Source organism: Deltaproteobacteria bacterium (genome assembly GCA_016874755.1).
In the GTDB taxonomy this organism is placed as follows: domain Bacteria; phylum Desulfobacterota; class Binatia; order UBA9968; family UBA9968; genus DP-20.
On the sequence record VGTH01000047.1, the window covers coordinates 1 to 42,644 of the forward strand.

A 42,644-nucleotide genomic window follows, 5' to 3' on the forward strand; every position below is an offset into this window, starting at 1 on the left:
GCTGACCAGTCGCCGGGTCACCCGCTCGATTATACCGCCCCAAACTGCCGCCCAGCATCCGCGTCTACGTATGTGCCGTTGACCGTCGGTGCGGAACCTTAGAGCGGAGTTATGGACGATGCCAACGTGTATGGCTTGGCCTCGATGAGTATGCTAAGAAACTCCGACTCTTGGTCTGTGTTAGGAGTGTGGGAATGCTAAAGCTCGTTGTTATCGGCTTACTATTTCTGTGCCTTTCATCGGTAGACGCGACGGCCCAAACCAAGCGCATCGCCGTCGCCTACAGCGCGGTCAGCGCGACACAATCTTCGTTCTTCGTCACCAAAGAGGCTGGCCTGTTTGAAAAGCATGGCCTCTACGTCGATCCGGTTTACGTCGCCAGCGGCACCAAGGTCGCCCAAGCGGTCATCGCCGGTGAGTTTCCCGTCGCTCTGGCCGGCGGCACCGTGGTCAACGCGACGTTAGCGGGCGGTGATATCGTCATCATCGGCGGCTTGGTCAACGTGCCGTCGTTCTACGTTTACGTTCATCCGTCGATCAAACGCCCTGAAGATCTCAAAGGCAAAGCCATCGGCATCACCACCTACGGTTCGTCCACGGATTTCTCAATCCGCTATTTGATCAAGAAATGGGGCATGGAGCCCGAACGAGATATCAAAGTCTTGCAAATGGGTGGGCAGCCGCAGATCGTCGCCGCCATGATCGGCGGCAGCGTGCAAGGCGGCGTGTTGTCATCGCCGTCCAACTACCGCGCTGCGAAGGCGGGATTTAGCCTGCTAACGGATTTCAAAAAAGTTGGCCTCGACTACCCAACGGTCAGCATCGTCTCGACGCGCTCGTTCATCAAGAAAGATCCGCAAACGGTGCGCCGCTTCATGATGGCCTACAGCGAAGGCGTCGAGCGGCTCTATCGCGACAAAGAGTTCACCATGAAAGTCATCGGCAAATACACCAAGACCGATGACCGTGAAGGCTTGGAGTCCGGCTACGCGTTTGCGACCACGTTCATCGAACGCCCGCCGCGCCTGCCCTACAAAGCCGTCGAAACCATCCTGGCGCAAATCGGCGAAAAGGATCCCAAAGCCCGCGAAGCGAAACCGGAAGAATTCATCGACGCGACTTTTTACAACGAAATGGAAAAAAGCGGCTTCTTCAAGAGCATCGCTCGCTAAGTTTAGGTCACAGGAGTACGAAGTGAGATTAATTATTTTGACTATTACTTTTGCGTTTTTTGCGTCTTTTGCGGCCACTCCTCCGACTCCACTCTACGCCGGCGAAGCCGGCCTGACCACCATTCGCTACGCCGTCAGCGGCCGCACCGCCGCCGACTGGCCGGTGCAGGCAGCGAAAGAGAAGAAGTTTTTCCACAAACACGGGCTTTTCCTAGAGGAGATCATCATTCCCGGAGGGCCGAACACTGTCCGCGCCGTCATTAGCGGCACTGTGCCGTTGGGCCGGATTAATCCGGACCGGATCATCGAAGCCGCCGAAAAAGGCGCCAAGGCCAAAGTCATCTCCGGCGATCTGCAAAAGCTGCCCTACGATTTTATGGCGCGCAGCGAAATCAAAACCGGCGCAGAGCTGAAAGGCAAAGTGATCGGCGTCGACTCCCTCACTGGCGGCACGACGTTCATGCTCACCGAGGTGGCGCAAAAAGCGTTCAACCTTTCTGAAAAAGACTACAAGCTGCTCGTCGTCGGCACATCGCCAGAGCGCTACGCCGCGCTCAAGGGCGGCTCGGTGCACGCCTCCTTCATGGGGCCGCCATTTAACATCCGCGCGATCAAAGATGGCTTTACCAAGCTGACCAACTTTCACGACTACCTCGGGCCCATTCAATTCGTCGGCACCTTCGCCCACGAAGACTTTCTAAAGGCCAACCGCGGCGACGCCGTACGGTTTGTCCGCGCCATCATCGAAGGCACGCGCTGGCTCTACGATCCGCGCAACAAAGAAGACGCCCTGGCGCTGCACATGCAAGCGCTGAAATCGAACCGCGAAGGTGCCGAGGCCGACTACAAATACATGGTCGAGGAGTTCAAACCGTGGCCAACAGACGGCGCGATCAATAAACAAGCGATCGCGAAAACCATGGAGCTGCGCGTCAAAGCCAACAAGTACGAGCCCGGCAAAGTGCCGCCCTACACGAACTATGTCGATCTGTCGATCGCCGAGGAAGCGGTGAAGGGGCTCAGATAAGTTTTGAGTTCCGGGTTTCGCGTTTCGGGTCATTCAAAAAAGCCACGACGCAACCTCAACAAGAACAAGGAGACTTCTGATGAGGAGCAATCAAACTAGTTTGACTGCGCGCGCGGCGCGCGCCTTTGCGCTCTTTGCGTTCTTTGCGGTTAACCATCCGAATCTTCTCTCCGCCGGTGAAGCCAACCTGGCCACCGTGCGCTACGCGGTCACTGGGCGCACCTCCACCGACTGGCCGTGGTTCATCGCCAAAGAGAAGCGGCTCTATCAGAAACACGGAATTTTTCTTGAAGACATCATCATCCAAGGCGCGGCCAACACCACCCGCGCCGTGATCAGCAACACGCTGCCCGTGGGCCGCATCGCGCCGGATTTCGTCATGGAAGCGGTCGACCGGGGCGCCAAAACCAAAATCATCGCCGGCGACATGAATAAAATTCCCTACGACCTCTACGCCCGCGCCGATATCAAAACCGGCCAAGAGCTGCGCGGCAAGACTCTCGGGGTAAGCGCCCTCTCGGGCGGCACGACAGCGATGCTCGAAGAAGTTTTGGAAAAAGCCTTCGGCCTGACGCGCAAAGACTACCAGGTGCTCGTCGTCGGCACCTCGCCGGACCGCTACGCCGCGCTCAAAGGCGGCTCGGTTGCGGCGACCATCATGGCGCCGCCGTTCACCTTCCGCTCTCAAAAAGATGGTTTTCGCCGGCTGGTGCAATTTCACGACGTGCTTGGCCCCATCGATTTCGTCGTCTCGTTTGCCCACGACGACTACGTCAAAAACAACCGCGCCGAGTTGGTGAAATTCACCAAGGCAATGATCGAAGCGGCGCGCTGGCTCTATGATCCAAAGAATCGAGAAGAGGCGCTGGCCATTCACATCAAGTATCTCAAAGGCAACCGCGAAGGCGCTGAGAACGATTACAAATATCTGGTCGAGGAATTCAAACCCTGGCCCCTCGACGGCACCACCAGTAAACAGGGCATGGACAAAACCATGGAGCTGAGAGTCAAAGGCGGCAAATACGAAGGCAAAAAAGTCCCGCCGCTCGGCCACTACATCGACTACACCATCGCCGAAGACGCCAAAAAGGAGCTGGGAATAAAATAGCTCGGATTATCTCGCGCAGAGGCGCAGAGCGCGCTGAGGAAATAAGTTTTCCGAACTCTGCGCCCCCTGCGCCTCTGCGCGAGACATTTTCCGATTCCGAAAACCTCGAATGAAAGCTATCGTTTTACGCCAACACGGCGACCCCGACGTTCTTAAACTCGAAAACGTCCCCGAACCTAAAGCCGCTCCCGGCGAGATCGTCATCAAAGTCCACTCCGTCTCGGTCAACCGCACCCTCGACTGCGCCGTGCGCGCTGGCGAATATCCGGTGAAGATTCAAATGCCGCATGTGCTGGGCGTCGATCCGGCTGGCGAAGTCGTCGCGGTCGGCAGCGGCGTGAATAAATTTAAAGTCGGCGACCGCGCCGCGACGATTTCGATCATCCGCTGCGGTAAGTGCAAGCAATGCGCCCGCGGGCTCGAAGCCAATTGCCTCGCCAGCCAACATATCGGCCTGCACCGCTGGGGCGGCTACGCCGAGTACGTCGCCGTACCGGAATACAACGCTTTTCACATCGCTGATAATTTGTCCTACGCCGAAGGCACGGTGATCACACGCCATTACCCAATGGCATTCAACCTGCTCACGAGGAAGACTCAGGTCAGACCCGGCGAATGGGTTTTAGTCATGGGCGCCACCGGGGCGCTAGGGACCTGCTGCGTGCAAGTGGCGAAGATGTTCGGCGCCAAAGTGATCGCTGGCGCTGGAGCGGACGGGCGCGTTGAGCTAGCCAAGCAAAACGGCGCCGACTACGGCATCAATTATCGTACGCAGGATCTCGCCGCCGAGGTGATGAAGATCACCGATGGCGACGGTGTCGACATCGTCTGCGAAAACATCGCCGACCCAACGCTCTGGCCCGGCGCCTTCAACAGCATGGCGATCGGCGCCCGCATGGTCACCGCCGGCGCCCACGGCGGCGGCAACGTGACCCTCGACGTCAAACGCATGTACCTGCGCCGCCAAAGCATCCACGGCGCGGCAGGAACCAATCCGCCCGATGTCGAGAAGGCGTTAGAAGCGGCGCGCAGCGAAAAGATAAGGGCTATTCCCTACCAGACAATGCCACTTCGCGAAGCCTCTGAAGCACATCGGCTTGTCGAAGCGAATCAGGTGATCGGGAAAATTGTGCTCGAACCGTGAGGGAGATTCTCATTTTGCCTCGCGCAGAGGCGCAAAGGACGCAAAGAGAAGAATTTTGATGACTGAGAACGAGATCAGTAAGGTTGTCATCGGCTGCGCAATCGCGATTCATCGCGAACTTGGCCCTGGCCTTCTAGAAAGCGTCTACGAAGTCGTTTTAACCCGTGAGCTAAAAGAGCGACGCCTTGACGCGGAGCGGCAAGCGCCTGTCCACATCCAGTACCTGGATTGCAGTTTGACGCAGCGTTTAGAGCAGACATGGTGGTTGAAAACAAAGTCATCCTGGAACTCAAGTCCATTGAAAAGGTCAATCCGGCACACAAGAAGCAATTGCAAACATACGTCAAACTAACGGCTTCAAGCTCGGATTGTTGCTAAACTTCGGCGAGTCGTTGATGAAGCACGGTATTACGCGAATCGTCAACGGCCTCGATGAATCCTAACCTTTGCGCCTTTGCGCGAGGCAATCTCTTCCATCCATTTACACGCACAAATCCCGCGTGCTACAAAATCTGTAACGCCACAGCGGAGGTAACCCATGGCCCAGATCGTTTCGATCATCGGCATTACGCACAATCCGTTCATGCCGCGGCTCTTCCAACAGCCGCAGCAGCCGCCTGGCGCGGCCAAGGTCAAAGAGCGCATCGCGATGATGCGGCAAAAGCTTGCCGAGGCCAAAGTCGACGTGCTGGTCTGCATTGGCAACGATCATCTGCATCAGTTTTTCATGGACAACATGCCGGCCTTCATGATCGGCAAGATGGATCAATACGACGGCACGTTCCACGACGAAGAGCGCGAGTTTGGCATACCGAAGTGTAAGCTCATTGGCGATCTGGACACCTCCGACGCGATCATGGAAGGCGCCTTCGACCGCGGCGTCGACTTTTCCTATTCCAACGAGCTCACCATCGACCATTCCATTGTGGTCCCAATGATGTTTGTTCGTCCTGAGATGGACATTCCCATCGTGCCGATCCTCACCAACTGCATCGCGCCGCCGATGCCGCGCCCGCGGCGCTACTATGAAGTCGGCAAAGCGCTGCGCGCCGCCATCGACAGCCTGCCGACCAACAAGAGAATCGGCGTGCTGGTGAGCGGCCATCTGTCATTGGAAATCGGCGGCCCGAAAATGTTCGAGCCAAAATTTACTGATCCAAATTTCGACGCCAACGCCGTGGGTTGGATCGTCAACGGCAACATTGACGCGGCGGCGGATGCTTGCGCTCCAGATAAAGTGATCCAGTACGGCAATATGACCACCGGTTATCTCAATTTCATCATGATGATGGGCCTCGCCAACAGCACAAAGCCCTCCTATGCCGAAGGCCTCGACGCCGGCTGGCCGGCGATACCGTTTTTTAGCTATGAGAATCCCAAGTAGGTGGGTATGGATTTCAAAGTACTGACAACTGTCTTTACCTCGGTCTTCATCGCCGAGCTCGGCGACAAGACCCAGCTGGCAACCATGCTGTTCGCCTCTGACAAAGACATCAGCAAGCTAACCGTCTTTCTCGGCGCCGCCGCCGCACTGATTTTGACCTCCGCCATCGGCGTCGCAGCGGGCTCGGTTGTTTCGCAATATGTCAGCGAGAAGACATTGCAATATGTAGCCGGTATAGGATTTATCGCGATTGGCATCTGGACGCTGTTCAAAGCCTAGCCAAGGAGCCCCCATGAGCAAATACCTGATGAACAAACTGATCCACCTTGTCAACATGGACGAGAAAGCCGAAGAAAAATATTGCGCCAACCCACGCGCGTTTGTTGAAGAGTGGGAGAAAACCCAGAAACTAAAATTGACAGACGATGAGCGCGAAGCGTTGGCGACCAAAGACTACGGCAAGCTCTATGCCCTAGGCGCGCATCCGTTCACGCTCTGGAGCTTCACTGAAGCCGTCTGGGTGCATCAAATCCCGAGGCCGGAGCTCGTCGCCGACTACAAAGCCAAGGCGGCCAAGGCGGGATATCCGGATTTTAAAACCTAACAAGCAGGCAATAGGCACTGGGCAATAGGCAATAGTTTGGAAGTTCCGAATCCGGGTTCTTACTATTGCCTACTGCCTCTTGCCTATTGCCGTCCCCCAGCCTGTTGCCTCGTGTATTCTTTACAATCGCCGACGTTCTCGACCAAATCCGAAATCACCAGCAAGTGCCCGAGTCGGTTCTGTTCCACGTTGCGAATGACGTGCGGCGGTTCGCGGCCTTCTTGAATATCTTTGATGCCCTTTTCCATCAGCTTGCGCGCAGCGATAATCGCGATATCCGACGACACGACATTTTCCTGGGTGCGGTCTTGCACCACCCCTTGGCTGCCCGTTGCAAAGACATCGTGGGTTTGAAAGCCGTTGCCCATGCCAGTGTAGGTCTGCGTCTTCATCTGCTCGCGGTTCTGCATGAATTTGTTGCCCTCGTTGCGCACGGGGCGATAGTGTTCGTCGATCTCAGCGCGGGCGCGGTCGATAACGACTTGCGATAACGGCGCTTCGCGATTGAAGAAGAAGCAAAATTTCCAGTGGTGCGTGTCATCGATGGGCACATGCCAGTTGACACCGTAGCCATGCCCGCCGGTTTGCCCAGGGAAAGTGCTTAGATTGGGCATGACGAAATTGGACACGCGCAGATAGCTCTTGTTCTCGCCCATGTCACGGACAGAATAAATCCGCACACCGAAGTCGGTGATTTCAACGTCGAGTTTCGGCAGCAGGCTTCGACCAATCAAATTGTAGTGAGATTCATTGGCGCCGCGTACGCCAGTGTAAGGCTCATCTTTATGTTCCAGGAACCGGTGCAAAAACGACAGATGCACCGGATCGATATTGCCTTCATTCGACTGCAAGTAGTTGCACTCGTGATAAATCTTGTAGACGCAAGCATGGCCTGCAGGCTGGTTGATAAATTCATAGTTCGGCAGCAGCGGCGGATCGCCAGGGCCCATGTAAGTAAAAATGACTCCGCCCTTTTCCTGGCAAGGATAAGCAAGGTGTTTGATCGCGTCGCGATTGGAGCCGCCGCCAGGTTCGCCAGGTTGTTCCAAACAGCGGCCGTGAATGTCGTAGAGCCAGCCGTGATAGAGGCAGCGCAACCCGCCGTCTTCGACGCGGCCGTAGCTCAAGTCGGTGCCGCGGTGCGCGCAATGAATGCCGAGCAAGCCGATCCTGCCCCTGTCATCGCGGAACAACGCCAGCTCGTCACCCATGATCCGCACGGGAATCGGCGCGCCGCCCGGCGGCAATTCCTCTGACAAAGCCACCGGCTGCCAATAGCGGCGTAAAAGCTGGCCCGCCGGTTTGCCGCGGTTGGTTTGGGTTAGCAGTTGGTTCTCTTCGTCACTGATCATAATGTGCCTCTGTGCTCGGTCTGGAGCTAGCCCATGCGCGGGCAGGTTTTAAACCCGCCCTACGAACTACTTTAATAATTTGTTGGCCAGAGCGACGGCGGGGCCTCTGATTTTTTTCACCGACGATTCGAGATGCGTTTCCAAACGGAGATAATCATCGACGGTCATCACGTCCTTGCATCCCTGGATGCCGGCCTCTTTCAACCAAGTTGTGTTAACGTCGAGGCGGCGCGTGCCTTGGGTCATGGCCTTGCCGTAAAGCTCTTGCCCTTCTTTGCTCAATAACCAATTGACGAAAATTTTTGCCGCATTGGGATGGGGCGGATTTTTCACCACCGTTACGACGCCGCTGCCATTGTTGGCATGTGCGCCTTCTTTAATGCGCGACACCGGCTTCACCGGCAGGCCCGCTTTGATAAACGGCACATAGGTATAGTGGCTCAAGCCCAGCGTGAACGCGAGCTTGCCCTTTGCCAACCCGTCGGCAAGCTGCCTGAGGTTTTGATTGATCAGCAAATCCTGCTGCGCCAGCTTGGCGAGATATTCTTCGCCCTTGACCTTCCAGATAAATGACCAAGTATTCTGTCCCGAGCCAGGGTTGCGCGGATCGAGCAAACCGATGCGCCCTTTCCATTTGGGATTGAGCAAATCGTCGTAGGTGCGGGCCTCGTTCATGTCCGCTTGGCTTGAGTTATACCACCAGGTTTCACTGGTGTAGCAGAGGAAGGCATAACTATAGCGTTCGGTACTGACGTTATCTTCCCAGATATGGCCGCCCCACCAGTATTTGGGATCTTTCACTTCCGGGAGAATCATATACTGCGTGAAATCCTCTGCCGCACCCGCCGCTATCATTGGCAGTGGCGTCGCGCCGCCGGCGACAAGCACGTCGTAGTAGCGCACGCCGGCACTGTACTCGGTCAAAATGCGCGTGACGTTTTCAGGTCCGCGCGCGGCAAGCAGCTCGATCGAGATGCCAAATTTGTTTTTGAACTTTTCGCCGATCAGCGTGCGCAGCTCGGTGCTGGCGGGAATGCCGACGACCACGATGCCTTCTTTTCGTGCGGCGGCGAGAGTTTGTTCCCATTCGGTGGGAGACTGGGCGGCGAGCGTGAGCTGTGTAAAGAAAACAAAGCTGAGCGCGAGCACGACAACAAAAACCTTGTTCCTTCGGTTATCCGATCCGACCGACTTTCTTACTTCCTCTCCCTCTGGGAGAGGACTGAGGTGAGGGCACGCTTTGGCTGTGAATTTTCCGCTTCGAACAGCCCTCACCCTTACCCTCTCCCAGGGGGCGAGGGAATCGAATCGGAAGTTCTGTATAAACTTCAAAACCATTTTCTTTGTATGGACCGGTTAAACTCCCGGAAACGGAATCACGCCGCGAAATTTCTTGATCACTTGCTCGCGCAGCTCGCGGCTAGAGCGGCTGACCTTCGGAAACCTATCTTTCCACTCAAATGGCCGCACCGCATAAACGATCGCCCGGCTGTTGGTGTGATCCTTCGACTCGCGTTTGCTTGGCGGCATGCGCGGGTCGAGCGGCGTGCTCCAGGCGCCGTCGATCAGATCGATATTGGTCTTGGGATCGACCCGGGTCATCATCGCCCAGAGCACTTCTTTCATGTTGGTGACGTCGATGTCTTCGTCGACGATGACGACGTAGCGGCCGTTGCGTGCCGCGGCAGCGCAGCTCACCGCCGACAGGCCCGCTTGCTTGGCATGGCCGGCATATTTCTGTTCGATGGCAACCACGGTCATGTAAGGTGAATGATTGTAGACACCGACGACGTTTTGAACGCCGGCGGCTTCCAACTGATCCCAAAGTATCCCCGCCGTCGGATTGCCGTCGATCTTCATCGCGCCGGTCCACAGCGGCGCCTCCTCTTCAAGGATCGGATCGTTGCGGTGATAAATCGCTTGAACGCGGATCACAGGCTGCGCTTCGCCTGTACCGATGGTACCGCCGGAGTAGTAGCCAGGCCACTCGCCAAAGGGCCCTTCTGCCGCCGCCTGTTCGCTCGGCGGCGGGATTTCGCCTTCAAGCGCGATCTCCGCGCCAGCGGGAATCGGTAAGCCCGTCAGCGGCCCGCGAACATATTCCAGCGGCCTGCCTATGAGCCCGCCAGCAAGTTCCAGCTCGGATTTGCCGAAGGGAACTTTCGTGTGCGCCAGCGTGAACAACATCGGATCGGTGCTAAACGTGACAACGACAGGGCAGCTCTTGCCCTGGGACCAATACTTGGCGCAAATCAGCCGCCCATCTTGACCCGGGCTCATCCAAAGCCCGAGAAGATTTTTGCTGTGCAGTTGAATCCGGTAGGTGCCGGCATTGATAAATCCACTGTCGGGATCGGCGTTGATCACGCAATCGCCGGTGCCGATGTAGCGCCCGCCGTCGCCGTGGTGGAAATGCGGGGCTGGGAATTTTAGAAGGTTAACCTTGTCACCTTGCATGACGTTTTCCATCAGCGGCGCGGACTTGATTTCTTTGGGCGCGATGGCTTTGCCCGATTTCATTTTGCGCGCCAACAAACGCACCACTTCAAGCTTGGTCTTGTCTGGAGGGATCCCGAAGGCCAGCGCCGTACGCTTGTAGTTGGCGAAGGCAAGGCTGACCAATCTGAACCCCGCGGGATAATCTTTGATCTTGTCAAAGATCAGCATCGGGCGCTCGTCGAGTTCCGCGGTCGCCTCGATCAGCGCGCCGATCTCGTTGCCCCAGTCGGCGTTTTCGATCAGGCGCCATTCAGCGACTTTCTTGGCTTCTTCGATGAAGCTGCGAAAGTCGGGGTAGGGAAGAGTTTCCATGGCAGTGGTCCTACTTCATGGGGCTAATTCTTATCTCCACCCCCGCCTTGGCGGAGGACTAAGTTGGGGGCAACGTGGCGGCGTTGCATTGACGGCCCCCATCCCAACCTTTCCCCGAGGCGGGGGAAGGAGGCAATAGCACATTATTGCAAAACACTCGCCGCAAATTTCTGCGCTTTCATCCGCACGTCGACACACTTGTCTTCGAGATAATTCCGTTTCCGCTCATTATCCGCGACGCTCAGATAGTCCTTCGAGGCCTCGACCCCCTGTTTGGCCATCCATTTGGTGTCGACGTCTAAACGCCGCGTGCCGTGCAAGAGCACTCGGCTATAGATTTCCTGACCTTCTTTGCTGAGCAGCCAATTGACGAAAACTTTTGTCGCGTTTGGGTGGGGCGGATTCTTAACAATGGCGAGCGTGCCATAGCCATTGCTCGACGGGTTGCCTTCCACGGGATCAGGCAAATCTTTCAGGGGCAAACCCGATTTCACGAACGGTTCGACTTGCGCCAAGCCAATGCCAAGTGTAATGGCGAGCTTTCCTTTCGCGAGCGACTCAGCGAGCTGGCGCAAGTTCTGAGTGACGAACAACTCCTGCGCCACGAGCTTCTTCAAAAACTCTTCACCTTTGCTCTCCCAGAGATAAGACCAAACAGATAAACCTGACCCTGCCACGCGCGGATCACTCAAACCAATCTTGCCCTTCCATTTGGGATTCAAAAGGTCTTCCAGTGAACGGAACTCCTCCGGCTTCGCCAGGGTCGTGTTGATCCAATAGCCCTCCGTGCTTTTCGTCGCGATGAACGAGTAGAACAATTTCGAATTCGTCACATTGTCCATCCACACATGCCCGCCCCACCAATTCTTCGCGTCCTTCACCTCGGGTAGAATCATGTAAGGCTCGATCGGATCGAAGTGGCCCGACTTGATCAGCGGCACACCTGTGCACGAGCCGAAGATAAAAGAATCGAAGTAGCGCACCCCAGCCTTCGCTTCCGTCACGATACGATTAGCGATCTGCGGCCCGGTTGCCTGGAAGATTTCCATCTCGAAGCCGAAGCGATTCTTAAACGCCGGCTCTAGTTCTCTTCTCAGTTCTGCGCTCGGCGGCAAGCCAACGACGACTTTGCCTTCTTTCTTAGCCGCAGCGATGGTTTTGTCCCATTCCTGCTGCCAGTTGGATTGCGTCTGGGCCGACGAATGTCCGCCACAAAGGGCAGAAACAATGATCAGGCAAACCACCGCGATCCGCTTCCCCCTTTGAAAAAGGGGGATTGAGGGGGATTTGAACTCTGCGCACAGGGGGAAATCCCCCCTTCCCCCCTTTTTCAAAGGGGCGACAGATAAAACTCCATGCAACATACTTCGCATCCTACTCGAGCCTCGCGCCTATTTAAACACCGCCTGCTTGTTTAAATAAAACTTGGTCATCGCGGCGCGATACTTGTCCGTGATGTCCTTGTAAAGGTTGACCGGCGCTTTGGCATCTTCTGGCAGCAGTGAAAAATATTTCGTGTCGCCGGTATCCTGTTCGAACTGTTTTTTGGCGGAGGCCAACAGCTCGCTAGACGTCAGCAAATCGAGCACCGACGCGGCGATCACTTTCGCGCCGACAACCGCGTCTTTGTGGCCGATGGACATGGCAGGCGTGACGCCCGCCGACCAATGATGCGCCTGGATGCCTGGCACCACTGAGGGGAAGCGCACCGTCGCAGAGGGCACCACCCAGGTGATGTCGCCGATGTCGTTGGACGAAGAGTTCTGCCGGCCCGCCACTCACGCGGTGAAAAAAGCGATGGAGCAGTTCAAGCTCCCAGGCACCGTATTCCGGCGCTGGGGCAAAAAACATCGACGTTGTCGGCATGCCGAAGTGGACCGATGACGAACAGAAGTTTGCCAAGGATCTGCAGAAGTCGATGATCCAAAAAGAAGTGGGCCTGTCGGCCAAAGTGCTGCCGCTAGAGCCGCGCCGACAGCGGCAGCCGCCATCAAGTTGTGCCCTTCCATGTGACCCGGCGCGCCGTCAACGAGCGGCTTGCGCGGAATCGACCCGGGCGTTTGCGAGCCTTCCGGCAGCGCGTCCATTTCCGTCCCGATCGCAATCACCGGCTTGCCGGAGCCCCAGGTCGCCCAAACATTTCCTTTCGATAAGAGACTGCTTCTACATAAAGAACCCGAGCTGCGCTTGTCAACCGGCGCCACCGCTCGCGCACGGATGGAAGTTCGTATGGGTCGATAGGTTCGCCGGCTTTGCTCCGGCTGCCATCAATCGCACTCTGTGTTTGGCCCGCCGGTCCACCAAAGAATCTGTGCTTCCATCTCATCTTGTGAGGAGAAACGCGAAGCATCGTAGCAGCCCAGCGGATGGACGGCGGTGGCAATAGAGCAGCGGTTGCAGTGAGTGCAGGGTCGCTCGGGCTTGTCGAAATTCTGTTCAAAGAGCCGCAGCAGATTTGGGTTGGCGAGCAGCGGGCGCGCCATCGCGACGAGATCGCACTGGCCATTGGCCAGTGCATGCTCGATGGTTGCCTTGTCTTGAAAGCCGCCATTGCCGATCACCGGCAATTTGAGCGTGTGCTTAAAGATCCGCGCATGCTCGGCGTTCACAGCCGGCACGTAGTCCCAACCGATGCTGAAGATCCGTTGCAACAACCAGCGCGGCAGAACATTCGCCATGATCGCGCGGAGATTTGCCTTGGTGCTCAAGTGCCGCGTCGAGTTGACATAGTGGCGCATCTCGTCGATGGGCCAACCTCCAGGGCTTTCTTTGGGATTGATGAACCCGAAACCGTTGCTGATGTGCAAGTAGTCGACGCCAAGCTGCGCCAACTCTTCACCGTAGTAAAGCGTCTCGTCGAGGGTGTTGCCCATCCAGTAGTCACGCAGCGGCCAAACCACCGGCAGCCGGATATTCACCGGCAAATAGTTGTAGTCCAGCGCCGACAAACGCACACCGAAGAGAAAATCGTTGCCCACCGTGCGCCGCACGGCGTGCACGATCTCCCGCAAAAACTGAAATCGCCTGGCCACCGAACCACCATATCTATCGGTGCGGCGATTGGTCGCTGGATTCAAGAACTGGTGAATGATGTAGCCTTTGGACGCGGTGATCTCGACGCCGTCGCAGCCGGCCTCGCGCACGCGCCGCGCCGCATCGGCAAAGTTCCGCACCGTCCGTTCGATCTCTTCGGTCGTCATGGCGATACTGCGATTGCCGTAGCCGAAAAGAAAATCAAAGCCGCTCGATGCGGACTGGCAATCTTCCGCCTGCGGAAACAGGCTCGTCTGCGTATGGTAACCGGCATCGCCCAATTGCAGGATATAGCGGCAGTCGAGCGCCTGCACAGCGCGCACGACTTCGCCGATCGGCTTGATAAAACGGTCGTGCGAAAGCTTGGGATACTCCAACGGCGACCAGCGTTTGTCATCGACCGTAACGGTTGCAGAAATAATGCCGCCGACACCGCCTTCAGCGAAACGGGTCTCGAAACGCTTCCATGCCGGGTTCACCGTGCCATCATAGTAGCTGGTGCGACCGCCAATGGAGGAACGTAAGATACGATTTTTGAACGTGACGTTCTTGATCGTGAAAGGTTGGAAAATCATTCGGCCGCCCTACGGCTGGGTCTATGCTTCTTGATACCAGAAGTCGTTGAACTTACAATCCGTCGATGATTTTCGAATGGATGAAAAAAGCCGGAGCCGCCAAGTCGATCGTTTTCGTCGCCTGCCTGACCGCCTACCTGATTGCGGCCTTTGTCTGGACAACGGTTCCGGTTCCTGACTACTCGCCCAGCACCCAGGTTTTGTTGGTTGCGCTGCTTTCAACCTTTTTTAATTTTTTCGTCGTTTTCTACCACTACACCCGTCCCGCCCATCCGAAATTCTTGATGCTGCCGCGACGGCGTCTCTCGCTGGTGTTGCACCTCATCGGTGGCAGCGTAGAGCTGGTCGCCGCCATCGCTGCCTACGCCACCGGCAGCCATGTGCTCGGGTTGATTGCCGCGTTGGCCGCGTTGTTGTTGCACACGCCGACCGCTATTTACCAGACGCCGATCGTCTTCGGTTCCAAAGCAGTGATGACACCGAGCTATATTTTCGTCACGGCGCTGCATGCCTACTGCGCGTTTCATCTGCTCCAAAGTCCGAGCTCAACCTATTGGCTGATGAACACATACCTCGCGCTCAACACCTATGTGTGGTGCCGAGTGTTTTTCGTCGCGCTGCGCCATCTTGGCTTGTTTCGCGATTCACTCTACACCGCGGCGATCACGCTCGCTCCCTTCGTGACCTACCCGGCGATCATGGGTCCCATCGGCCCGCTGCTGCATATAGGTTTCGTTTTGTTATTCACAGTGCTGGCACGTTGGCTGTTTCGCCCCAGCTCAGAACAATACCGCAATCTTGCGCGCGAATACGGCCGCGCGACGGTGATCGATCCCGGAGCCAAATCGCTCTGGATGTCGAAGCGGCTTTACGCCGCGGGCGTGGCAGATCCGACGCGCGTTGACCCGTGCGAAGAGACCTACGTCAGAAAGATTTTCGACCAGCTCGACACAGACCACGATGGCGTCCTCAGCGGCGAAGAAATCAAGAGCATCCTTGCCGACTGGGACATGCCCATCGACTCGGTGCAAGCTTTCTTACGTCAGTACTGCGACAACGGGCGCATCGACTTTAACACCTGCTACAAGAAACTCTGGCGCATCGAGTCGATCCAGGATCGCCTGACCCAACCGCTCCAACCGGGCAAGAAATACTCGGAGCGCGAGCAAGCCGATTTTGTCTTCGATCAGGTCGACATCGATCGCAGCGGCTACCTGGAGGCGTTTGAGATTCGCATGCTCTTGATCGAATGGGGTCTACCCGAAAAAGAAGTTACCGGCTACGTGCGCCTCTTCGACATCAATCACGACAACCGCTTCTCCCGCGACGAGTTTTACCAACACTTTCGTGCCATCTGGCGCCACTGCTTTCACCAGATTCAAACCGGCCAGACGACGATGTGACGCTTGACAGGGCGGCGCCGAGCGATTGACGCGCTAGTTAATCTTTTGACGGAAGTCCGGTGCCGCGAGCTTGAGGGGAGGGGGTGTCCCCCGGGGAAGGGACACCCACGGGAAGTCGCAAGCTGGACAGAGGAGGTAAGCCCGGCTTGCGCTGGGGAAACACGGTCGGAAACGTTAACGCATTCTACCCATTGCGTATTGCAGTCTTTTCAACTCGCCTTCTAGGTACAAGTCCTTCAGTTGATGACGATCCAGATGTGCTTCGAGCGAATGAGCCGGGTAAATTTTGGTGCCGCACCGATGACAGACTGCCGCTGCAAAAATCTCGTTGTCAAAGTGAATGTCGCTGACCTGAAAATTGGTCGGCATCTCTAAATTGGTGGATACTTCTGCTTCCATTTTGTCCCTCTCTGTCGAGAATTAACTACTCGTTTCCGAATAGCTAGCAACGGCAGTGCCAACGGCGCGCAGAATGCGCAAGTAGCTGTTATTACAAGGGATACGTCCGGCAACCCGAAAGTGAGCAAAACCCCATTGGCGCGCCCCTACGCGGAAAATTTGACGCCCCCTCACAGATTTGTACGTTCAGCCTCCCTCTTTTCGGCTCCGAATCGAGCCGTTGTTTCCAGGCAAAAGCTAGTGTCTAATGCGCGCTATGAGTGAGCCATTGCAGCAGCAAAACGTGGGCATACAGTTTACCGAGCGGCGAGCGGGAAAGTCGTCAATCGGCATCATCACCCTCGACAATCCGCGCGCGCTCAACGCGCTCAACCTCGCCATGTTTGCGGCCATGGAACGCCAGCTGCTCGATTGGCGAGCGCGCGATGAGATGGCTTGCCTTATCTTGCACGCCGACTCGGAGAAAGCCTTCTGCGCCGGCGGCGATGTCAAGGCACTGGTGCTCGGGCTGCAAACCGGCCCCGGCATCCAGATCGGCGTCGACTACTTCACCGCCGAATATTTCGTCGATTACTTGATCCACACTTATCCTAAACCGATTCTTTGCTGGGCTGACGGCATTACGATGGGCGGCGGCATCGGCATTATGAACGGCGCGTCCTGCCGCGTGGTCACCGAGCGCACCATGCTAGCAATGCCGGAGATCGGCATCGGCCTTTATCCGGACGTCGGCGGCACGGCATTTTTAAACCACATGCCGGATGGCACCGGTCTGTTTCTTGGCCTCACCGCCGCACGCTTCGGCGGCGCCGACGCGGTGGCCATCGGCATGGCTGATTTCTTGATGCACGCCGACGGCAAGCAGCAAGCGTTAGCCGGCTTAGAAGCGCTCCCGTGGACCAGTGATGGCGCCGCCAACAAGAAAATGCTGCGCGACTATCTGGTGAAGACCGCTGCCCAAGCCGGCCCATCCGACGTGATCGAACGCCACGCGCAGATCAAACAACTCACGCTGCACCCGACGATGGATGCCGTCGATAGCGCCCTGCGCCATTGGCAAGGTGACGATGTTTGGATGAAAAACGCCATTCACGGATACCTCAGCGGCTCGCCAACGTCTGCCAAAGCCATCTTCGAGCAAGTGCGCGGCGGCAAGAATCTTTCATTAAGAGAAGTCTTCCTGCGCGAGTGGGACATGTCGCTTAACTTCTGCGCCAAGTCCGACTTTCGCGAGGGCGTGCGCGCGAGATTGATCGACAAAGATCAAAAGCCGCAATGGAACCCGCCGACGCTAGCCGCAGTGGACGACAACGAGATCGCCAGGGTGTTTTCCAAGCAGCACGGCCAGCCGGATTTGCTGGCGGCAAAATTCAGCCGGCAAGTTTGAACGGGAGTGCCATGAGCCAACCCATCGAAGTCGAGTTCCCCGTGATGCGCTACGACATCACGATGCCGCTGCTCGAAGGGCGAGTGCCCATCGACGGGGTCACGCTAAAACCGGTTAAGTCGTCATCGATGATCAACAAGGAAGACCCCAAGCTCAAGGCCGGCGATTTCGGCCTGATGGATTTGAACATTGGCTATTTTCTGCCGGCCATCGAGGCGGGCTGGGAAATCATCGGCCTGCCGGTCTTCTCCAAGCGCAAGCCGGTTTATCAGCTAGTTTTTTGCCACGTCGACTCGGGCATCCGCGCGCCGAAAGATCTCGCCGGCAAAAAGATCGGCTCGCGCACTTATCGCACCGCGCTGACGGTTTGGGCGCGCGGACTCTTGAAAGAACGCTACGGCGTCGATTTCTCGCAAGTCCAATGGGTGCTGCAAGCCAAAGAAGTTTTTCCCGTGCATGACGACAAAGTGAAGATCGACTACGTCGACGAGAGCAAGAATATGTCACAGCGGCTGATTGCCGGCGAGCTGGACGCGCTGATCACCGACATCTCCGACACCAAGATGTTCGAGAATTTAGAGAACAATCCCAAGATCAAGCGGCTGTTTCCCGACTACGTGGAGGAAGATCTCGACCTCTACAACGACACCGGCATTTTCACGCCGGTGCATATGATCGTCATGAGCCGCGAGCTCGACCGCGAGCGGCCAGAATTGGCGGCGAAATTCTGCGCCGCCTTTGAGAAAGCCAAGGCGCTCGCTTACGACGATAGTCTAAGCGACCGCGGCGGTTTCTCCGTGGTATACCTGCGCGAGCAGCTAAAAGAACAACTGGCAAAGTGGGGCGACCCCTGGAAGTACGGCATCAACGCCAACAAGAGCACGATTGACGCGTTTGTAAGATACAACGTCGAGCAAGGAATGGTTCGTAAGGCGATGTCGTATGCCGAGATGTTTGCAGCAGGAACCCTGGAGACCTGAAACAGCTGAAACGCGGAAAGCTGAAAATGAGAAATTTTCGATCCGACCAATCCGTCGGATCCGACCGATTAGGCTGAACCAGGAGTAGTCCATGTTATCGCGCGAAGACAACGAACTAATCACCCAAACCAACGCCGGCACGCCGGCCGGCAACTTGATGCGCCGCTACCGGATCCCGGCGCTCTTAGATGTCCTACTGGGCGCGCAAGAAGGCCGTTTCCCAAATCATTCACTGAGCCCAAGATGAAAACCAACAACCCCAAAACCAGCCGCGCTCAAGTCAAAGTCGCCGAACAAGAGCTCGCCATCGCCTGCAAGATTCTCGAATGGGAGATCGGCGACATCTGGGGCCACGTCGGCGTGCGCCTCCCCGACAACAAAGGCATCGCGGTGCAAATGTTTCGCCCCGCCGATGAAGACAAAAAGCCTTGGGTCGTCCACTTCGACTATAATATCAGGAAGCTTGCCGGGGTCGGTACGCCGCCCCGCGAAGCCGTTATCTACACGGAAATCTTCAAAGCGCGCCCCGACGTCAAGGCCGCGGTGCATTGCCACGCCTCCACCTGCGTTGCCATGAGTCTTGCCGACAAACCGGTTTCCTGTGTGCACATGCAATCGGGACGTTTCGGCACCGGGGTGCCGATCTACCCGCGGCCGATCTATATTCTAGACGAGGACGAGGGCGCCGATCTGGCGCGCACCTTGGGCGATGCCAAGGGCATGATGATCAAAGGCCACGGCATCGTCACCGTTGGGACATCGATCGACGAAGCCTGCTTCAACGCGGTCTACATGGAGCGTACGGCGAAAATCATGACCACCGCCAACTCCTTCGGCTTCCGCGCGGTTCCGGCGGATTTCATCGACACTTTGGCCGGCAGCAAAGAGAAACTTCTCCCCCGTGGCAAGCCCATGTCCCATTCGGCGGAGTGGAAATACTACGCCGCCAAAGTCAGGAAGGGAGAGACCTGGAATCGCGGCGGATTATGAGAATCGTTTCGAGTTCCGGGTTTCGCGTTTCGGGTTGAGAATGCATTCAACGCCAAGTAGACGTATCCGACGTATGGGCGCGATTCATCGCGCCCTTCTTTTTGTGACCACAAAATGAGGGGAACACATGTTCAAAAGATTCTTCGCCGTCGCGTTCCTGATTTTCGCACTCCCTATTATTGTCCGCGCCCAGGAAACCAACCTGGTCGCCTACGCCGGCTTCGCCGGCTTCCAAGCGCCGGTCTGGGCGCCCAAAGATTTAGGATTGTTCAACAAATACGGCTTCAACGGCGATCTGGTTTTTATCTCCGGCTCGGTGCGCCAGCTCCAAGCGCTGCTCGCCAACAGCATACAATTCGGCCAGGTTGACGCCGCGACAGCGCTCAACGCGATCAATAACGGCGCCGAACTGGTAATCATATCGGGCTCGCTGAATAGCTTTCCATACAGCTTCGTAACGACAAAAGAGATTCGCCGACAGGAAGATTTGGTTGGCAAAAAAATCGGCATCCTCGCCGTCGGCGGTGCCACCGAAACCGCGACGTTCCTCATGCTCAAAGCATGGAACATCCCGCGCACCGCGGTGACAATTTTTCCCGCCGGCGATTCCGCTTCGCGCATCATCGGCATTTCCACCAAAGCCATCGACGGCACCATGCTCTCCTACCCTGATATTAATGAAGCGCTACGGTTGGGCATGCACGAGCTCGCCAAAATGAATGAAGTCAAAGGCACTTCATTCCCGATGAACGTCATGGTGGCGCGCCGTTCTTTCGTCGAAAAAAATCGCGAGACTGTAAAACGCTTTCAACAGGCCCATGCCGAAGGTGTCTACCAGTTCATGAACAACAAAGAGCGCGGCTTGGCCGTGCTGTCGAAGTGGCTCCGTTTCAAAAACCCGAAAGCGATCGAAGAGACCTACCAGTATTTCGCCAAGAGCTTTGCCTTCCCCACCCGCGTCTCCCACGAAGGCCTGCGCAACACGCTGGAGATCATCGCTCAACGTACGCCGTCCAGCAAAGTCGACATGACCATCAGTAAGTATCTCGATGAAAGCACCCTCGACGAGCTCGAGCGCGAGGGCTTCTTCAAACGGCTGGCGGGGAAATAAGAACTCACCACGAAGTGATTCATGTGCTCACGCGCGCCCAAAACTTCTTTTTTTCCGAACTTCGTGCCCTTCGCGTCTTCGTGGTGAAAAGATCCCTTTCTCCTTGACTGCTCAAGTCACGCGAGATAAAGCCTGTCGCATAGACGTTATGCCCGGAGGCAACTCATGCGAACATTCTTTGCTCTCGCAATTGGCTGTTTGGTATTCGCCCAAGGGTCGGCGGTTTTCGGCCAATCGGCGCAAACCGTCGCCGCCGCCAAGAAAGACGGCGGCAAGGTGATCGTTTACACGTCCATGGAAACCTTCACCGCCGATGCGCTCAAGGCCGCCTTCGAGAAGAAAACCGGCCTGCAGATGGAATATTGGCGCGGCGGTTCAACAGAGGTCATGGACCGTGTGCTCGCCGAACACCGCGTCGGCAAGCCCATCTTTGACGTGGTCGCCACCACCGGCGATCACATGCATGTGATGGCGAAAGAAGGAGCCTTCGCGAAATACGAATCGCCAGCGCTCAAAGGCTTCGCCAAGGACGCCATCGATCCGGTACTCGGCGCGCGCTATCGCAACGTGCTCTATGGCGTGATTTTCAATAAAGCCGGCGTCAAAGCGGCCGAGGCGCCGAAAACTTTGGAGGACGTGGTTAAGCCAGAGTATCGCGGCAAGCTCGTCATGCCCCACCCGGTCAACCACACGCTGACGACCCAGTGGCTTGGCAGCTTGGACAAAATCATGCCCAAGGAGCGGGCTGAAAAATTCATCCGCGATCTCGCCGCCGCCAAACCGCAATTTGCCGAGTCCATCGTCCCCGCGGCCGACAAAGTCGGCACCGGCGAGGTGCCCATCGGCATCACCTTCGTGCGCTTCGTGCTAACGTACAATAAACAGGGGGCGAGTTTAGACTATGTGCGCGACTACCGCATGCTCGGCGACGGCCAATATATCAGCCTAGCCGCCAAAGCGCCGCGGCCCAGCGCGGGCAAGGCGTTCATCGATTTTTTTCTCGACGAAGAGAGCATGAAAATCCAGGCCTATACCGGCGAGTTCGTCAACCGCAGAGGCATCTACCCTGCGCTGCCCGACGCGGAGAAAATCAAATTTGTCCAGATGTACCAGTTCACCAAAGAGGACTACGAAGTAAAAAAGAAAGATTACCAAAAGATCTTTTTGCAGTAGCAAAACAAGACATCAGGACTCACCACGAGGCACGAAGGACAAGAGTTTCTTTTGTTATTTCACACCGACCAAGGAGACCCAGACAATGGCAAAGTTCGTTATCGACGCCGACGGCCACATCATGGAAGACCACAAGGACATCTTCTCTCACATCAAAGGTAACTTTGGCGAAATGAACTGGCATACGACCTGGCCGATGTTCGACGCCGACGGTTGGCAGCGCGGCTTGTCACGCAAAGGGAAGCGGGAAGATCCCGACGCCGAGCGCTGGATCAAATTTCAGGACGAGAACGGCGTCGACATGGCAGTGCTCTATCCAACTTCGGCGTTGGCACTGGGAATGATCGCCCTGCCCGCCTGGGCGTCGGCGCTCGCCCAGGGTTACAACGATTGGCTCTATCACCGATTCACTAGCCAGTCGCCGCGGCTCAAAGGCGTCGCCCTCCTCGCGCCGCAAGATCCGCAGGCGGCAGCAGCGGAACTGCGCCGCTGCGTCAAAGACCTGGGCTTCTGTGCCGGGCTTTTACCATCGGTCACGAACAACCGCGTGCCGCTCTACGGCTCACCGGAATTTCACGTCATCTACGACGAAGCACAACGATTAGACATCCCGCTGACGATCCACGGCGGCGTCAGCCAAAATCTTGGCTTGGACCGCGTGCAAAGTTTCCTCGAAGCGCACATGCTCGAACATCCAGTGGGTTTGTTCCTGCAATTCACTAACATGATGTTCCAGGGCGTGTTTCAAGAATTTCCCAAGCTGCGCATGGCCTACCTCGAAGCCGGCGCCGGTTGGGTGCCGTTCATGATGGACCGCATGGAGGAAGACTATGAAAAGTTTGCCGCTCGCCTCGCACCGCATTTGAAACATCCGCCCAGCCATTTTTTCGAGAGCGGCAACATCTTCGTCACGATGGAAGTGGAAGAACGCACGGCGCCGTACGTCATTAAGTTATTGCGCGACGACACGATTATGTGGGCCTCAGACTTTCCCCACGAGCGCGAGCGCGACCAATTCGGCGGCGATCTACCGACGTTGCGCGCGCGCAAAGATCTGACTGACGAATTTCGCAACAAAATGCTGTGCGACAACCCGGTGCGGTTTTATCGCCTGAGCGAAGGCGACATCGCCGCGGCACGGAAAGCGAAAACGCACTAAAGGGTCGGTCGAAAAAAATCGCTTTTAAGTTCGAGTCCGCCCCCTGCTGGCCGCCTTGATTTGCCGGCGGCAGGTGTGCAGCACCGCTTCGGTGTAGCCGTTGGCGCTTTGCCAGCCAGTGAAAACTAGATCCAAAGCAGCTTTGAAGGCGATGCTTTGATCGAAGTTCGGCGCCATGTTGCGGTAATTTTGATCGCCGCAGTTTTGCCGGTCGACGATGCCCGCCATGCGCTTGAAAGTCTCGATCACTTGAGCGCGGCTGACAATGCCATGGTGCAGCCAATTGGCGATGTGCTGGCTGGAGATGCGCAGAGTGGCGCGATCTTCCATCAGCGCAGTGTCGTGGATGTCGGGGACCTTTGAGCAACCGATGCCTTGATCGACCCAGCGCACCACGTATCCCAGAATCCCTTGGGCGTTGTTATCGAGCTCGCTTTGAATCTCCGCGCTGCTCAGTGCGCGATCGAGCAGCGGCGGTGTCAGGATCGCGTCCAGATCGGCGCGACGCCGCTGCGCCAGCGCCGCTTGTTTCTTGCACACATCGACGCGGTGGTAATGCAGCGCGTGTAGCGTGGCGGCGGTCGGCGACGGCACCCAGGCCGTGTTCGCGCCCGCCTCCGGGTGGGCTTGCTTGGCATCCATCATCTTGCGCATCTCGTCGGGCATGGTCCACATCCCCTTACCGATCTGCGCTTTGCCTGGCAGGCCGGTGGCGATGCCGATGTCGACGTTGCGATCTTCGTAGGCGCCCAGCCACGGATAATTCTTGATCGCTGTCTTCGGCGCCATCGGCCCGAGCTCCATGCTGGTATGAATTTCGTCGCCGGTGCGATCGAGAAATCCGGTGTTAATAAAGACGACTCGTTCGCGGGCCGCGCCGATCGCTTGCTCTAGGTTGACCGTCAGACGGCGCTCTTCGTCCATGATGCCGATCTTGAGCGTGTTGCGTTTCAGTCCCAGCGCGGCTTCGACGCGCTCGAACAATTCCACCGTTGCGGCCACTTCTTCGGCGCTGTGCTGCTTGGGTTTGACAATATAGACACTGCCGCTCCGACTGTTGACCACCGTGCCCGAGCGCCGCAAATCGTGCAGCGCTGCCAACGCAGTCACCATGGCGTCGAGAAAGCCCTCGGGAATTTCTTCGCCCGCCATCGTCGTTACCGCATCCGTATACATGTGCAGGCCAACATTGCGCACCAGCATGAGACTGCGCCCCGGCAGAGTTCGGCTCTCACCGTTGGGCGCAGTAAAGCTAATATCGGCATTCAAGCAACGCTGCATTTCCCGCCCACCCTTTTCAAAGCTGGCGGTTAACGTTCCTTTCATGAGGCTGGTCCAGTTGCGATAGACGCGGACTTTATCGCCGGCATCAACGGCTGCCACTGAATCTTCGCAGTCTTGGATCGTCGTCACCGCGGCTTCGAGAACCACGTCTTTGACGCCGGCTGCATGCGCCTTGCCGATGGGATGAGCGCGATCGATAATAACCCTGATATGCAATCCGTTGTTCCTAAAAATTACTTCGAATAACTCCCCTGCGGCTTCCCGGTAGCCGACAAACTTCCTGCCGTCAGCCAAACCAGCCTCGCGGCCGTCCTTGAGCTGCACGGCTAATCGCTTGGTGCCATTGACATCTTTTAACTCATAAGCGGCGACCTCCGAGAACTTTCCTCCGGCGAGGCCGACGGCTTCATCTAAAAATGCCTCGGCATAGGCGATCACCTTGGCACCGCGCCGTGGGTTGTAGCCTTCGCCTTTTTCAGCACCGTCGCTTTCAGGGACGACGTCGGTGCCGTAGAGCGCGTCATAAAGACTGCCCCAGCGGGCGTTGGCGGCGTTGAGCACGTAGCGCGGGTTGTCGAGCGGCACCACGAGTTGCGGCCCTGAGATCGAAGAGATTTCTCGGTCCACATTGGCGCTGCATATTTGAAAATCTTCGCGTTCTGAAACCAGATAGCCGACTTGGGTGAGGAATGCTTTGTACTCACCCACGTCGAAGGCTTTGCCTCGCTGCGCTCGGCACCAGTCATCAATTCGCCTTTGCAGCCGATCACGGTGATCCAGTAGCGCACGATTTCTCGGCGCCAAGTCAGCGACAACCTTGCTCAAGGCATCCCAAAATGAATTGGGATCGATACCCGTGCCAAGCGCGATTTCATCCTCCACCAAACGGTAGAGCCGCGCGTCAATGCGTAAACCAGAAGTTTCGATGTAGTGAGCCATGGACCGATGCCCTGCACTCCCAACCTGTTGCGGCACAGCTAAGCGCTGCGCCGGGCCGTGCGCCGCGTCTCACTGCGACGCTTCACGGGTTTGAACTGCGCTCTGATGAAGCGCCTGATCGAATCTTCATTGGCAAAAATCTTTTGCCCCCGTGCATGGTCGACTTCGATGGCGATCATGTTCGGATCGTCGGTGCGCGCGGCGCGGAACACACCGTTCTGGATCATGCGCTGCACCGACAAGCGGTTGTCGTCGGTCGGCGTGACATAGTGCACGACCTCGGTTTTGTAGCGGTGCAGGAGGAAAAAGTGCATTAAAGTCATCAGCCGCCGCGAGCGAAACTTTTTCATCGTATTCTGGTCTTTGACGGCAAGAAATTTTCGGCCATCGCGATCTTTATCGACACGAAAGATAATTTCGGCAATCTTGTCTTTGGCCTCGTCGAAGACATTAAGCATCATGTCTTCGGAACCAGCCCAGCGCTCCTTCAATTCAACCGCCAGAGCGCCGCCATGATAGAGTTTCTGCTGGTGCCAGTGCTCCGCCCACACGCTGAGCCATTTCTCCAAAACGCTCGTGGGCACCTCGACGGCTTTGCGATGCTGCGTTTCGGTCGACTTGCCGCCCATGGAAGAACTGGTGAGCGAAGCGCCGCGCGCGGCGCGCCGGAAACGGTCGGCCCAGTCACCGCCGACAAAGCTCTGCGGGAACTGCGCCGGGTCGTGCGCCAAGCGCAAAGCGCGCTGAATCAATCGCACGAAGCCGAGCACACCCTCTTCTTTTAGAGCGCGCGCCAATCGGCCATTCATCAACGCTTCAGTCTGATGGCCGCCGTAGGTGATGAAATTAAAGACGTAGCCCATCTTGCCCAACTCGTTGGCGAAGTTACGGATCTGATCGTCGGTAAAACCCCAGATGTCCCAATTCCAGGACGGCGATAAATTATAGGCCAGCATCTTTTCTGGATGCAGCGCATGAATCGCATCCGCCCAGGCTTTGTCGTCGACGAGATCGGGCTTGGCCGTTTCACGCCAGATAAGATCGGCGAATGGCGCCGTGGCTAACCCTCTCGCCGTGGCCATATCGCGACCGCCGGTGATGATGTAGAAACCCTCTGGGGTTCTCGGCAAGTGCCAATCCCAGAAAATATCGATACCCATGGCAGCAGCGCGGGCCCGCGCTTCGGGATACGAAACACCAGCGGCATACTTCTTCCATTCCTCGACGGACACGGCACGCTTGCCCTTCCCCTTAGTACCGTTCTCCATCGCCGCTGCGACGGCCTCGGCAAAGGTCTTGAGCCCAGCTTTCTCCGCCCACGCTTGCCGGACGTTGGCCACCACGCCATCGACGGTTTCTTCGACCACCTTCTTCACGTTGATTTCCAGGGCGGCTAGCTGTTCACGAAAATCCCGCTGGCCTTTCCCAACTCGGCGCGCCTGCTGGCGCAATTTCTTAAGCGCGGCGATTTCCCGCTCGATGTGCGCTATCCCAGCAGCGATGGAGCCGTCGAGACGCTCGCGTTTGAGCCATTTTTCCGCGTCGCGGTAGGCCAGTTCGGAGAGCTTGTAAAGAAGATGGCCGTTAATTTCCTTGAAGCCTTTTTGGTAAAACCGGCGAATCACCGCCAGGCTCACGTTTTTGAACGGCACGATGTCAGGATTGGTGGCGCCATAAATAAACGGATGATCGCGCTCGTCGTCGGCGCTGTCGATCGCCGTGGCATCGTGGGAATCGGTGCGAGCGACGATCACGCCCGGCACGTTCATGATGTCGTATTGCAGCCGCGCGGCGTTCAGCCGCGAAATCATCTCGGCCGTCGAAACCAAAACTTTTTGACCTTGATGGCCGCACACTTTGCTACCGCCGCGCTGGTCTTCGATGTGGATCGCGCCGATGTTGTTTTCGACGAAGGTCTTCACCAGGTTGCGCGTGTGGTGCTCGCCGCCGTGGCCGGTGTCGCCGTCAGGAATGATCAGCGGCGGGCTAAACTCGATGGCGCGACTCTTTTTTCTTTGCAGCGACGACATGCGGATGCGCCGGGAGCGCTGCACTTCGTCTTGATGCATTAGGGCACGCACCCAAGCGCCGCCTTCTTTGGGCACCCGGTCCAACGCATAGTTGGCCAAGTCGGCGCCCGGGTCCTCCGCTTCAGATCCCTTAGCCGATGTAGCCCAGCCGCCGAGATACAAAACTTTGATTCCTTCCATGACCGCGCGCACCGCGCCCGTGGGTGAATACGGTCCGTAGGTTATTTCCTGTTTCTTGTTGCGAAACAGAGACTGCAAGTAGTCAAAGAGTTTTATGGCTGACTGCTTGGCGATGGTGTAGTCGGTCTGCAAGTTTCCTCGCAACGAAACTACTTCGGCGGCCGTATGCAGCCGTGTGATGTGCCGGAAACGTGGGCTGTGAAACCAGACTTCGGTATCGTGTAACTCGTTAGCCCATGCGATTGCCTCGAGATCGCGCCGCGAATCCAAACGAATGATTTTGTCCGCCATGTCGCAAACCTTCCTGTTAAGGATGTAAAGTCGGCTATTCTGACAAGCCCGTTTAGCCGCCGTGGGAAGGGAACTCTACAAAACGAATTCGATGAGTCAAGTCAGCCGGGCACGCAGAATTTCGCGCTGCGGGCTATTGGTCAAACACTGGAGATGAAGGCAAACGCTTGCTTTGAAAATCGAAGACCTAGTTTCGCCGGAGAACACCAACGCTCAGTCAACAGCAAACACGACATCCTTGTTACGAATGGGCCGGATCGGTGTACTCGATTGAGATCTGGTCAGCTCGAAGGCCTTAAATAGAGACTTGCCTTCGGCAAGAAAGCCGTAAAAACACTCCTCCCACTCGGCGGCCTGCTCGCCGGTGATCGTCGCGTCCGCCGCCGCCATGTTGGCGATATGCGACACCTCGACGCCGAGCAGCAATGCCTTGCACGTCGCCAAGACGACGAGCTTAGTGTTGGACTCTTTAAGCAAAACACCGAATCCCTCGGCTGACATCTTGTCCACCGCTGCGGTGGCTGGTTTGTTGGTCCCGAAGTCGATAGGACTGAAGATCAGATCGGCGTCATCGGCATCGACCCCGAGCACCAGATGCACGATATCGAAGCGCTGCTTGGTCAAGAGCTCGCGGAGCCGCTTGGCGGTAAGGCTGCGCTCCACTTCCACACACTTGGGAAAAGTTTTTTCCAGGACGGCGACGTCGAGATCGAAGCCCAAACTGGGCTCGGCGAATTGCTCGCTGGCGGCGCACAGAATGCGCGGGTTCTTGATGATCTCAGCGCTCTCACGCGCTGCGATATATTTTTTTTCGATCTGGTTTAGCTCGGCGGCGATCTTGGTGAAGTCCGCGTCGGGAACTTTAACGTTCGCTAGCTCCGCAAAAGCGTCGAAAAACTTTTGCAACCCGGATGATCCTATCGTCGGTCATGGCGACATAGGTGATATCCGCGCCGCGCAAATTCGCCGTCACCCCCGGCGGACCGGTGAGCTGCCCCAAATCCACTTCACCCGAAAGCATCGCCTGAATCACCGTGCTGCCGCCGGGAATGTAAACCACCGTGGAAGCCAAGCCGTATTTCGTATACAGCCCGCGCTTCTCCGCCAGCGAAACCAGCAACGCGTGCGGATCAACGGAACTGTACGCAATCCGAATACTATCGGCGGCATGCACAACGCTTGCACACAATAGCCAAAGCCAAACTACTAAGAAAAACTTTCTGACTCTGACTCGACTCCCTCTTTTCCGAACTTCGTGTCCTTCGTGCCTTCGTGGTGAAAGTGTATTCTCACAACGCGAACAGCTCCTTCGCGTTCTTGTACAAAATCTTTTCCTTCGCGTCGTTGGACAACTGCTTGTGGTCGCGCAGATCGGTCAAATTATGCGGGAACTCATTATCCCAATGGGGAATATCCGAGGCATAGAGAAAATGCTCGGCGCCGACGTAGTCGACCGTATGAACCAACTGCGACTCACCAGGCTCGACGCTAAAATACAGCTTCGACTGGCGCACCAAGTCGCTCGGCTTTTTTTTCAGCAGCGGCATTTCAATTTCAGCGCGCTTCTCCCAATGCTCGTCCAGGCGATCGAGATAGTAAGGCAGCCAGGTCGCGCCGATTTCCAAGAAGGCTAGCTTCAACTTTGGAAAACGCACCGGCAGACCCTGGCAAACTATGCTGGTGAACTGCAAGAGAATGCCGACCGGAAACGCATAACTGTGCACTTCTGAAAAAGTCGATAACCCCGAGGTCCCCAGCTCGCGCGAGGTGTTGCGCGTGCCGTGGATGCCGAGCACCACGCCGAGCTTTTCTGCCTCTTCGTAAATTGGATCGTAGAACGGATCGCCCAAAGCCAGCGGCAACCCTGTCGGCAAAATCTCGAAGCCCTTCAAGCCCAACTCCGTCACCGCGCGGCGCAGCTCCTGCGCCGCCGCCTGCGGCGCGCGCATCGGCAGACAGCCGACACAAGACAAACGATTCGAGCGCGCATTGTACTCCTTGGCGAAATGGGTGTTCGAGGCTTTTGCAACCGCGATTTGGTACGGCACCTCCTGGTTTTTTGCGATATTGCCCGAACCAGTCGGAAAGCAGATCGCTTTTTCGATGTCGTACTCGTCCATGATCTTGTGCCAGTTATCGACCTGCTGCGCCGCGCTCAAGCCGCGCCAGTTCCGTGCCATCTCGAAGGAATCCATCATGTCGTTGTCCCAAGGCTGATCGCCCGGCCACAAACTCGTCGGCCGCTTGACCCAGGGCTCTTCGAGATACTTGCGAATGTCCGATTGCCGTTCGAGCACGTGACCATCGGTGTCGATGCAAGGAATGTTTGCCATCGGTTCCTCCTTTGGCGTTGATCGATTTAGTGCTGTTTTAGTCCCGACCGGAGCGCAGTGTCAACGTGCCGCGGTTGGCTGAGGAAAACTCGCAACCCGAAACTCGAAACCGCGCGCTATGCGCGCACGTACTCCAGCAGCGCCGCCTGCCAATCGCGCATGGGCGGCAAGCCAATCTGCTCTGACAAGATGCAGCGCATCGGAGTATAGCGCGGCCGCACCGCGACGCGCTGCATATCGCGTTCGTGTGTAACGTCGATCAGCGCGTCGATCTGCGCGCGGCTTAAGCCGGCGAGCTTGCCCGCTTCGAGGGCGTACTCGTAATAGGTGCACACCCCTTCGTTGACCACGTGAAAGGTTCCGTAGGTTTGTTTGCTTCGGATTGCCAGCACCCGATCGACGAGATCAGCGGCGTAGGTCGTGCTCGACCAGATATCGTCGATCGCCCGCACCCGCTTTCCGGAGCGCAGATCGTCGCGCACCGTGCAGAGAAAGCTGTTCTTGCCACGGCCATAAACCCATGAAGTGCGGATGATGTAGCTGCGCGCGCAGGCCTCGCGCACCGCTGCCTCGCCGGTAACTTTGAACTTGCCATAGTTGTTCACTGGGTTTGGTTGGTCGTTGATCGTGTAGAAGGGCCGATCGAGAGGCTCGCCATCGAAGGCGTACTGGGTGCTGAAGTGGATGATCTCTGCGCCAAGCTCGTTCGCCGCCCGCGCGAGAAACCGCGGCCCTTCGACATTCACAGCGTGGGCTTTGGTGGGATTTTCCTGTGACTCGTCCACCTGGATCACCGCACAATTGACGATCAGACCAGGGCGTTCAGCCCGCACACATCGATGGACCGCGTCTCGATCGGTAATATCGAGGTCTGAGCGCTTGAGCGCAACCACGTCATATTCGCGCGCAGCGCGCGCGGTGAAATAGCCGCCGACAAGCGCGGCAGCACCGGTGACTAGGATTTTCATTACCCTTCGACTCTAGGACGAGCCGAAGAAGTCATCAAGAGATTTCAGGGGAGCGCCAAGCGCTCCCCTGAAACATTGTGGGGACTGTGGGAGTCGAGCGGGGCTCGGGTTAGTATTCGCTGCGCTGGCGGCGCAAGCGCTCCAGCTCGGCACGCTGGCGCTCGACTTCCGCCTGGTTCTGGTAAATTTGCCGGTCCTGCTCATTGGCCTGATTTTCGCGACCTTGCAGCTGATCGCCGATCAAAGCGCCAGCGCCAAGGCCAAGCACCGTGCCGATCCCCGCACCTGCCGCCGGCCGGCGAACCGCTGTGCCAATAATGCCGCCGGCCGTGGCACCGCCAAGGGCGCCGATGGCGGCGCCTTTCTCTCGGGTCGTAATCTGCCCGCCGGCGCAACCCACCAGCAAGCTCCCGCACAATACCGTTACAACCATGGAACCGGAGAGTTTCTTTAAATTCAATTGTTTGTTCATGTCCGACATCTCCTTTCCTGGATTAGACGGGTGACCCTGCGAAACGTTACAACAAGAACATTAGGAAATCGGAAAAGAGAGGAAAGCGGCCGCGAAAAGAAAAACTACTAAACTTGCGAAACAAGCTAAATTTTGGCTAACCGGCCATCCGATGGCGTGATTTTCGTGGGTTTTGCTGTTGGTGTGCAGGATGGCGCCAAGAGCGCCGCAGGCAGGACTACGATGCCGGCAGCTGCGGCTCCAGCGCCGTCGACTGCGTGCCATGCTTCTGGTCGACAAGTTCCATGTAGACGGTGCCAAAAACGATTTTGCTGGTAAGCATCACCGGCACGCGCCGCTCGTCGGCGGAAATCCAGATGGCCGCCTCGTTTAGCCGCTGCGCGTAACCGTTTTTCATCAAATTCTTTACCCGCGGCAAGATTTTAAAAGCGTCGACGTTGCCGGATTTGATCTTGATCGTCTCACGCTTCTCAACTTCAAGGTCGAGCAGATAGCGGTACTTACCGCCAAAGATGTGAAAATAAAGGTGGTCGCCAACTTTGATGTCCTGGCTGCGCGCCAGGTACACTGCCGTAATTGGGTCGAGGGTGTTCAGCGGCTGATCGAAATCGTAGTTTTTGACTTTCTTCCGCTCATCGCGCCGCACGGTCCACTTCTTGGTGGGGGCGTCATATTGCGCCACGGTATCGATCACTTTGGAGTTCTCGCGCTGGCTGAAGGTAAACTTGCTGGGCGCAAGGGTCTTGGCTTCGATGGTCGAGGTGATCGTGTCGCGCATCTTCCAGACGAAGTCCAGGGCGCGCGACGACTTCGCCTCGACCCGAACGTTGTAGAACTTTTTACCGTCGATGATTTGCGGCGTCGTGACAATCTCGGCGCGCGCCACCGAAATCAGGCCGTTCCAGTTGGTGTCATAGACCACTCGCTCACCGGAGTCGAAGGGATAAAACTTCGGCTGGTAGACGGGTACGCTTTTCGCTTCCGCGCCGGCCTGGGCGGCCCAAACGCTGCCGGAAGACAGCACCAAACCGAGCATAACCCGGCAACTCGTCTGCCTGATGGTTTTGGCAAGATTCATCTCACACCTTAGACGTCTGATTTCCAATACTATTTACTGCGCTTGCCGCTTTGAGTAAAGCCATCGGCGCCTGGATTAATTGCAGCGAAAGGGGAGCTGGGCTAGTATTTTGACAATTTCCCGAAAAGGAGTCCCCGTTGGTGACGCGCCTTCGAATCGCATTGGCTCGCTCGTTCTGGTTATCGGTAGTTTTGGGCTTTTATTTTGCCGCAACCGCACACGGTCAAGCGACCGTTCCTGACAAATCCACGACGCTACCGTCTGCCCAGGCCATCAAAGCCTGTATGGGCGGTGCCCAGAGCGCCGAATGCTTGGACCAATTGTTTCGCGATGCGCTGAAGAAGCACTCCACCCTCGACGTTCTCAAACAAATTCAGCGCTTCGAAGCGACCGATACCGACCTGCGCCGCGACTGCCACCCGGTGGTCCATGCTGTCGGACGCGAGACCTTTCTCCTTAAGGGCACCATTCACGATTCGTTCTCGGCCTGCGATCAGACCTGCCATTCCGGCTGCTACCATGGCGCGGTGGAGCGCTTTCTACGCGGCGATGCCGTTTATGGTCAGACCTATCGACATCCCAACCAAAATGAGCTTAAACAAAAGGCCGCCGCGGCCTGCGACCCCAAAACACCGCTGCGCTTTCGCTATCAATGCCTGCACGGTCTCGGCCACGCTATCATGTATTTCGCGAGCTACAATCTGACCAACTCGCTGGAAATCTGTGACGCCCTCGAGGACGAATGGAGCCGGAGCTCCTGCTATGGCGGCGTGTTCATGGAGAACGTGTCCAACGCCATCAACGAAAAAAAGAACTTCAGCCCCACCGACTATCATGCTCCCTGCAATCGCTTGGATGCCAAGTACCGCAACGACTGCTACATCATGCAAACCTCGCGCATGACCGAAATGGGCTTGTCCGCCGAACGGGTGTTGGAGGAGTGCGCCAAAGCCGGCGAGTTTGCCGACTCCTGCGCGCTCTCGCTGGGTCGCGACCTGTCCAACGATTCGCGCGTCGGCAAGAGCCCGGCGGTCGCGAAAAAGTGCGAGATGGCGAGCGGCTCAACCCTCCAAGCCTGCGTCCGGGGCGTGATCTTCGCACTCATCGATAACACTTGGGACGGCCGCTACGCCCTTCCCTTTTGCCATCGTCTCGCCAGCGCGCTGGACCAAGACTATTGCTTTAAGGAAAGCGGGCAATACATTGCCGGCTATTTTCCGGAACCCGCCGCAGACATGGGCCAGCAGTGCGCGCGCTATGTGCCGGAGTCGCCGCGCTGCACCGGCAACCCGGTGGCGCAGAACCAATAGCACCGTCCTAACGCACTTCCAGCCATTTCACTTGCACTGCGGGACAGTTGATGCCACAGTAGGCGCAATCAGCTGCACCGTTTTTACCGCCCCGGAAGATGAAATTTCATGGCTGAAGCTGTTTTGATGGTCATCGACGATGAGCTCGGCGTACGCGAATCGCTCAAGATGGTTTTCTCCAACGACTTCCGGCTCATCGAGGCAGACGCGGTGGATGTCGCTCTGCCGAAAATCGACAGCGAGCGGCCCCATGTGATTCTTTTAGACGTCCTTCTGCCGCGCACCGATGGCATCGCAGCGCTCAAACAAATCAAAGCACTCCACCCTGCCTGCGAGGTGATCATGCTCACGGCATTGAACAATCGCCAGATCGCCAGCGCCGCCTTGGACTACGGCGCCTTCGACTTTGTCGGCAAGCCGTTCGACGTCGTCGACCTGCGCGCCAAGGTCAACCGCGCGTTGGTCAAGATATTTCAAGCCCGCGCCGTTCCCGTCGCCGAAACCTCTGAATGAGTTCATAACGTGAACGGCTAGTTTCAACCGTGCCATGGTCTCGGGCTGGTCGAGGTTTCCAAGGCGCGGCCGCTTCTCGGTGAGTTTTCGTCCCATGAAATCAGCGCAAACCCAGTTTGCTCTCTGCTTGCTGCTACTGCTCGCCGGCTGCGCTACCCTCAAGCAGTGCGCCTACGAGGGCGTCAACCGCGACCAGTGGCAACACCCCGACAGGGTGATCGCCGCGCTTAAGATAGCACCGGGAGCCCGGGTCACCGATCTCGGCGCCGGTAGCGGCTACTTCACCTTTCGCCTGGCGCACGCAGTGGGCGCAGAGGGCGTTGTCTATGCCGTCGACGTCGACCAGGACATGATCGCGCTGGTGCAAGCCAAAGCCACAGAGCAAAACGCTGGCAACATCCGCACCGTGCAAGCTAAGAGCGACGATCCCCAGTTGCCGGAAAACGTCGATCTCGTTTTCACCAGCAACACCTACCATCACATCGATGGCCGCGTGGTCTATTTCAAAAACCTGCAAAGACATCTGCGGCCGGGCGCCCGCGTCGCGATCATCGATTTCGACCGCCGTGCCGCCTGGCTCGACCGCCTGTGGACCCACTACACGCCGAGCAGCTTCATCAAGAGCGATATGCAGCAGGCGGGCTACCTGCTCGCGCAGGAGTTCGACTTTCTCGATCGGCAATCGTTTCTCATTTTCACGCCACTGGCTCAAGCTCCGCGAGCTGGCCGAGCAGACTCTCCACCTCGCGCGGCTCCCGCAAGTTGAAGCGCGCCAGGGTGCGCGCAATGCCGACGCGGATCGACCAGGCATCCTTGGGCAGCATCGCGAATAGCTCTTCGTCGTCGAGGTCGTCGCCGATGGCCAGCACAAAGTCGCTGGGCCGATCCACCGAGAGTTGCCGCACTGCGTTGGCTTTGCTAATGCCGGAGTTGCGCACTTCCACCGTCTTGCTGCCCTGGACCACTTGCACATCGATATTGCCGGTGAAGTTGAGCAAATCATCGGTCAGCTCGCGCGCCATGACCATCCCTTGCTCGGCGTCAGCGCGGCGATAGTGCCAGACCAACGACAGTTCTTTTTCTTCGACGAATGCCCCCGGCAAGCGGTCGCTGTAGAGCTGCAAGATCGGCAGCAGCTTGCTTTTCCAATCCGCGCCGGCGCTCTGTGAGGCGCGCCAACAGGCGGTTCGCGACCTGACCCAGGCGCCATGTTCCGCGACCAAACCGATCGGCAGCGCACCGAACCATCTTTGCAGCGTTGCCCGGTCGCGGCCACTGACGATCACCAGGCGATTTTCTTTGGTGGCGCCGAGCCGCAGCAGCACATCGAGCAAAGCCGGTCCGGGTTTCGCCGACTTGGGCTCTGGCGTAAGCGACACTAGCGTGCCGTCATAGTCGAGCAAAAGCAGTCGCGCACGGCTGTTGCGGTAGGCCTCGATCAGCGCTTTGCGCTCAGTGTCGCCCAGGAGCTTGGCGAAAACGCGGTCACGGTTAGGCCGCGCCGCTTGCAGCTCGCTCAAAAAGTCGGCCGCCCAGCGCGCCAGGTCGTAGCGCTGCAAACGGCTTTGCATGATTTCCATGCGCCGGCGCTGTTCCTCCTCCGGCATCTCCAACGCTTCTAGCAACGCCTGGGCAATCTCCTGGCGATTGTTCGGATTGATCAAGATCGCCTCGCCCAATTCGCGCGCCGCGCCGGCCATTTCGCTCAATACCAAGACACCGGTTTGGTCGCGCCGGCAGGCGACATATTCTTTGGCGATCAAATTCATGCCATCGCGCAGCGGCGTGATTAGAGCCACGTCGGCGAGCGCGTAGAGGGCGACCAACGCGTCGAAGGATTGCGCCCGGTACTGATAGAGAATCGGCGTCCAGCCGACGCTGCCAAAGCGGCCGTTGATCTGGCCGACGCGCTCTTCGATTTCCTTTTTCATGCGCTCGTAGTCTTCGATACCGATGCGCGACGGCACCACCACCATCAACAACGTGACTCGTCCGCGCCACGCCGGATACAGTTCGAGCAGCGTTTCAAAGCCGAGGAGCCGATGCAGAATTCCCTTTGAATAGTCTTGGCGGTCGATCGACAGAATCACGCGGCTGCCCGCCAGGGTTTGTTGCAGGGTCGCTCTCTCTCCCGCCACCCCAGCGCTCGCCGCCGCTGCGCTAAACTTGTCGAAGGGCACGCCCATCGGAAACGTGCCCGCCTTTACAGTGCGGTCTTGGACCAGCAGCTTGCCCATTTGGTGTTCGTGCCCGAGGACACGCAGGACGCAGCGCAGAAAGTATTGCGCGTAGTCGAAGGTATGAAAGCCGATGACGTCGGCTCCCAACAAGCCGGTGAGAATTTCACGGCGCCATGGCGCCGGCAACAGACGAAACACTTCGTAATGCGGAAACGGAATATGGAGAAAAAAGCCGATGGACAATGGCGGCATCTGCGCGCGAATCAACTCCGGCAACAGCATCAGATGGTAGTCATGAATCCACAAGAGATCGCCCGGCTTGAGCACCTCCAGGGCGGCATCGCAAAACGCCTGGTTGACTCTGCGATAGTGCTCCCAGAATTCCGGCTCGTAGCGCGCATAGAGCGGGAAATAATGAAACAACGGCCAGATCGTCTTGTTACAAAAACCCGCGTAGAACGCTTCGACGAGGTCGGGAGAGAGAAACACCGGATAGGCATGAAAGCGCGCCTGCGCTTCGGCCTTCACGTAGCCGCGCAACTTGGGACTGACCGCATCGCCCGGCCAACCGATCCAGAGATACTCGGCCTGGCCAATGTCGGGCAGCTTCGAGGGCTGCAGCAATGCTTGCAGGCCGGTGGCGACACCGCCGGCGCTCTCCTTGAACGCGACGGTGCCGCTACTCTCCTCCACCGTGAAGGGCAAGCGGTTTGACACCAGCACGATGCGTTTGGCGGCGCCGTTGTTGTCCATGATGTCCGCTGGGAAAATTCGCCACAGAGGCGCAGATCTCCCACGAGAGAGAATGCCCTTGCAATCTTTTTTCCGCCTGCTCCACGCCTCTGTGGTAAACCATCAGGCTGCTAAGCCTCTGCTTACTGTGCCGGCGCGATCCCGCTCACTTTCGCGACGCCGTCCTTCTCGCTGAACTTCACCATGACTTTGGAGCCTTCCTTGGCGTGCTCGACTCCCTTGGTGTCTTTGACAAGCTCCAAGGTCTCTTGTCCCTTGTCGGTGCGCACCACGATCAGGTTCTTTGCCCGGTCAACTTTCGCCACCGTTCCAGTCAATTCTGCGCTCCACAGCCTCGCTGCCGGAGAAAGCGCCATCGCAAAGATCAAACTTCCGATAATTTTCTTCATGATGTTGCTCCTTTCTCGTTCGCTGCACCGCGGGTTAGAAACTCTTCTTGGTGTTGTCGCCTGCGCCGGCGGCCAGCGGTTGCTGGTTTTTAGCGGCGTCCGGCTCATTCGTGACGGCAGCGCCAGCATTCGGTGCGGCCTTAGCCACCGGTTCACTGGCCGGTCTTTCCAGCGTGCCCGGCGGCGGCGCTTCCGCTTTGGTCGCGCTGGGATTTTCCACCGCCGGCCGATCGCGGCAGCCGGCGCCCAGTGCCAGTGCGACGGCAACGGCGGTCAACTGCCATCGAAGCATTGCTTTTGTCATAGTCTCGCCCTCCTTTACCGAATCGTTACGCTGCACACTGTCGCTACGAAGACTTGCTGCGCTCCTGCGTGATCAAGTCCAAAGTTTTCTGCCTGAGTTTTTCATCGGTGCTGAGCAGCGCGAAGATTTGATTGTAGCGGTCGGCGCTCAATCCTTCTTTCTCGAGCAGACTGGCGATTTTGCCATTGACTTCGGCGACGATCTCTTGTTTTTTTTCCGGCTCCTGGACCGCGTCGAGACTCTGCTGATAATTTGCGCGGATTTTTTGCAGGCCAACGTAGGTGCGCGCAAAGGCATTCAAGTCACGGTCGGTCGGCACCGTCTGCGGGCTGCTCGTTGACGGTGCCTCTTGGCTAAAGGTCGTGGGTAGGGACGCCGCCAACGTCGAAACGACGGCTAGTCCCAACGCAATGTTTCTAACTCGATGTAAGTGCATAGTTGTCCCTTTCGCCTTTTCGCGACTGGCGCGAAACCTCGTTGTCGCTCGATTCAAGGCTGCTGTGTTGTAAACACACCTAACCGCAAGGCGCATACCAACTCTGCACAGGCGCCCTAAGCCGCTTGAATCAAAGCACAAACGTGAGAGCCGAGTTTTCTTGCGAAAATTTACTTTGTAGGGGAATTCCTACGTGAATTTTTTCCGGTGAGAAAATTGCGCTGCGAATTCGATGTGTTTAGCAGTAGGAGAAAGCTTCACGACAAGCGCTGCGCGGCCGTGGCGAAACCGATTGCGTGAAAAGAACTGAGTCGATTTTTCGATTCCGATGAATCGAGCGAACGTTCGGTGCCGCGTCTCAGCGGATATAACGCGCGCGAGGGATGGCCAAATAAATTCCTAGCATGCTGAGCGTCCCCGCTACACTCATCAACGCCACCGCCCATTGCGCGCCCACCCACGAGGCAAATGCGCCGATGATCAAGCCGCCGATCATCAAGATCACTTGCATCATGTGAAACAGCGCAGTCGTGCGGCCGCGCATTTCGCGCGGCGAGTAGGTTTGAATGACCGTTTGCACCAACGCATGGGAGGCCACGTGGCAAAGCCCAACCAAGGCCATCAGCACGAGGGCGACGGAGAACCACGGACAGACAGCAAAGCCAACGACCAGCAAACCGTAGAGCCCCACGCCACATAACATCACCATGCCGCGTGGCAGACGATCGCCGAGTGTGGCGATCAACACCGAACTGGCCAACGCGCCGATGCCCATGGCGGTAAGCAGCAAGCCCTGCCCTTTCGCGCCGACGTTGAGCAAGTCGCGAGCGAACACCGGCAGCAGGGTGTTAAACGGAATGATGAACAACGAAGCAAAGGCCGTCACCAGGAGACCGGTGCGCACTTCGATGTTGCGCCAACTGTACTGCCAACCTTCGACGATGCTGCGCAGAAAACCCTCGTCATGGCCGCTGTGGCCGTGGCCTGCCGCCGCCGCCCTCTCCTCGGCGCGCAGCTTGATCGTCCAGATGATCGCCAACACATAGAATATCGCTTGCACGGCGTAGGCGCCGCCGGTGTTCCAGCCGGCGATGATGAGTCCAGCGATCGCCGGCCCGGTGATGCGCGCGACGTTGAACATCATCGCATTCAAACCGATGGCGTTAGTCAACGATTCCTTGGGCACGGCATCGGACACCAACGCGGCGCGCGACGGCTGTTGAAACGTCTGCACGCAGGCCATGACGACCGCAGTAAGATACACGTGCCAGGGCACGATGTTGCCGGCAAAGATCAGAATCGCTAGCAAACCGTAAAGGATCGCATCGACAACCTGGGCGATCATGATCTGTGCTTTGCGCGAATAACGGTCCGCCGTGCTGCCGGCAATCGGTGAGAGCAAAAGGATCGGCAGCGCCTGCACACCGCGCACCATGCCCAGTTGAAACGACGAATTAGTCAGTTCGTAAATCAACCAGCCGCGCGTGACCTGATCCATCCAGGTCGCCATCGAAGAAAACACATGGCTCGTCCAGAGCAACTGATAGTCCGGATGGCGCAGCGCTTCGAACGTCTTGAAGCGCAATATCCAAGCAAACAAGCCGCGCGCTTCGCGCACGACTCTGGTATTGTCCGACGGCTGCGCCCCTTCGCTTTCACGCGTGTCCATAGGTCATGCCGCGGCGACGCTCGCTCCGCCGGTTTTCAATTTTCCATTCTCACTTGTTAGCGGATCTGCCGCGCCTTGGGCATCATCAAAGAAATCGCCACCATCAGCGCCGTGCCCGTCAACGCCATCGAAGTTGCCGCCCAGCGCGCGCCGATGATCGCCGCTAGACCGCCGATGGCCATGGAGCCGATCACCAGAATCACTTGGGTCATGTGAAAGATGGCCATGGTTCTACCGCGAAACTCCGGCGGCGAGTAAGACTGAATCACGGTTTGGATCAGGGCATGGGATGTCACATGGCACAGGCCGATCAGAAACATCGCGATGAGCGACAGCGGATACCAGGTAGAAGCCGAAAAAATCATCACCAGGATACCGTAGAGCGCGACGCCCCCCAGCATAACGACGCCGCGCGGCATGCGGTCGCCGAGCGAGGCCACAAGGATCGAGCTAAACAAGGCGCCGATACCCATCGAAGTGAGCAGCATTCCTTGGCCCGAAGCGCCGACATGGAGAATGTCGCGGGCGTAGACCGGCAGGAGCGTGGTAAACGGAATCAGCAAGAACATAGAAATCGTCACGATCAAGAGACCGATACGCACCTCGTCATTGCGCCAGCTAAACTTCCAACCTTCAACCATGTTGCGGCTGAAGGATTCGGCGGGGCCGCCGTGACCTTTTCCCACCGGCGCAGCGCGGTTGTCGGCGCGCAGCGCGATTGTCCAGAACGTCGCCAGTAGATAGAAAAGCGCCTGCACCGAATAGGACGCGCCGGTGCCGAAAGCCGCGATGAGAATGCCGGCCAACGCCGGGCCGGCGCTGCGCGCTGAGTTGAACACGACGGCATTCAAACCCAGCGCATTGGTCAAGTATTTCGGCGGCACCGTATCGGACACCATCGAAGCGCGCGACGGCTGCTGAAAGGCCTGCACGGTGGCCAACCCAACGGACGTGACATAGACGATCCACGGCTGGATCTGACCCGTGAAGATCATCGTCGCCACCCACCCATAGAGGACCACATCGGCGAGCTGCGCCACGATCATCTGGGTCTTGCGCGAGTAGAGATCGGCGGCGCTGCCCGCAATGGGTGAGAGCAAAAGCGTCGGAATAGCCTGCACGCCGCGCACCAAGCCCAACTGCCACGACGAGTGCGTCAGCTCATACATAAGCCAGCCGCGCGCGATGGAGTCCATCCAGGTTGCCATCGAGGTAAAAATCGTGCCGTACCACAGCAGGCGAAACTCTTTGTGGCGCAGCGCTTCGAGCGCGCGCAGGCGCAGCACAGCATCTACCGGGCGGGAAAACGACGAGGATTCGTGAGAGTCAGCTTCGCTTTGAGCAGATTCGTTCGATGGGTTCTTTGAAGTCGAGGGATCCAGCGTACACTCCGAGTCCGGCGCACAAGTAGTATTTACTTATCACGCGCCGGATCGGAGCGTCCAGTTATGCGGCTTGGATGAGCAGAATTTATTACCGGCTTTTAATTCAGCGTGACGTATTTCTCTAACCGGGCAACTTCTTTCTTGTCGACGTACTTGCCGATCTCTTTGCGGAACTGCTCGATGTGGCTGTAGGGCCGATACTCTTTGAACTCACGCACCATGCGCCGGCCCGCGCCGGGGATGCTCAAAATATCCTCGTCGCTCGCCGCATTGAGACTCACCGGGACAAAGACGTATTGCTCCAGGCGCGCGACCTCTTTGTCGTCGACGTACTTGCCGATCTCTTTGCGAAATTGAGTCAGGACTTTGTAGGGCCGGTACTCTTTGAACTCGCGCAGCATCCGTTTGCCGGCGCCGGGGATCATGAGAATCTCTTCGTCGCTGGCGTTGTTGAGATTGATCTGCACAAACATCTTGCCGTAGAGCTCGCTCAACTGCTCCGGCTTGAGAACTGGCGCGAGCCCCGCGTTCAAATCGGCCATTCTCAGAAAGGGCCTGCGCTCGATCAATGTTTTGACCAGCGCCGGCGTCATGTGCGGCAGTGCCGCGAGCTCTTTCTCATTGGCAAGATCCGGATTGATCAGCTCCGACTTACCGACCTGCGCCTGCGTCGGTTCCCTAAAGCCCAACAGCAGCGCCAGCACAACACCTGCGAATGCAACAATCTTTTTCATGATTTTCTCCTCATTGTATCGCTTCCCGCGACAAAGCTGGATGACGGTAACAAAACGCCAAGCCGACCAAGCCGAGTTGCACCATGACGCCGGGCGCCAATGGCGGCGGCGCTTTGCTGCGCATGGCGGCCCAAAACAACGGCCAACCGGCAAGCGAGCGGTTGGATTCCAGTTTGAACTCAACGCTGCCTTGATAGTGAAAATAAACCCCGGCAAAGCCGGCGACAATGCTGGCCAGCATCAAAACTTGAATCAGCCGCAAACTCGCCGCCACGCCGGTGAGCAGGTACCAGACGATGGCCAGCAAACACACCGCGATCAATAAGAGCGGTGCCCATTGGGTGAATTCTTCCATGTGATCGAGCAGCAAAAGCTCCGTTCCGGTGCCGACCAAACCGAGAGTAAGAATTGCGAGTAGTATGCGGCGAAGGGTCATGGTAGCGTCAAAGACTTCTTCGAGCTATGATCAAAGCGTGTGGAAATAGGAAATAGGTAGGCGTACCCTTTCGCGAATCTAAAAACGAAAGGCTGCCTGTTGGCGCAGGCAGGAAAGGATACGCCGATGAGAGAAAAGCACACTGAGG

General features: G+C 57.4%; 40 protein-coding genes and 1 pseudogene. 18 read left to right on the top strand and 23 right to left on the bottom strand.

The genetic code is table 11. The features are described 5' to 3' along the window. Positions 1-194 precede the first annotated feature (194 nt). The 8 genes and pseudogenes from FJ145_21985 to FJ145_22020 all read left to right on the top strand — a co-directional run bounded on the left by FJ145_21985 (position 195) and on the right by FJ145_22020 (position 6,439). Positions 195-1,172 carry a hypothetical protein gene (locus FJ145_21985; protein ID MBM4264079.1) on the top strand — a complete coding sequence of 326 codons (978 nt, stop codon included), beginning with the start codon at positions 195-197 and terminating at the stop codon, positions 1,170-1,172. After that, a complete protein-coding gene (locus tag FJ145_21990) occupies positions 961-2,199 on the top strand; it encodes an ABC transporter substrate-binding protein (protein MBM4264080.1) in 1,239 nt (412 codons plus the stop codon). Before FJ145_21985 ends, FJ145_21990 begins: the two co-directional genes overlap by 212 nt. A 79-nt stretch (positions 2,200-2,278) precedes the next feature. Beyond that, on the top strand, positions 2,279-3,307 hold the full coding sequence (locus FJ145_21995; protein ID MBM4264081.1) for an ABC transporter substrate-binding protein: 1,029 nt from the start codon (positions 2,279-2,281) through the stop codon (positions 3,305-3,307). A gap of 109 nt (positions 3,308-3,416) precedes the next feature. Continuing rightward, complete coding sequence (locus tag FJ145_22000) at positions 3,417-4,451, top strand: zinc-binding dehydrogenase (protein ID MBM4264082.1); 1,035 nt, start codon at positions 3,417-3,419, stop codon at positions 4,449-4,451. Between the two features lie 58 nt (positions 4,452-4,509). Then, positions 4,510-4,894, top strand: a pseudogene (locus tag FJ145_22005) (GxxExxY protein). A 95-nt stretch (positions 4,895-4,989) separates the two neighbouring features. Further along, complete coding sequence (locus tag FJ145_22010) at positions 4,990-5,835, top strand: extradiol ring-cleavage dioxygenase (protein MBM4264083.1); 846 nt, start codon at positions 4,990-4,992, stop codon at positions 5,833-5,835. A gap of 6 nt (positions 5,836-5,841) precedes the next feature. After that, positions 5,842-6,114, top strand: coding sequence for a TMEM165/GDT1 family protein (locus FJ145_22015; GenBank protein ID MBM4264084.1), 273 nt, complete (start codon positions 5,842-5,844; stop codon positions 6,112-6,114). A gap of 13 nt (positions 6,115-6,127) precedes the next feature. Next, complete coding sequence (locus tag FJ145_22020; protein ID MBM4264085.1) at positions 6,128-6,439, top strand: hypothetical protein; 312 nt, start codon at positions 6,128-6,130, stop codon at positions 6,437-6,439. 83 nt (positions 6,440-6,522) lie between these two features. On the opposite strand, the gene FJ145_22025 is transcribed toward FJ145_22020, so the two are convergent. The 6 genes from FJ145_22025 to FJ145_22050 form a co-directional block, all read right to left on the bottom strand. Further along, a complete protein-coding gene (locus tag FJ145_22025) occupies positions 6,523-7,791 on the bottom strand; it encodes a Rieske 2Fe-2S domain-containing protein (GenBank protein ID MBM4264086.1) in 1,269 nt (422 codons plus the stop codon). A gap of 66 nt (positions 7,792-7,857) precedes the next feature. Next, positions 7,858-9,129: an extracellular solute-binding protein gene (locus FJ145_22030; GenBank protein MBM4264087.1), complete on the bottom strand. Its 1,272-nt coding sequence runs from the start codon at positions 9,127-9,129 to the stop codon at positions 7,858-7,860. 18 nt (positions 9,130-9,147) lie between these two features. Further along, entirely contained in the window at positions 9,148-10,602 is a 1,455-nt protein-coding gene (locus tag FJ145_22035; protein MBM4264088.1) for a UbiD family decarboxylase, read from the bottom strand. A 143-nt stretch (positions 10,603-10,745) separates the two neighbouring features. Next, entirely contained in the window at positions 10,746-11,975 is a 1,230-nt protein-coding gene (locus FJ145_22040) for an extracellular solute-binding protein (protein MBM4264089.1), read from the bottom strand. 18 nt (positions 11,976-11,993) lie between these two features. After that, a complete protein-coding gene (locus FJ145_22045) occupies positions 11,994-12,380 on the bottom strand; it encodes an amidohydrolase (GenBank protein MBM4264090.1) in 387 nt (128 codons plus the stop codon). Positions 12,381-12,869: 489 nt separating this feature from the next. Next, positions 12,870-14,210, bottom strand: coding sequence for an NADH:flavin oxidoreductase (locus FJ145_22050; protein MBM4264091.1), 1,341 nt, complete (start codon positions 14,208-14,210; stop codon positions 12,870-12,872). A gap of 65 nt (positions 14,211-14,275) precedes the next feature. Between FJ145_22050 and FJ145_22055 the strand changes: the two genes are divergently transcribed. Beyond that, positions 14,276-15,613 carry a hypothetical protein gene (locus FJ145_22055; GenBank protein ID MBM4264092.1) on the top strand — a complete coding sequence of 446 codons (1,338 nt, stop codon included), beginning with the start codon at positions 14,276-14,278 and terminating at the stop codon, positions 15,611-15,613. A gap of 174 nt (positions 15,614-15,787) precedes the next feature. Here FJ145_22055 and FJ145_22060 read toward each other — a convergent pair whose 3' ends face one another. Next, entirely contained in the window at positions 15,788-16,012 is a 225-nt protein-coding gene (locus tag FJ145_22060) for a hypothetical protein (GenBank protein MBM4264093.1), read from the bottom strand. Positions 16,013-16,259: 247 nt separating this feature from the next. Between FJ145_22060 and FJ145_22065 the strand changes: the two genes are divergently transcribed. The 6 genes from FJ145_22065 to FJ145_22090 all read left to right on the top strand — a co-directional run bounded on the left by FJ145_22065 (position 16,260) and on the right by FJ145_22090 (position 22,812). After that, complete coding sequence (locus FJ145_22065; protein ID MBM4264094.1) at positions 16,260-17,399, top strand: enoyl-CoA hydratase/isomerase family protein; 1,140 nt, start codon at positions 16,260-16,262, stop codon at positions 17,397-17,399. An 11-nt stretch (positions 17,400-17,410) separates the two neighbouring features. After that, positions 17,411-18,379: a hypothetical protein gene (locus FJ145_22070; protein MBM4264095.1), complete on the top strand. Its 969-nt coding sequence runs from the start codon at positions 17,411-17,413 to the stop codon at positions 18,377-18,379. Between the two features lie 243 nt (positions 18,380-18,622). Beyond that, entirely contained in the window at positions 18,623-19,369 is a 747-nt protein-coding gene (locus tag FJ145_22075; protein ID MBM4264096.1) for a class II aldolase/adducin family protein, read from the top strand. 127 nt (positions 19,370-19,496) lie between these two features. Beyond that, on the top strand, positions 19,497-20,480 hold the full coding sequence (locus tag FJ145_22080; protein MBM4264097.1) for an ABC transporter substrate-binding protein: 984 nt from the start codon (positions 19,497-19,499) through the stop codon (positions 20,478-20,480). A gap of 165 nt (positions 20,481-20,645) precedes the next feature. Beyond that, a complete protein-coding gene (locus FJ145_22085; GenBank protein ID MBM4264098.1) occupies positions 20,646-21,653 on the top strand; it encodes an extracellular solute-binding protein in 1,008 nt (335 codons plus the stop codon). A gap of 85 nt (positions 21,654-21,738) precedes the next feature. Further along, entirely contained in the window at positions 21,739-22,812 is a 1,074-nt protein-coding gene (locus FJ145_22090) for an amidohydrolase (protein ID MBM4264099.1), read from the top strand. A gap of 24 nt (positions 22,813-22,836) precedes the next feature. On the opposite strand, the gene FJ145_22095 is transcribed toward FJ145_22090, so the two are convergent. From FJ145_22095 to FJ145_22130, 8 genes are all read right to left on the bottom strand, one after another. Next, positions 22,837-25,035: a malate synthase G gene (locus FJ145_22095; GenBank protein MBM4264100.1), complete on the bottom strand. Its 2,199-nt coding sequence runs from the start codon at positions 25,033-25,035 to the stop codon at positions 22,837-22,839. Between the two features lie 38 nt (positions 25,036-25,073). After that, positions 25,074-27,536: an isocitrate lyase gene (locus tag FJ145_22100; GenBank protein MBM4264101.1), complete on the bottom strand. Its 2,463-nt coding sequence runs from the start codon at positions 27,534-27,536 to the stop codon at positions 25,074-25,076. Positions 27,537-27,749: 213 nt separating this feature from the next. Then, positions 27,750-28,442, bottom strand: coding sequence for a hypothetical protein (locus tag FJ145_22105; protein MBM4264102.1), 693 nt, complete (start codon positions 28,440-28,442; stop codon positions 27,750-27,752). Next, entirely contained in the window at positions 28,399-28,725 is a 327-nt protein-coding gene (locus FJ145_22110; GenBank protein MBM4264103.1) for a hypothetical protein, read from the bottom strand. Before FJ145_22110 ends, FJ145_22105 begins: the two co-directional genes overlap by 44 nt. Before the next feature lie 100 nt (positions 28,726-28,825). Next, positions 28,826-29,869, bottom strand: a complete 1,044-nt coding sequence (locus tag FJ145_22115; protein MBM4264104.1) for an amidohydrolase — start codon at positions 29,867-29,869, stop codon at positions 28,826-28,828. Positions 29,870-29,985: 116 nt separating this feature from the next. Beyond that, positions 29,986-30,837, bottom strand: a complete 852-nt coding sequence (locus FJ145_22120; protein ID MBM4264105.1) for a sugar nucleotide-binding protein — start codon at positions 30,835-30,837, stop codon at positions 29,986-29,988. 109 nt (positions 30,838-30,946) lie between these two features. Continuing rightward, on the bottom strand, positions 30,947-31,318 hold the full coding sequence (locus FJ145_22125) for a hypothetical protein (GenBank protein ID MBM4264106.1): 372 nt from the start codon (positions 31,316-31,318) through the stop codon (positions 30,947-30,949). Positions 31,319-31,526: 208 nt separating this feature from the next. Beyond that, the gene (locus FJ145_22130) at positions 31,527-32,387 is read right to left on the bottom strand and encodes a DUF3108 domain-containing protein (GenBank protein MBM4264107.1); all 861 of its coding nucleotides are present in this window, start codon (positions 32,385-32,387) and stop codon (positions 31,527-31,529) included. Between the two features lie 140 nt (positions 32,388-32,527). On the opposite strand from FJ145_22130, the gene FJ145_22135 reads away from it, so the two are divergent. The 3 genes from FJ145_22135 (at position 32,528) to FJ145_22145 (ending at position 34,976) form a co-directional block, all read left to right on the top strand. Beyond that, positions 32,528-33,697 carry a hypothetical protein gene (locus FJ145_22135; GenBank protein MBM4264108.1) on the top strand — a complete coding sequence of 390 codons (1,170 nt, stop codon included), beginning with the start codon at positions 32,528-32,530 and terminating at the stop codon, positions 33,695-33,697. Positions 33,698-33,805: 108 nt separating this feature from the next. Then, on the top strand, positions 33,806-34,210 hold the full coding sequence (locus FJ145_22140; protein ID MBM4264109.1) for a response regulator: 405 nt from the start codon (positions 33,806-33,808) through the stop codon (positions 34,208-34,210). Positions 34,211-34,244: 34 nt separating this feature from the next. After that, the gene (locus FJ145_22145) at positions 34,245-34,976 is read left to right on the top strand and encodes a class I SAM-dependent methyltransferase (GenBank protein MBM4264110.1); all 732 of its coding nucleotides are present in this window, start codon (positions 34,245-34,247) and stop codon (positions 34,974-34,976) included. Here the strand turns inward: FJ145_22145 and FJ145_22150 are convergent. From FJ145_22150 to FJ145_22185, 8 genes are all read right to left on the bottom strand, one after another. Then, entirely contained in the window at positions 34,906-37,143 is a 2,238-nt protein-coding gene (locus FJ145_22150; GenBank protein ID MBM4264111.1) for a bifunctional alpha,alpha-trehalose-phosphate synthase (UDP-forming)/trehalose-phosphatase, read from the bottom strand. The genes FJ145_22145 and FJ145_22150 overlap by 71 nt on opposite strands. A 122-nt stretch (positions 37,144-37,265) precedes the next feature. After that, positions 37,266-37,532 (bottom strand): hypothetical protein, encoded by a 267-nt coding sequence (locus tag FJ145_22155; GenBank protein MBM4264112.1) that lies wholly within the window; start codon positions 37,530-37,532, stop codon positions 37,266-37,268. 34 nt (positions 37,533-37,566) lie between these two features. After that, a complete protein-coding gene (locus FJ145_22160) occupies positions 37,567-37,836 on the bottom strand; it encodes a hypothetical protein (GenBank protein MBM4264113.1) in 270 nt (89 codons plus the stop codon). 43 nt (positions 37,837-37,879) lie between these two features. Continuing rightward, positions 37,880-38,368, bottom strand: coding sequence for a DUF4168 domain-containing protein (locus tag FJ145_22165; GenBank protein ID MBM4264114.1), 489 nt, complete (start codon positions 38,366-38,368; stop codon positions 37,880-37,882). 262 nt (positions 38,369-38,630) lie between these two features. Next, positions 38,631-39,941, bottom strand: coding sequence for an MFS transporter (locus tag FJ145_22170; GenBank protein MBM4264115.1), 1,311 nt, complete (start codon positions 39,939-39,941; stop codon positions 38,631-38,633). 56 nt (positions 39,942-39,997) lie between these two features. Further along, positions 39,998-41,323, bottom strand: coding sequence for an MFS transporter (locus FJ145_22175; GenBank protein ID MBM4264116.1), 1,326 nt, complete (start codon positions 41,321-41,323; stop codon positions 39,998-40,000). A gap of 101 nt (positions 41,324-41,424) precedes the next feature. After that, positions 41,425-42,060 carry a hypothetical protein gene (locus FJ145_22180; protein MBM4264117.1) on the bottom strand — a complete coding sequence of 212 codons (636 nt, stop codon included), beginning with the start codon at positions 42,058-42,060 and terminating at the stop codon, positions 41,425-41,427. A 10-nt stretch (positions 42,061-42,070) separates the two neighbouring features. Continuing rightward, the gene (locus FJ145_22185) at positions 42,071-42,496 is read right to left on the bottom strand and encodes a hypothetical protein (GenBank protein MBM4264118.1); all 426 of its coding nucleotides are present in this window, start codon (positions 42,494-42,496) and stop codon (positions 42,071-42,073) included. Positions 42,497-42,644: the final 148 nt, after the last annotated feature.

Bases quoted from the DNA above. Each gene is read 5' to 3' on its own strand.
- FJ145_22075 (MBM4264096.1), top strand. From the start codon at position 18,623: ATGAAAACCAACAACCCCAAAACCAGCCGCGCTCAAGTCAAAGTCGCC.
- FJ145_22185 (MBM4264118.1), bottom strand. From the start codon at position 42,496: ATGACCCTTCGCCGCATACTACTCGCAATTCTTACTCTCGGTTTGGTC.
- FJ145_22140 (MBM4264109.1), top strand. From the start codon at position 33,806: ATGGCTGAAGCTGTTTTGATGGTCATCGACGATGAGCTCGGCGTACGC.
- FJ145_22145 (MBM4264110.1), top strand. From the start codon at position 34,245: ATGGTCTCGGGCTGGTCGAGGTTTCCAAGGCGCGGCCGCTTCTCGGTG.
- FJ145_22130 (MBM4264107.1), bottom strand. From the start codon at position 32,387: ATGAATCTTGCCAAAACCATCAGGCAGACGAGTTGCCGGGTTATGCTC.
- FJ145_22035 (MBM4264088.1), bottom strand. From the start codon at position 10,602: ATGGAAACTCTTCCCTACCCCGACTTTCGCAGCTTCATCGAAGAAGCC.
- FJ145_22040 (MBM4264089.1), bottom strand. From the start codon at position 11,975: ATGCGAAGTATGTTGCATGGAGTTTTATCTGTCGCCCCTTTGAAAAAG.
- FJ145_22070 (MBM4264095.1), top strand. From the start codon at position 17,411: ATGAGCCAACCCATCGAAGTCGAGTTCCCCGTGATGCGCTACGACATC.
- FJ145_22055 (MBM4264092.1), top strand. From the start codon at position 14,276: ATGATTTTCGAATGGATGAAAAAAGCCGGAGCCGCCAAGTCGATCGTT.
- FJ145_22000 (MBM4264082.1), top strand. From the start codon at position 3,417: ATGAAAGCTATCGTTTTACGCCAACACGGCGACCCCGACGTTCTTAAA.
- FJ145_22155 (MBM4264112.1), bottom strand. From the start codon at position 37,532: ATGAAGAAAATTATCGGAAGTTTGATCTTTGCGATGGCGCTTTCTCCG.
- FJ145_22120 (MBM4264105.1), bottom strand. From the start codon at position 30,837: ATGAAAATCCTAGTCACCGGTGCTGCCGCGCTTGTCGGCGGCTATTTC.
- FJ145_22060 (MBM4264093.1), bottom strand. From the start codon at position 16,012: ATGGAAGCAGAAGTATCCACCAATTTAGAGATGCCGACCAATTTTCAG.
- FJ145_22090 (MBM4264099.1), top strand. From the start codon at position 21,739: ATGGCAAAGTTCGTTATCGACGCCGACGGCCACATCATGGAAGACCAC.
- FJ145_22020 (MBM4264085.1), top strand. From the start codon at position 6,128: ATGAGCAAATACCTGATGAACAAACTGATCCACCTTGTCAACATGGAC.
- FJ145_22030 (MBM4264087.1), bottom strand. From the start codon at position 9,129: ATGGTTTTGAAGTTTATACAGAACTTCCGATTCGATTCCCTCGCCCCC.
- FJ145_22095 (MBM4264100.1), bottom strand. From the start codon at position 25,035: ATGGCTCACTACATCGAAACTTCTGGTTTACGCATTGACGCGCGGCTC.
- FJ145_22150 (MBM4264111.1), bottom strand. From the start codon at position 37,143: ATGGACAACAACGGCGCCGCCAAACGCATCGTGCTGGTGTCAAACCGC.
- FJ145_22065 (MBM4264094.1), top strand. From the start codon at position 16,260: ATGCGCGCTATGAGTGAGCCATTGCAGCAGCAAAACGTGGGCATACAG.
- FJ145_22165 (MBM4264114.1), bottom strand. From the start codon at position 38,368: ATGCGCCTTGCGGTTAGGTGTGTTTACAACACAGCAGCCTTGAATCGA.
- FJ145_22115 (MBM4264104.1), bottom strand. From the start codon at position 29,869: ATGGCAAACATTCCTTGCATCGACACCGATGGTCACGTGCTCGAACGG.
- FJ145_22170 (MBM4264115.1), bottom strand. From the start codon at position 39,941: ATGGACACGCGTGAAAGCGAAGGGGCGCAGCCGTCGGACAATACCAGA.
- FJ145_21990 (MBM4264080.1), top strand. From the start codon at position 961: ATGACCGTGAAGGCTTGGAGTCCGGCTACGCGTTTGCGACCACGTTCA.
- FJ145_22125 (MBM4264106.1), bottom strand. From the start codon at position 31,318: ATGTCGGACATGAACAAACAATTGAATTTAAAGAAACTCTCCGGTTCC.
- FJ145_22050 (MBM4264091.1), bottom strand. From the start codon at position 14,210: ATGATTTTCCAACCTTTCACGATCAAGAACGTCACGTTCAAAAATCGT.
- FJ145_22180 (MBM4264117.1), bottom strand. From the start codon at position 42,060: ATGAAAAAGATTGTTGCATTCGCAGGTGTTGTGCTGGCGCTGCTGTTG.
- FJ145_22025 (MBM4264086.1), bottom strand. From the start codon at position 7,791: ATGATCAGTGACGAAGAGAACCAACTGCTAACCCAAACCAACCGCGGC.
- FJ145_22160 (MBM4264113.1), bottom strand. From the start codon at position 37,836: ATGACAAAAGCAATGCTTCGATGGCAGTTGACCGCCGTTGCCGTCGCA.
- FJ145_21995 (MBM4264081.1), top strand. From the start codon at position 2,279: ATGAGGAGCAATCAAACTAGTTTGACTGCGCGCGCGGCGCGCGCCTTT.
- FJ145_22015 (MBM4264084.1), top strand. From the start codon at position 5,842: ATGGATTTCAAAGTACTGACAACTGTCTTTACCTCGGTCTTCATCGCC.
- FJ145_22080 (MBM4264097.1), top strand. From the start codon at position 19,497: ATGTTCAAAAGATTCTTCGCCGTCGCGTTCCTGATTTTCGCACTCCCT.
- FJ145_22085 (MBM4264098.1), top strand. From the start codon at position 20,646: ATGCGAACATTCTTTGCTCTCGCAATTGGCTGTTTGGTATTCGCCCAA.
- FJ145_22100 (MBM4264101.1), bottom strand. From the start codon at position 27,536: ATGGCGGACAAAATCATTCGTTTGGATTCGCGGCGCGATCTCGAGGCA.
- FJ145_21985 (MBM4264079.1), top strand. From the start codon at position 195: ATGCTAAAGCTCGTTGTTATCGGCTTACTATTTCTGTGCCTTTCATCG.
- FJ145_22010 (MBM4264083.1), top strand. From the start codon at position 4,990: ATGGCCCAGATCGTTTCGATCATCGGCATTACGCACAATCCGTTCATG.